At 66.4% G+C, this 53,820-nt stretch carries 50 protein-coding genes; 29 read left to right on the forward strand and 21 right to left on the reverse strand.

The genetic code is table 11. The annotated features are described in order from the left end of the window. From ACEQZD_RS07865 to ACEQZD_RS07890, 6 genes are all read right to left on the reverse strand, one after another. Positions 1 to 1,537, reverse strand: a 1,537-nt coding sequence (locus tag ACEQZD_RS07865) for a phosphoenolpyruvate carboxykinase (RefSeq protein ID WP_370184817.1), incomplete at its 3' end; no start/stop codon positions are given. A gap of 131 nt (positions 1,538 to 1,668) precedes the next feature. After that, the gene (gene hslO / locus ACEQZD_RS07870; RefSeq protein WP_142947475.1) at positions 1,669 to 2,523 is read right to left on the reverse strand and encodes an Hsp33 family molecular chaperone HslO; all 855 of its coding nucleotides are present in this window, start codon (positions 2,521 to 2,523) and stop codon (positions 1,669 to 1,671) included. Further along, on the reverse strand, positions 2,520 to 2,915 hold the full coding sequence (locus ACEQZD_RS07875) for an RNA-binding S4 domain-containing protein (RefSeq protein ID WP_142947474.1): 396 nt from the start codon (positions 2,913 to 2,915) through the stop codon (positions 2,520 to 2,522). Before ACEQZD_RS07875 ends, hslO begins: the two co-directional genes overlap by 4 nt. Next, positions 2,912 to 3,565, reverse strand: coding sequence for a GMP/IMP nucleotidase (yrfG, locus tag ACEQZD_RS07880; protein ID WP_370184819.1), 654 nt, complete (start codon positions 3,563 to 3,565; stop codon positions 2,912 to 2,914). Before yrfG ends, ACEQZD_RS07875 begins: the two co-directional genes overlap by 4 nt. 181 nt (positions 3,566 to 3,746) lie before the next feature. Further along, the gene (locus ACEQZD_RS07885) at positions 3,747 to 4,571 is read right to left on the reverse strand and encodes an aldo/keto reductase (protein WP_142947472.1); all 825 of its coding nucleotides are present in this window, start codon (positions 4,569 to 4,571) and stop codon (positions 3,747 to 3,749) included. Then, positions 4,571 to 5,785: an FAD-dependent oxidoreductase gene (locus ACEQZD_RS07890; RefSeq protein ID WP_335628092.1), complete on the reverse strand. Its 1,215-nt coding sequence runs from the start codon at positions 5,783 to 5,785 to the stop codon at positions 4,571 to 4,573. The genes ACEQZD_RS07885 and ACEQZD_RS07890 overlap by 1 nt, the downstream gene beginning before the upstream one ends. A 98-nt stretch (positions 5,786 to 5,883) precedes the next feature. Between ACEQZD_RS07890 and waaA the strand changes: the two genes are divergently transcribed. Next, entirely contained in the window at positions 5,884 to 7,161 is a 1,278-nt protein-coding gene (gene waaA, locus ACEQZD_RS07895) for a lipid IV(A) 3-deoxy-D-manno-octulosonic acid transferase (protein WP_370184821.1), read from the forward strand. Here waaA and ACEQZD_RS07900 read toward each other — a convergent pair. Further along, a complete protein-coding gene (locus ACEQZD_RS07900; RefSeq protein ID WP_194854741.1) occupies positions 7,107 to 8,534 on the reverse strand; it encodes a TolC family outer membrane protein in 1,428 nt (475 codons plus the stop codon). The two genes, waaA and ACEQZD_RS07900, sit on opposite strands and share 55 nt — an antisense overlap. 243 nt (positions 8,535 to 8,777) lie before the next feature. Here ACEQZD_RS07900 and thiC point away from each other — a divergent pair, with 243 nt between their 5' ends. From thiC to ACEQZD_RS07940, 8 genes are all read left to right on the forward strand, one after another. Next, positions 8,778 to 10,640, forward strand: coding sequence for a phosphomethylpyrimidine synthase ThiC (gene thiC / locus ACEQZD_RS07905; protein WP_370184823.1), 1,863 nt, complete (start codon positions 8,778 to 8,780; stop codon positions 10,638 to 10,640). Next, positions 10,633 to 11,265: an NUDIX domain-containing protein gene (locus ACEQZD_RS07910; protein WP_142947468.1), complete on the forward strand. Its 633-nt coding sequence runs from the start codon at positions 10,633 to 10,635 to the stop codon at positions 11,263 to 11,265. The genes thiC and ACEQZD_RS07910 overlap by 8 nt, the downstream gene beginning before the upstream one ends. Then, complete coding sequence (locus tag ACEQZD_RS07915) at positions 11,262 to 11,714, forward strand: DUF1249 domain-containing protein (protein ID WP_142947467.1); 453 nt, start codon at positions 11,262 to 11,264, stop codon at positions 11,712 to 11,714. The genes ACEQZD_RS07910 and ACEQZD_RS07915 overlap by 4 nt, the downstream gene beginning before the upstream one ends. Before the next feature lie 181 nt (positions 11,715 to 11,895). Then, positions 11,896 to 12,702 carry a 3',5'-cyclic-AMP phosphodiesterase gene (cpdA, locus tag ACEQZD_RS07920; protein ID WP_228547805.1) on the forward strand — a complete coding sequence of 269 codons (807 nt, stop codon included), beginning with the start codon at positions 11,896 to 11,898 and terminating at the stop codon, positions 12,700 to 12,702. A 70-nt stretch (positions 12,703 to 12,772) separates the two neighbouring features. Next, positions 12,773 to 13,363, forward strand: a complete 591-nt coding sequence (locus ACEQZD_RS07925) for a YqiA/YcfP family alpha/beta fold hydrolase (RefSeq protein ID WP_370184826.1) — start codon at positions 12,773 to 12,775, stop codon at positions 13,361 to 13,363. A gap of 21 nt (positions 13,364 to 13,384) precedes the next feature. Beyond that, the gene (gene parE, locus ACEQZD_RS07930; protein WP_194854737.1) at positions 13,385 to 15,271 is read left to right on the forward strand and encodes a DNA topoisomerase IV subunit B; all 1,887 of its coding nucleotides are present in this window, start codon (positions 13,385 to 13,387) and stop codon (positions 15,269 to 15,271) included. 3 nt (positions 15,272 to 15,274) lie between these two features. Beyond that, on the forward strand, positions 15,275 to 17,509 hold the full coding sequence (gene parC, locus ACEQZD_RS07935; protein WP_370184828.1) for a DNA topoisomerase IV subunit A: 2,235 nt from the start codon (positions 15,275 to 15,277) through the stop codon (positions 17,507 to 17,509). A 105-nt stretch (positions 17,510 to 17,614) separates the two neighbouring features. Continuing rightward, on the forward strand, positions 17,615 to 18,502 hold the full coding sequence (locus ACEQZD_RS07940; protein ID WP_370184830.1) for an acyltransferase: 888 nt from the start codon (positions 17,615 to 17,617) through the stop codon (positions 18,500 to 18,502). A 28-nt stretch (positions 18,503 to 18,530) separates the two neighbouring features. Here ACEQZD_RS07940 and ACEQZD_RS07945 read toward each other — a convergent pair whose 3' ends face one another. Beyond that, positions 18,531 to 19,271, reverse strand: coding sequence for a TIGR04219 family outer membrane beta-barrel protein (locus ACEQZD_RS07945; RefSeq protein WP_370184832.1), 741 nt, complete (start codon positions 19,269 to 19,271; stop codon positions 18,531 to 18,533). A 167-nt stretch (positions 19,272 to 19,438) separates the two neighbouring features. Between ACEQZD_RS07945 and ACEQZD_RS07950 the strand changes: the two genes are divergently transcribed. The 3 genes from ACEQZD_RS07950 (at position 19,439) to ACEQZD_RS07960 (ending at position 21,410) form a co-directional block, all read left to right on the forward strand. After that, complete coding sequence (locus ACEQZD_RS07950) at positions 19,439 to 19,960, forward strand: DUF4262 domain-containing protein (protein WP_142947460.1); 522 nt, start codon at positions 19,439 to 19,441, stop codon at positions 19,958 to 19,960. A gap of 72 nt (positions 19,961 to 20,032) precedes the next feature. Continuing rightward, a complete protein-coding gene (locus ACEQZD_RS07955; RefSeq protein ID WP_142947459.1) occupies positions 20,033 to 20,566 on the forward strand; it encodes a DUF2058 domain-containing protein in 534 nt (177 codons plus the stop codon). A 4-nt stretch (positions 20,567 to 20,570) separates the two neighbouring features. After that, the gene (locus tag ACEQZD_RS07960) at positions 20,571 to 21,410 is read left to right on the forward strand and encodes a S1 RNA-binding domain-containing protein (protein WP_370184834.1); all 840 of its coding nucleotides are present in this window, start codon (positions 20,571 to 20,573) and stop codon (positions 21,408 to 21,410) included. Between the two features lie 18 nt (positions 21,411 to 21,428). On the opposite strand, the gene ACEQZD_RS07965 is transcribed toward ACEQZD_RS07960, so the two are convergent. Genes ACEQZD_RS07965 through ACEQZD_RS07980 form a run of 4 tightly spaced genes read right to left on the reverse strand, consistent with a single transcriptional unit; the run spans position 21,429 to position 25,558 of the window. Next, entirely contained in the window at positions 21,429 to 22,556 is a 1,128-nt protein-coding gene (locus tag ACEQZD_RS07965; protein WP_370184836.1) for a HupE/UreJ family protein, read from the reverse strand. Continuing rightward, positions 22,553 to 23,782, reverse strand: coding sequence for a tetratricopeptide repeat protein (locus ACEQZD_RS07970; protein WP_370184838.1), 1,230 nt, complete (start codon positions 23,780 to 23,782; stop codon positions 22,553 to 22,555). Before ACEQZD_RS07970 ends, ACEQZD_RS07965 begins: the two co-directional genes overlap by 4 nt. Next, positions 23,754 to 23,993 (reverse strand): hypothetical protein, encoded by a 240-nt coding sequence (locus tag ACEQZD_RS07975; protein ID WP_370184840.1) that lies wholly within the window; start codon positions 23,991 to 23,993, stop codon positions 23,754 to 23,756. Before ACEQZD_RS07975 ends, ACEQZD_RS07970 begins: the two co-directional genes overlap by 29 nt. A gap of 14 nt (positions 23,994 to 24,007) precedes the next feature. After that, the gene (locus ACEQZD_RS07980; protein ID WP_370184842.1) at positions 24,008 to 25,558 is read right to left on the reverse strand and encodes a DUF4331 domain-containing protein; all 1,551 of its coding nucleotides are present in this window, start codon (positions 25,556 to 25,558) and stop codon (positions 24,008 to 24,010) included. A gap of 188 nt (positions 25,559 to 25,746) precedes the next feature. Here ACEQZD_RS07980 and ACEQZD_RS07985 point away from each other — a divergent pair, with 188 nt between their 5' ends. The 4 genes from ACEQZD_RS07985 (at position 25,747) to ACEQZD_RS08000 (ending at position 29,305) form a co-directional block, all read left to right on the forward strand. Further along, on the forward strand, positions 25,747 to 26,292 hold the full coding sequence (locus ACEQZD_RS07985; RefSeq protein WP_370184844.1) for a sigma-70 family RNA polymerase sigma factor: 546 nt from the start codon (positions 25,747 to 25,749) through the stop codon (positions 26,290 to 26,292). Beyond that, positions 26,289 to 26,966, forward strand: a complete 678-nt coding sequence (locus ACEQZD_RS07990) for an anti-sigma factor domain-containing protein (RefSeq protein WP_370184846.1) — start codon at positions 26,289 to 26,291, stop codon at positions 26,964 to 26,966. Before ACEQZD_RS07985 ends, ACEQZD_RS07990 begins: the two co-directional genes overlap by 4 nt. Before the next feature lie 132 nt (positions 26,967 to 27,098). After that, positions 27,099 to 28,265 (forward strand): acetyl-CoA C-acetyltransferase, encoded by a 1,167-nt coding sequence (locus tag ACEQZD_RS07995; RefSeq protein ID WP_142947452.1) that lies wholly within the window; start codon positions 27,099 to 27,101, stop codon positions 28,263 to 28,265. A 122-nt stretch (positions 28,266 to 28,387) separates the two neighbouring features. Further along, the gene (locus ACEQZD_RS08000; protein WP_370184847.1) at positions 28,388 to 29,305 is read left to right on the forward strand and encodes an alpha/beta fold hydrolase; all 918 of its coding nucleotides are present in this window, start codon (positions 28,388 to 28,390) and stop codon (positions 29,303 to 29,305) included. 4 nt (positions 29,306 to 29,309) lie between these two features. Here ACEQZD_RS08000 and ACEQZD_RS08005 read toward each other — a convergent pair whose 3' ends face one another. From ACEQZD_RS08005 to efp, 3 genes are read right to left on the reverse strand one after another with little or no spacing between them, the layout of a single operon-like run. Next, positions 29,310 to 30,248 carry a calcium/sodium antiporter gene (locus ACEQZD_RS08005; RefSeq protein ID WP_370184849.1) on the reverse strand — a complete coding sequence of 313 codons (939 nt, stop codon included), beginning with the start codon at positions 30,246 to 30,248 and terminating at the stop codon, positions 29,310 to 29,312. A 17-nt stretch (positions 30,249 to 30,265) separates the two neighbouring features. Then, positions 30,266 to 31,201, reverse strand: a complete 936-nt coding sequence (gene epmA, locus ACEQZD_RS08010) for an EF-P lysine aminoacylase EpmA (RefSeq protein ID WP_370184851.1) — start codon at positions 31,199 to 31,201, stop codon at positions 30,266 to 30,268. A 2-nt stretch (positions 31,202 to 31,203) separates the two neighbouring features. Beyond that, entirely contained in the window at positions 31,204 to 31,773 is a 570-nt protein-coding gene (gene efp / locus ACEQZD_RS08015; RefSeq protein ID WP_142947449.1) for an elongation factor P, read from the reverse strand. A gap of 33 nt (positions 31,774 to 31,806) precedes the next feature. On the opposite strand from efp, the gene epmB reads away from it, so the two are divergent. The 3 genes from epmB (at position 31,807) to ACEQZD_RS08030 (ending at position 36,608) form a co-directional block, all read left to right on the forward strand. Then, on the forward strand, positions 31,807 to 32,835 hold the full coding sequence (gene epmB / locus ACEQZD_RS08020) for an EF-P beta-lysylation protein EpmB (protein WP_228547802.1): 1,029 nt from the start codon (positions 31,807 to 31,809) through the stop codon (positions 32,833 to 32,835). Between the two features lie 106 nt (positions 32,836 to 32,941). Further along, positions 32,942 to 34,420, forward strand: coding sequence for a hypothetical protein (locus ACEQZD_RS08025; protein ID WP_335628076.1), 1,479 nt, complete (start codon positions 32,942 to 32,944; stop codon positions 34,418 to 34,420). Positions 34,421 to 34,529: 109 nt separating this feature from the next. After that, complete coding sequence (locus ACEQZD_RS08030; protein WP_194854727.1) at positions 34,530 to 36,608, forward strand: EAL domain-containing protein; 2,079 nt, start codon at positions 34,530 to 34,532, stop codon at positions 36,606 to 36,608. Positions 36,609 to 36,729: 121 nt separating this feature from the next. Here the strand turns inward: ACEQZD_RS08030 and serB are convergent, their stop codons facing one another. Continuing rightward, on the reverse strand, positions 36,730 to 37,959 hold the full coding sequence (gene serB / locus ACEQZD_RS08035; protein ID WP_142947446.1) for a phosphoserine phosphatase SerB: 1,230 nt from the start codon (positions 37,957 to 37,959) through the stop codon (positions 36,730 to 36,732). A gap of 159 nt (positions 37,960 to 38,118) precedes the next feature. Here serB and ACEQZD_RS08040 point away from each other — a divergent pair, with 159 nt between their 5' ends. Further along, on the forward strand, positions 38,119 to 39,309 hold the full coding sequence (locus ACEQZD_RS08040; protein WP_370184854.1) for a hypothetical protein: 1,191 nt from the start codon (positions 38,119 to 38,121) through the stop codon (positions 39,307 to 39,309). Here ACEQZD_RS08040 and ACEQZD_RS08045 read toward each other — a convergent pair. Further along, a complete protein-coding gene (locus tag ACEQZD_RS08045; RefSeq protein WP_370184855.1) occupies positions 39,249 to 40,049 on the reverse strand; it encodes a RimK family alpha-L-glutamate ligase in 801 nt (266 codons plus the stop codon). The genes ACEQZD_RS08040 and ACEQZD_RS08045 overlap by 61 nt on opposite strands. Before the next feature lie 156 nt (positions 40,050 to 40,205). Here ACEQZD_RS08045 and ACEQZD_RS08050 point away from each other — a divergent pair, with 156 nt between their 5' ends. After that, positions 40,206 to 40,967: an enoyl-CoA hydratase-related protein gene (locus ACEQZD_RS08050; RefSeq protein ID WP_194854724.1), complete on the forward strand. Its 762-nt coding sequence runs from the start codon at positions 40,206 to 40,208 to the stop codon at positions 40,965 to 40,967. Between the two features lie 263 nt (positions 40,968 to 41,230). Here ACEQZD_RS08050 and asd read toward each other — a convergent pair whose 3' ends face one another. From asd to rsgA, 3 genes are all read right to left on the reverse strand, one after another. Further along, the gene (gene asd / locus ACEQZD_RS08055) at positions 41,231 to 42,094 is read right to left on the reverse strand and encodes an archaetidylserine decarboxylase (RefSeq protein ID WP_335628074.1); all 864 of its coding nucleotides are present in this window, start codon (positions 42,092 to 42,094) and stop codon (positions 41,231 to 41,233) included. A 19-nt stretch (positions 42,095 to 42,113) separates the two neighbouring features. Continuing rightward, positions 42,114 to 42,938 carry a sulfurtransferase gene (locus tag ACEQZD_RS08060; protein ID WP_370184858.1) on the reverse strand — a complete coding sequence of 275 codons (825 nt, stop codon included), beginning with the start codon at positions 42,936 to 42,938 and terminating at the stop codon, positions 42,114 to 42,116. A gap of 93 nt (positions 42,939 to 43,031) precedes the next feature. Continuing rightward, positions 43,032 to 44,066 carry a small ribosomal subunit biogenesis GTPase RsgA gene (gene rsgA / locus ACEQZD_RS08065; RefSeq protein ID WP_335628072.1) on the reverse strand — a complete coding sequence of 345 codons (1,035 nt, stop codon included), beginning with the start codon at positions 44,064 to 44,066 and terminating at the stop codon, positions 43,032 to 43,034. A 113-nt stretch (positions 44,067 to 44,179) separates the two neighbouring features. On the opposite strand from rsgA, the gene orn reads away from it, so the two are divergent. Beyond that, positions 44,180 to 44,725: an oligoribonuclease gene (orn, locus tag ACEQZD_RS08070; RefSeq protein WP_142947439.1), complete on the forward strand. Its 546-nt coding sequence runs from the start codon at positions 44,180 to 44,182 to the stop codon at positions 44,723 to 44,725. A 195-nt stretch (positions 44,726 to 44,920) separates the two neighbouring features. On the opposite strand, the gene queG is transcribed toward orn, so the two are convergent. After that, positions 44,921 to 45,970, reverse strand: a complete 1,050-nt coding sequence (queG, locus tag ACEQZD_RS08075; protein WP_370184860.1) for a tRNA epoxyqueuosine(34) reductase QueG — start codon at positions 45,968 to 45,970, stop codon at positions 44,921 to 44,923. A 68-nt stretch (positions 45,971 to 46,038) separates the two neighbouring features. Between queG and ACEQZD_RS08080 the strand changes: the two genes are divergently transcribed. The 7 genes from ACEQZD_RS08080 to hflX all read left to right on the forward strand — a co-directional run. Beyond that, positions 46,039 to 47,538, forward strand: coding sequence for an NAD(P)H-hydrate dehydratase (locus tag ACEQZD_RS08080; RefSeq protein WP_370184862.1), 1,500 nt, complete (start codon positions 46,039 to 46,041; stop codon positions 47,536 to 47,538). After that, positions 47,539 to 47,964, forward strand: coding sequence for a tRNA (adenosine(37)-N6)-threonylcarbamoyltransferase complex ATPase subunit type 1 TsaE (tsaE, locus tag ACEQZD_RS08085; RefSeq protein ID WP_142947436.1), 426 nt, complete (start codon positions 47,539 to 47,541; stop codon positions 47,962 to 47,964). Between the two features lie 37 nt (positions 47,965 to 48,001). Continuing rightward, a complete protein-coding gene (locus ACEQZD_RS08090) occupies positions 48,002 to 49,306 on the forward strand; it encodes an N-acetylmuramoyl-L-alanine amidase (protein ID WP_286875195.1) in 1,305 nt (434 codons plus the stop codon). A 34-nt stretch (positions 49,307 to 49,340) separates the two neighbouring features. After that, positions 49,341 to 51,200: a DNA mismatch repair endonuclease MutL gene (gene mutL, locus ACEQZD_RS08095; RefSeq protein ID WP_370184864.1), complete on the forward strand. Its 1,860-nt coding sequence runs from the start codon at positions 49,341 to 49,343 to the stop codon at positions 51,198 to 51,200. 25 nt (positions 51,201 to 51,225) lie between these two features. Further along, positions 51,226 to 52,176, forward strand: coding sequence for a tRNA (adenosine(37)-N6)-dimethylallyltransferase MiaA (gene miaA, locus ACEQZD_RS08100; protein ID WP_194856418.1), 951 nt, complete (start codon positions 51,226 to 51,228; stop codon positions 52,174 to 52,176). Between the two features lie 242 nt (positions 52,177 to 52,418). After that, positions 52,419 to 52,712 carry an RNA chaperone Hfq gene (gene hfq / locus ACEQZD_RS08105; RefSeq protein WP_142947434.1) on the forward strand — a complete coding sequence of 98 codons (294 nt, stop codon included), beginning with the start codon at positions 52,419 to 52,421 and terminating at the stop codon, positions 52,710 to 52,712. 69 nt (positions 52,713 to 52,781) lie between these two features. Continuing rightward, a partial coding sequence (gene hflX / locus ACEQZD_RS08110) for a ribosome rescue GTPase HflX (protein ID WP_370184867.1) occupies positions 52,782 to 53,820 on the forward strand: 1,039 nt, incomplete at its 3' end.

The following is a 53,820-nucleotide window of genomic DNA, read 5'->3' on the forward strand; positions in this document are numbered from 1 at the left end:
TCGGGCCGGCGGCGCGGATCTCTTCCGCCACGTCGGCGTACTTGTCGGCGAAGTTGTTCTGGAACTGCTCGGCCAGGTCGCGGGCGCGGGCCTCGTAGTTCTCCGGCTCGGCCCAGGTGTTCTTGGGCTTGAGCAGCTTGTCGTCAACGCCGGGCACGGACTTGGGCACGTCCAGGTTGATGATGTCCAGGTGCTCGGTTTCGGCGTCGTCCAGCGCGCCACTGAGGATGGCGTTGACCACGCCCCGGGTGGTGGGAATGCTGAAACGCTCGCCTTCGCCGTAGGGGCCGCCGGTCCAGCCGGTGTTCACCAGGTAGACCTTGGAGCCGAACTCGTCCACGCGCTTCATCAGCAGCTCGGCGTATTCGCCGGCGCGGCGCGGGAAGAAGGGCGCGCCGAAGCAGGTGGAGAAGGTGCTCTTGATGCCGTCGCCGGAACCCATTTCGGTGGAGCCGACCAGCGCGGTGTAGCCGCTCAGGAAGTGGTAGGCGGCGGCTTCTCGGCTGAGCTTGGAGACCGGCGGCAGCACGCCGGTCAGGTCGCAGGTCAGGAAAATGATGTGCTTGGGCTCGCCGCTGCGGTTTTCCAGCACCCGCTTGTCGATGTTTTCCAGCGGGTAGGCGGCGCGGGTGTTCTGGGTCAGAGACACGTCGGTGTAATCCGGTTCGCGGGTCTCCTCGTTGAGGATCACGTTTTCCAGCACCGCGCCGAAGCGGATCGCGTCCCAGATCACCGGCTCGTTCTTCTGGCTCAGGTCGATGCACTTGGCGTAGCAACCGCCTTCGATATTGAACACCACATCCTTGCCCCAGCCGTGCTCGTCGTCACCGATCAGGTAACGGTCCGGGTCGGCGGACAGGGTGGTCTTGCCGGTGCCGGACAGGCCGAAGAACAGCGCCACGTCGCCGTTCTCGCCGACGTTGGCGGAGCAGTGCATGGGCAGCACGTCTTTCTCGGGCAGCAGGAAATTCTGAACCGAGAACATCGCCTTCTTCATTTCACCGGCGTAGCGCATGCCGGCGATCAGCACCTTGCGCTGGGCGAAGTTGAGGATCACGCAGCCGTCGGAGTTGGTGCCGTCGCGCTGCGGGTCGCACTGGAAGTTCACCGCGTGAAGGATCTGCCACTCCTGCTTGTCGCGCGGGTTGAAGCGCTCCGGGCGGATGAACAGGGTGTTGGCGAACAGATTGTGCCAGGCGGTCTGCGCGGTCACTTTCACCGGCAGGTAGTGGTCGGTGTCGGCGCCCACATGCAGGTGAGAGACGAAGGTGTCGTCCTCGGTCACGAACGCGGCCACGCGATCCCAGAGCGCATCGAACTTGTCCGACGGGAAGGGACGGTTAATGGCGCCCCAGTGAATGTGCTCGGTGGTGCTGGGCTCGTCCACCACATAGCGGTCCATCGGGGACCGGCCGGTACGGTGGCCGGTTTCCACCACCAGCGCGCCATTGGCGGCGAGGTGGCCTTCGTTACGCTGAACGGCCAGCTCCACAAGCTGGGCCGGGCTGAGGTCGTTGTAGGTCATGGGATTGCTCATCGGTTCTTCCTGGGCTTATGTGGCCGGGCTCCTGACAGGCGCGCGATTATGACAGAAAAGGCGCGCAGTGGCGATGCCAGGGCGACCCGCCGGTCATCTTCTGTTACCTGTTGGCGGGGCCGGGGCGGGTCTTAAAGGCGGCGGATCAGCTCGGCCAGGTCCACCGCGTCGAAGTGCTGCTGGGACAGGCAGAAGTCGCAGGTGAGGGTAGCCTCGCCGTCTTCGTCCAGCAGGGTTTTCAGCTCGTCGGCGCCGAGCGACAGCAGGGCGTTCTCGGTGCGCTCCCGCGAGCAGGTGCAGCCGAAGCGCAACGGCTGCGCTTCCGGCAGGCGCGGCGGGGTTTCGTGGAACAGCCGGCGCAGCACGGTTTCCGCCGGCAGGTCGAGCAGCTCCTCCATTTTCAGGGTGCCGGCCAGGGCCTCCAGGTGCTCCCACTGGTTGCGGTTTTCGTCGCCGCTCGCCACCTGGTCGGGCAGGCGCTGCAGCATCAGGCCGGCGGCGCGGCCGTTGCCGGACGCCAGCCACAGGCGGGTGGGCAGCTGCTCGGACTGCTGGAAGTAGCCCTCCAGGCACTGTGCCAGGGTGTCGCCTTCCAGGGGCACGATGCCCTGGTACTGACGGCCCTGGTCCGGGGTGATGGTGATCACCATGGTGCCGTCGCCGATCAGGGCGCCGATATTGGCGGCGGTATCCAGCTCGCCGTCGTGGCGGGCCAGGGCGCGCAGCTGACCGTCGTGGGTGCACTCCGCCAGCAGCAGCGACACCGGGCCGCGGCCCTGCGCCTGCAGGCTCAGCCGGCCGCTGAACTTGAGCGTACCGGCGAGCAGCGCCACCGCGGCCACCGCTTCGCCGACGAGGCCCTGCACCGCCAGCGGGTAGTCGTGGGTGCCGAGAATCGCTTCCAGGCTCTCGTCCAGGCGTACCAGTTCGCCGCGAATATCGGTCTCGGGAAACAGGAAACGTTGTTTGAAATCAGCGTTGTTCAAAGCTCACCTTCGTGGTTGCGGCGGAAACGCTGCAGGTCGCGGCGTTCCTTTTTACTGGGTTTGTGGTCGGGCACCGGCGCCGCCATGCGGGCCAGGCGTTTCTGCTCGGCGGACTGCTGCCGGGCGGCCACGCTCTCTTCGGTTTCCCGGTACAGGCTTTCGGCCACCCGGGCCGGGCCCCGCTTGCTGGCCACCGCCTCCACCACCACGGTCCAGCGCTGGTCGCCCTTGCGGATGTCGAGCACGTCGCCGGGCTGCACCGCCTTGCTGGGCTTGGCCTTGGCGCCGTCGACCTGCACCTTGCCGCCCTCGATGGCCTGCTTGGCCAGGCTGCGGGTTTTAAAGAAGCGGGCCGCCCACAGCCAGGAGTCGATGCGCGCGCCCTCGCTCACGGCAGCACCCGCAGGAAGTCGTCGATGGCCGGGAACGGGTCGGTGTGCTCCCGGGCCGGCAGGCTGGAATCCGGCTGGCGGATGCTGGCCAGATGGCCGAGGCCGAACAGGCGGCCGGAATGCAGCACCGGCAGGGAGTCGTCCACCAACAGGGCCCGGGCCGGGTCGAACGGGTGGCTGTGGTTCAACTGCCGCCAGAATGCCTGGGCCTCCTTGGCGTGGCCGTAGTCGTGGCTGGACACCAGTACATCGAAATAGCGGTCTATGCCGGTGCGCTCCAGCTTCAGATCCAGGGCGTCGCGGTGCGCGTTGGTCACCATGATCACCCGCTTGGGGCCGCCGGCGAGGGCGGCCAGGAACGCCTCGGCGCCCGGCCGCACGGCGATGCGGTCCGCCGCCGCGCGCTTCAGCGCGCTGATGTTCATCCCCAGCTCCCGGGTCCAGAAATCCAGGCAGTACCAGTTCAGGGTGCCCAGATGGCTCTCGATCCAGTCATGCAGAATCCGCTCCGCCTCGGCGTAGTCCAGGCCGCGGTTGAGCGCGTACTGCTCGGGTACGTGGCGCTGCCAGAACCAGTTGTCGAAGGCCAGATCCAGCAGGGTGCCGTCCATGTCCAGCAGCACCGTGTCGATATTGTCCCAGTCGATCATTTACCCGCCTGTTTCAGCCCTGTTCAGCGATCGCACAGTATGCAATATCGGGGCGCGCGCCGAAATACAAAGCCTTGTGGGAGCGAGCCTGCTCGCGAAAGGCCGGCAAAGCCGGCCGGCGGGATTTCAGAAGAGTCTGAAAGCGGAGAACAAAGGAAGTCTCTGGAATCCTGCCGGGTGGCTATAAGCCACCCTTTCGCGGGCGGGGCCCGCTCCCACAAGCCGGGTCGCCGCAGGCGAGGCGGGCTTTGCGGACGTTCTCTTCCAGATGGTGAGGATTGACGGTGCCGGCGATCACGGCGCTGACGCCGGCGGTGCCGAGCACCTTGTTGAGGCTGGCCTGCACCGGGTCGGGCAGGTCGTCGGCCAGGTGGCCGCTGGCGAAGGCCTTCTTGATCAGGATGCCCTTGTGGTGGGCGGCGGCGTAGTCGATCACCGGCCGCTCGTCGTCCTGCTTCAGATTGTAGGTGACCATCGCCACGTCGCTGCGTTTCAGCGCTTCCAGGCCGCCGGCCACGGTTTTGGTGGACATGCCGATGGCGCGGATCAGGCCGGCCTGTTTCATCTCCTCCAGCGTTTCCAGGGCGCCGCTGCGCAGCACGTCCAGATCGTTGCCGTCGGAGTGAATCAGCACGCAGTCCAGGTAGTCGGTGTTCAGCCGCCGCAGGCTGCGCTCCACCGAGGCCCGGGTGTGCGCCGGGGAGAAGTCAAAGTGGCTGTCGCCGTCGCTGAATTCCTCGCCCACCTTGGAAACGATCACCCAGTCCTGGCGGTTCGGCAGCAAGTGGCCGAGGCGCTCTTCGCTGCGGCCGTAGGCGGGCGCGGTATCGATCAGATTGATGCCCAGCTCGCGGGCGCGGGCCAGCAGGTCGCGCACCGCGTCGTCGTCGGGAATCGAAAACGGGGTGGGGTACTTCACCCCCTGGTCGCGGCCGATTTTGACCGTGCCCAGGCCCAACGCGCTGACGGTCAGGCCGGTGTCGCCCAGTTCGCGGAGAAACGCCATCAGCCTTGCTCCCCGAACAGGCGATGCCACTGCGGCCGGCCGATGTCGGCCCGTCGCAGCTCCCCCGGGATGGGCGGCAGCGGAGCGCCGGTTTCCAGGCCCCGTTCCTGGATCAGGGCTTCCACCCGGTCGCCCAGGTCCGGGGCCAGCGTCAGTTTGGTGGGCCAGGTGATGATCAGGTCCCGGTCGCGCCGGGCGTAGGCGTTGTCCGGCTTGGCCAGACCCTGCTGGTGCGGTTCGGCGCGGGCCACGTCCATCAGCGCCAGCTCGGCGTCGGCGAAGTCCAGCCAGGGGAACAGTTCGTCCAGCTCCCGGCGCGCCGCGTCCAGCTGCTGGGCGTCGCTGCGCTCCACGCCTTTTTCCGCCAGGTCGCCGCCCAGGTACCACACCAGGCTGCCGTCCTTCATATCGTGGGTGGTGACGGTGAGCCGGGGCTTGTTGCTGGTGCCCACGCAGTGGGCGTAGAGGCGGTGGCCGAGGCGGTGTTTCAGCAGCACCATTTTCAGGGGCCGGCTCTGCGCCGCTTCACTGGGGAACAGCTCGGCTTTCTGTGCGTCCTGCAGCAGGCCGGCGTTGCCTTCGCCGGCGGCCAGCACGGTCAGCTTCGGTTCGATGCGCACGCCGTCCAGCGCCACCGCTTCCAGGCCGCGTTGGTTCCAGCTCAGCGGGTGGCGCGCCGGGTCGAAGTGCAGCAGACGGTCGCGCACCGGCGCGGTGAGCACCTCGAGCAGGCTCTCGGTGTCCACCACCAGATCGTCCAGGCGGTAGACCTGGCCCTTGAAACGGCGGTCCGCCAGGGCGGAGGGGAAGTCCGGGCGCTTCAGCTTTTCGATGCGCCCGCGCAGCATGCGGCTGGCGAAGAAGGTGGTCATGCGGCTGGCCACGGAACCGGCGGACCAGAGGTTCTGGGTCTCGCTGAGCACCCGCAGGCCGCTCAGATCCACCGGGCCCTGGCCGTCGATGGCCTGGCGCCAGCGGTCGGGCATGCCGGCGATGGCCTCCGATTCGCTGGAGAGGGTGCCGCCCAGGGCGTACTTCAGGCCGCCGTGGATAATGCCCTGGCTGGCCAGGGTCTGGGCGCCGCCCAGGGTGCCGGTCTCCAGCAGCAGGCACTGATAGCCGCGCTGCTGCAGGTGGTTGATCAGCCACAGGCCGGCGATGCCGCCGCCGAAGATCAGGATGTCCGGTTTCAACACCGGGGAAGTCACGCTCACGGTCATGGATCACCATCGATGGAATGCGCGGCTATGCTAGCATAGCCGGCCGGGTCGGACGTCAGGTGTCCGGCCTTCGAGGTCCGACGGAATCGCCCATGCGCTTGCTCTATTCGTTACTTTGGTACGCTTTGTTGCCGCTCCTGTTCGCGCGCCTTTGGTGGCGCGGCCGCCGCGCGCCGGCGTACCGGCGCCGCTGGCGGGAGCGTCTGGCCCTGGGGCTGGGGCGCGGCCGGCTGCGCGGCAGCGTCTGGATTCACGCCGTGTCCGTGGGCGAAACCCTGGCGGCGGCGCCGCTGATCGAGGCGTTGCTGGCGCGCCACCCGGACACGCCGCTGGTGGTGACCACCACCACGCCCACCGGTTCGGAACGGGTCCAGGCGCTGTTCGGGGACCGGGTCACCCACGTCTATTGCCCCTGGGAGCTGCCCGCCGCCTACCGGCGTTTCTGGCGCGCCTTTGATCCGCGCTTGGTGGTGATTCTGGAAACCGAGCTGTGGCCCAACCTGTGCGCCGCCGCCAAGGCCCACGGGGCGCGACTGTTGCTGATGAACGGGCGCCTGTCGGAGAACAGCTACCGCGGCTACCGGCGCCTGCCGAAGCTGGTGCGGCCGATGCTGGCGCGTTTCGATCTGCTGGCGGTGCAGACCCGGGCGGAAGCGGACCGCTTCCAGGCGCTGGGCGCCGACCCGGAGCGGATCCGCGTTAACGGCAGCGTTAAATTCGATCTCACCCTCGATGATTCGCTGCGCGACCAGGCGGCGGCGCTACGCCAGCGCTTCGCGGCGCGGCCGGTGTGGATCGCGGCCCGCACCCACCCCGGCGAGGACGAGCCGGTGCTGGCGGCCCACCGCCGGGTGCTTGAGCGGCACCCCGACGCGCTGCTGATGCTGGTGCCCCGCCACCCGGAGCGTTTCGACGAAGTGGCCGGGCTGGCCGCCCGGCACGGCATGACCGTGGCCCGGCGCAGCCGGGGCGACCAGGTGGACGCGGCGGTGAATCTCTATCTGGCGGACACCATGGGCGAGCTGCTGATGCTGTTCGGTGCCGCCGACGTGGCCTTCGTGGGCGGTTCGCTGGTGCCGGTGGGCGGGCATAATCTGCTCGAGCCGGCGGCCTGGGGTGTGCCGGTGCTGACCGGGCCACGGCTGCATAATTTCACCGCCATCGCGGATCTGCTGGACCGGGCCGGGGCCTTGTCACGGGTGACCGATGAGGATGCCCTGGCGTCGCGGGTCGGCGCCCTGCTGGACGACGCCGGCGAGCGCCGGCGTCTGGGTGAGGCGGCGGCGGCCGTGGTGGCCGCCAACCGGGGCGCGCTTCAGCGCGGCGTGACCATCTGCTCTTCGCTCTGGCCTTCCAGGTCCGGATTGTAGAGATCCAGGGTTTCCTGGTCGGACAGCCATTCGTTCACCGCCACCAGATCTTCCACGTCCAGCTCGCCGGCCGCTGATTTCAGGGTCAGCGTGTCGAGGATGTAGTCGTAACGGGCGTTGGCGTAGTCCCGCTGGGCGGCGTACAGCGCCTGCTGGGCGTTGAGCACGTCGACCACGTTGCGGGTGCCCACCTCGTAGCCGGACTGGGTCGCTTCCAGGGCGGAGCGGGTGGAGCGGATCGCCTGGCGGCGCGCTTCCACGCGCAGGGCGTCCGCTTCCACGGTGCGGTAGAAGGTGCGCGCCTGCTGGCTGATGTCGCGGATCGTCTGCTGGTACCGCTGGCCGGCGGCGTCGGCGAGCAGGGCCGCCTGCTTGCGCTGGCTGTTGAGGCCGCCACCGCGGAACAGCGGCACGGTTACTTCAATGCCGATAGTCTTTGAATTAGTGTCCGGTTGCGTCGAGTAGAATTGCGTGAGTTGATTGCCGGGGTCGCCCCCCGAGACGCTTGGATCGGTATTGTGGTTGTGTTGATACTCAGCGAACAACTGAACCTTTGGAAGCATGGCCCCCAGTTGTCGGTCGGCCGTAAAACCCGCTGCTTTGGCGCTGTAGCGGGCGGCGAGAATCTGCGGATTCTGGTACGCGGCCTTATCGATCCAGGCGTTCATTTTTGACGGTTGCGGCCCCTCCATCGGCAGATCGTCGCGCAACTCCGCCAGCGTCTCCCATTTACGACCAGTGAGTGTTTCTAACTGGTCGCGGGCGATATCGAATTCCTGCTCGGCGACGATCAGGTTCACCCGGGCCAGGTCGTAGGCGGCGCGCGCTTCTTCCACATCGGTGCTGGCCACCAGGCCCACATCGAAACGTTCCTGGGATTGTTCCAGCTGCCGGCTGATCGCCTTCTCCTCGGCCTGGGCGGACACCAGGGTGTCCCAGGCGCGCAGCACGCCGAAGTAGCCCTGCGCCACGCGCAGCACGAAATCCTGGCGGGACTGGTAGAACTCGGCCTGGGCTACGGAGGTCAGCGACTTGGCTTCCTTGTAGCCGTAGAAGGCATCCAGGCGGAACAGCGGTTGCGTTAGCGTCACCGAGGTGGAACGGGATCTACCGTCTATCTCCAGGTCACCCGTCGATTCGTAGGTTTGGTTGATTTCCGAATGGCGGTGGCTGGCATCGATGGTCGGCAGCAGCGCGGCCCGCCCCTGTACCAGCGTTTCCTGATCCGCTTCCCAGGTCTGGCGGTCGGCGCGCCAGGTACCGTCGTAATCCCAGGCGGCGTTGGCGACATTGGTGAGGTCCGCGGCCTGGGCGCCGCCCGCGGCCAGGGTGGCCAGCAGCAGACTCAGGGGCGTTATCGGGCTCCGCTTCATTGCATTGTCCATGGTTGGTAACGGTTTTTTTAAAGGTGAACTGGCCAGTATGGTAATGGCAAGTAAAAGGGATTGACACTCCTGTTGCCTACCGGTTCCGGTCACACGGGTGCGGTTGTTCGACTTTGAGGCGCTGGCGTATAGTGTTGGCGTTCGCCCAGCCCGTGTTGGGCCAGTGTCATGCTGGCCTTAACGACCGGCGGCGCCTTCCTCCCCACTTACACCACTGCCTGGAGGCCGACCGTGCCAGACGAGCAACGTCACGCCGTATCCAACGCCATTGATGAAGCCTGCCAACCCATCGCCGGTTCAAGAAAAATTTATGTGACCGGCAGCCGGCAGGACATCCGCGTCCCGATGCGTGAAATCCGTCAACATCCGACGCCCCTGGCCGGCGGCAAGTTCGAGGATAACCCGCCCCTGGCGGTTTACGATACCTCCGGTCCCTATACCGACCCGGATGCGAAGATTGATATCCGCAAGGGCCTGGAGCCGGTGCGCGCCGCCTGGATCGAGGAGCGCGACGACAGCGAGCAGCTGGACGGCCTGACCAGCGAATACGGCCGCCGGCGGGCCCGGGACCTGGCCACCGAGGGGCTGCGCTTCCCGCATATTCGCGCGCCGCGCCGCGCCAAGGCCGGCCGCAACCTGTCGCAGATGCACTATGCCCGCCAGGGCATCGTCACCCCGGAGATGGAATACATCGCCATCCGGGAAAATCAGAAGCTGCGTGAGCACCGCGACGCGGGCCTGCCCACCGATCAGCATCCCGGGCAGAGTTTCGGCGCCTCGATTCCCGCCGAGATCACCCCGGAATTCGTGCGTGACGAGGTGGCCCGTGGCCGCGCGGTGATTCCCGCCAACGTGAATCACCCGGAAATCGAGCCGATGATCATCGGCCGTAACTTCCTCACCAAGATCAACGCCAACATCGGCAACTCGGCGGTCACCTCCTCGATCGAGGAAGAAGTGTCCAAGATGACCTGGGCCACCCGCTGGGGCGGCGACACGGTGATGGACCTGTCCACCGGCCAGAACATCCACGAGACCCGCGAGTGGATTCTGCGCAACTCGCCGGTGCCGATCGGCACCGTGCCGATCTACCAGGCGCTGGAAAAGGTCAATGGCGTCGCCGAGGACCTGACCTGGGAGATCTACCGCGACACGCTTATCGAGCAGGCCGAGCAGGGCGTGGACTACTTCACCATCCACGCCGGCGTGCTGCTGCGCTATGTGCCGATGACCGCCAAGCGCGTCACCGGCATTGTCTCGCGCGGCGGTTCGATCATGGCCAAATGGTGCCTGGCGCACCACAAGGAGAGTTTCCTCTACACCCATTTCGAGGAAATCTGCGAGATCATGAAGGCGTACGACGTGACCTTCAGCCTCGGTGACGGCCTGCGCCCCGGCTCGGTGGCCGACGCCAACGACGAGGCCCAGTTCTCCGAGCTGCGCACCCTGGGCGAGCTCACCAAGATCGCCTGGAAGCACGATGTGCAGGTGATGATCGAAGGCCCCGGCCATGTGCCCATGCACATGATCAAGGAGAACATGGACGAGCAGATCAAGCATTGCGACGAGGCGCCGTTCTATACCCTGGGCCCGCTGACCCTGGATATCTCCCCGGGCTACGATCACATCAGCAGCGCCATCGGCGCCGCCATGATCGGTTGGTACGGCACCGCCATGCTCTGCTACGTGACGCCCAAGGAGCATCTGGGTCTGCCCAACCGGGATGACGTCAAGGAAGGCATCATCACCTACAAGATCGCCGCCCACGCCGCGGATCTGGGCAAGGGCGTGCCCGGCGCCCAGCTGCGCGACAACGCCATTTCCAAGGCGCGCTTCGAATTCCGCTGGGAGGACCAGTTCAACCTGGGGCTGGACCCGGACCGGGCGCGCGCCTTCCACGATGAAACGCTGCCCAAGGAAGCCCACAAGGTGGCGCACTTCTGTTCCATGTGCGGACCCAAGTTCTGCTCCATGAAGATCAGCCAGGAAGTGCGCGACTACGCCGCGGCCCAGGAGGCCGAGGAGGGCATGCAGGAAAAATCCCGGGAATTCATGGAAAAGGGGGCGGAGCTTTATCACAAAGCCGATGAATGACCCCACGCCGCAATTCACCGCCGGGGACGTGGAAGTCCTGAAACGGGAGACCCCGTTCCAGGGCTTCTTCCGCCTGGACCGGCTGCATCTGCGCCACCGCCTGTTCGAAGGCGGCTGGAGCGGCACCATGCAGCGCGAACTGTTCGTGCGCCCGCCGGCGGCGGCGGTGCTGCCCTACGACCCGCAACGGGGTGAGATTCTGATGGTCGAGCAGTTCCGGGTCGGCGCCCTGGACTGGCGCGACACGCCCTGGTGCCTGGAACTGATCGCCGGCCTGGCGGACAAGGAAGGCGAACCGGTGGCGGACCTGGTGCGCCGCGAGGCGCGCGAAGAGGCGGGTGTGGAAATCGGTGAGATGAAGCGCGTGGCCCACTACATGCCCAGCCCCGGCGGCTCCAACGAGCGCCTGCAGGTGTTCGTGGGGCGCGCCGACCTGAGCAACGCCGGCGGCGTGCACGGCGTGGTCGAGGAAAACGAGGACATTCGCGTGGTGGTGCGCCCGGTATCCGAGGTGGAGGCCCTGCTGCGCAGCGGCCGGGTGGACAACGCCGCCTCGCTGATCACCCTGCAGTGGCTGCTGCTGCACCGGGACACGCTGGACCGGGAATGGGGCGCCGCGTCATGAGCCGCCCGCGCCGCTACCGCCTCGACTTCCGCGACCTGATGGCCCAGTGCGAGTGGAACTACGCCCGCCTGCTGCCGCTGATGCGCGCGCTCGGCGACGACGACAGCCTGGACGTGTCGCTTGGCGAGGAGCGTCCGCGCACGGTCAGTATCCGGGTTCTGGAGCGGGCGCCGTACACCACCACCCTGCGTTTCGAGGATCAGGCCCTGCACGACGCCATGCCGGCGCCCCGGCTGACGGTACGTTTGTACCACGATGCCCGGGTGGCGGAAGTCACCGAGGCGACGCCGTTCCGGCGGGTGCAGGCGCGCTATCCGTACCCCAACAGCCACATGCACCAGCGCGACGAAAAAGCCCAATGGAACCGCTTTCTGGGCGAATGGCTGGCCCATGTGCATGATTTCGGCCGTGCCTCCGGCGAGCCCTGGCGGCGTTCCGGCACCGAATAAAACGAGCAATGGTTCCGAATTCGGAACCGCCTTCCTGGCCAACTGCCATCATCTTCGATATAACCGACTAACGTCTTATTTTCCTGGGGGAAAAAGGCGGGCCGAGAGTTTGGCCGAGGCGGGGCCGGCGTGCTTGGGACGCGCGGGTATCGGGATCATGATTACAACGGGAGCGGGGATTTTGACGCATCCGGTTCAGCCGCTGCGGGTAGTGCAGCTGTCCGATTTTCACCTTTTCGCGGATACCGACGGCAAGCTTTTGGGCCTGAACACGCAGTTCAGTCTCGAGGCGGTGCTGGACCGGGTACGCCGCGAACAGCCTGATATGGACCTGATACTCGCCACCGGCGATCTGTCACAGGACGGCTCCTACGAGTCCTACCAGCGGTTGGCGAAAACCCTGTCCGGGTTCCGCGCGCCGATCTACTGGCTGGAGGGCAACCACGACAAGCCGGCGCCCATGCTGCGCGCCCTGCGCGGCCAGGATAACCGGGTCAGCCCGTGCGTGGCGGACATCGGCAACTGGACCCTGGTGCTGCTGGATTCCACCATTCCCGGCGAGGTGCCCGGCGACCTGTTCGACGAGGACCTCAAGTTCCTGGACGACGCCCTGCGCGACGCCGCCGGCGAGCATCTGCTGGTGTGCCTGCACCACCACCCGGTGCCGATGGGCAGCGAATGGCTGGACACCCAGCTGGTGGGCAGCGCGGAACGCTTCTTCGAGGTGATCGACGCCCACCCCCGGGTGCGCGGCATCCTCTGGGGCCATGTGCACCAGGAATACGACGACACCCGCAACGGCGTGCGGCTGCTGGCGGTGCCCAGCACCTGCGTGCAGTTCAAACCCGGCAGCGCGGATTTCGCCGTGGACGACACCAGCCCCGGTTACCGCTGGCTGGATCTGCACGCCGACGGCGGCATCGATACCGCCGTCAGCCGGGTGGAAGGCATCCACTTCGAAGTGGATATGTCGGTGAAGGGCTACTGAATCAGTTAACAGTTGATAGTTGACAGTTGATAGTGAAGAGTGAGGCCGTTTACGCGACCGGGTGCGCCTCATGTCCGACATATCCCTGATTTATATCCACGGTTTCAACAGTTCGCCGCAATCCTGGAAGGCCGGGGTGCTGCGCGACTACTTCGAGCGCCACGGCGCCGGGCACCGGTTGCACGTGCCGGCGCTCGACCCGCAGCCCAGGAAAGCCATGGCGACCCTGGAAGCCACCATCGCCGGGGCCGGCCCGGTGGCGTTGCTGGGCTCGTCCCTGGGCGGTTTCTACGCCACCTGGCTGGCCGAGCACCACGATCTGGTCACCGCGGTGGTCAATCCGGCGGTCCGCCCCTGGCGACTACTGGACAAATACACAGGTATCAATCATAACTACCACAGCGGCGAGGCGTACCAGTTCGATCCCGCCTGGCTCGATGAGCTCCGCCACTACCAGGTCGAGGCGATCAGCAAGCCCGAGCAGATGCTGCTGCTGACCCAGACCGGCGACGAATCCCTGGACTGGCGCGAGGGCTGGGAATATTACGCCGACTGCCACCTGTTCCGGGGCCTGGGCGGCAGCCACGGTTTTGATGACTTCGACGCCTTTATTCCGCTAGTGTTGCGCTTTTGCGGCATTCGCCTGACGCCGGATACCTGAATTCATACCGATTAGAGATTTATGGCCAACACCTATACCTCCGAGAATATCGAGGTCCTTTCGGGCCTGGAGCCGGTGCGTAAACGCCCGGGTATGTACACCGACACCAGCCGTCCCAACCACCTGATCCAGGAAGTGGTGGACAACTCCGTGGACGAGGCCCTGGCCGGACACGCCAAAAGCATTCGCGTCACCCTGCTCAAGGACGGTGGCGTGGAAGTGGAAGACGACGGCCGGGGCATGCCCGTGGACCCGCACCCGGTGCAGAAGAAGCCGGGCGTGGAAGTGATCCTGGCGACGCTGCACGCCGGCGGCAAATTCTCCAACAAGAACTACCAGTTCTCCGGCGGTCTGCACGGCGTCGGCGTGTCGGTGGTCAACGCCCTGTCGAAAAAGCTGGAAGTGTTCGTCAAACGCGACGGCGAGGTGCACCGCATCGAATTCGCCGGCGGTGAGAAAACCGCCGACCTGGAAGTGGTCGACACGGTGGGCAAGCGCAACACCGGCACCATGATGCGCTTCTGGCCGGACGAAAAATATTTCGATTCGCCGAACATTTCGGTGCCGCGCCTGCGCCATCTGCTGCGCGCCAAGGCGGTGCTGTGTCCCGGGCTGCTGGTGACCCTGGAGAACAAGCAGACCGACGAGACCGAAACCTGGCAGTTCGCCGACGGTCTGGTGGAATACCTGGTCGACAGCACCCGGGGCTGGGAGCGCGTGCCCGCCGAGCCGTTCGAGGGCGCCATGAACGGCGACACCGAGGCGGTGGACTGGGCGGTGCTGTGGCTGCCCGAAGGCGGCGAACTGGTCACCGAGTCCTACGTGAACCTGATTCCCACCACCCAGGGTGGCACCCATGTGAACGGGCTGCGCTCCGGGCTGCTGGAAGCGATGCGCGAGTTCTGTGAATTCCGCAACCTGCTGCCGCGCGGCGTCAAACTGACCCCCGAAGACATCTGGGACCGGGCCTGCTACGTGCTCAGCGTCAAAATGCAGGACCCCATGTTCGCCGGCCAGACCAAGGAGCGGCTCAGCTCCCGGCAGACCGCGCCGTTCGTGTCCGGGGTGGTGAAGGACGCGTTCTCCCTGTGGCTCAACCAGCACACCGACGAAGCCGAACGGCTCGCCGACCTGTGCATCAACAACGCCCAGAAGCGGCTGCGCGCCGCCAAGAAAGTCACCCGCAAGAAAGTCACCAGCGGCCCGGCGCTGCCCGGCAAGCTGGCGGACTGCACCAGTGACGACCCGGCGCAAAGTGAAATCTTCCTGGTGGAAGGGGACTCCGCCGGCGGCTCCGCCAAGCAGGCCCGCGACCGGGTCTACCAGGCGATCATGCCGCTGCGCGGCAAGATCATGAACACCTGGGAAGTGGACCCGGCGGAAGTGCTGGGCAGCCAGGAGATCCACGACATCGCCGTGGCGCTGGGCATCGAGCCGGGCAGCGACGATCTGGGCGGGCTGCGCTACGGCAAGGTATGCATCCTCGCCGACGCGGACTCCGACGGCCTGCACATCGCCACCCTGTTGTGCGCGTTGTTCCTGCGTCACTTTCCGGCGCTGGTGCGCGGCGGCCATGTGTTCGTGGCGATGCCGCCGCTGTACCGCATCGACGTGGGCAAGGACGTCTATTACGCCCTGGATCAGGAGGAGCGCGCCGGCGTGCTGGACCGCATCAAGGCGGAAAAGAAACGCGGCAAGGTCAGCGTCACCCGCTTCAAGGGCCTGGGCGAGATGAGCCCCATGCAACTGCGCGAAACCACCATGGCCCGCGACACCCGCCGGCTGGTGCGCCTGAGCGTGGACGGCGCCGACGACACCCATCAGTTGATGGACATGCTGCTCAGCAAGAAGCGCGCCTCCGACCGCAAGAACTGGCTGGAAGAGAAAGGCAACCTGGCGGAAGTATAAAAGATGGCAGACGATTTCGAAGACCTGTCCCTCAGGGACTACACCGAAAAAGCGTACCTGGACTACTCCATGTACGTGATCATGGACCGGGCGTTGCCGAAGATCGGCGACGGCCTGAAGCCGGTCCAGCGGCGCATTGTCTACGCGATGAGCGAGCTGGGCCTGAAGAGCACCGCCAAGTATAAAAAGTCCGCCCGTACCGTGGGCGACGTGCTGGGTAAGTTCCACCCGCACGGCGACTCCGCCTGTTACGAGGCCATGGTGTTGATGGCGCAGCCGTTCAGCTACCGCTACCCGCTGGTGGACGGCCAGGGCAACTGGGGCAGCCCGGACGACCCGAAATCCTTCGCCGCCATGCGTTACACGGAATCCAAGCTGGCGCCGTACGCGGAAGTGCTGCTCGCCGAGCTGGGTCAGGGCACGGTGGAATGGGTGCCCAACTTCGACGGCACCATGGACGAGCCCAAGCTGCTGCCGGCGCGGCTGCCCAATGTGCTGCTTAACGGCACCACCGGCATCGCCGTGGGCATGAGCACCGACATCCCGCCGCACAATCTGCGCGAGGTGGCGCAGGCCTGTATCCACCTGCTCAAGGACCCGGGCGCGTCCCTGGACGACCTGCTCGAATACATCAAAGGCCCGGATTTCCCCACCGAGGCGGAAATCATCACACCGCGCAACGACATCATCCGCATGTACGCGGAAGGCAAGGGCAGCCTCAAGCAGCGCGCCGTCTACGAGCGCGAGGAAAACGACATCGTGATCACCGCGCTGCCCTATCAGGTGTCCGGCGCCAAGGTGCTGGAACAGATCGCCGACCAGATGCAGAAGAAAAAGCTGCCCATGGTCAGCGACCTGCGCGACGAATCCGACCACGAAAACCCCACCCGTCTGATCATCACGCCGCGCTCCAACCGGGTGGATATCGCGCAACTGATGGGCCACCTGTTCGCCACCACCGACCTGGAAAAGAATTACCGGGTCAACCTGAACATGATCGGCATCGATGAGCGTCCCCAGGTGAAAAGCCTGGACATGATTCTCAACGAGTGGCTGCAGTTCCGCATGGTCACCGTGCGCCGGCGTCTGCAGCACCGTCTGGACAAGGTGCTGGACCGCCTGCACCTGCTGGAAGGTTTGTTGATCGCCTATCTGAACATCGATGAGGTGATCGAGATTATCCGCCGCGAAGACGCGCCCAAGCCGGTGCTGATGGAGCGCTTCGGGCTCAGTGACCGTCAGGCGGAAGCGATCCTGGAGCTGAAGCTGCGCCATCTGGCCAAGCTCGAGGAAATGAAGATCAAGGGCGAGCAGGATGAGCTCGCCGAGGAACGGGACAAGCTGGAAGAGACCCTGGGTTCGGCGGCGAAAATGAAGAAACTGATCGCCAAGGAACTCAAGGAAGACGCCGAAAACTTCGGCGACGACCGCCGCTCACCGCTGGTGGAGCGCAACGACGCCAAGGCCCTGGACGAAGCGGACCTGGTGGGCGCCGACCCGGTCACCGTGGTGCTTTCGGAAAAAGGCTGGGTGCGTTCCGCCAAGGGCCACGACGTGGATGTGGTGGGCCTGAGCTATAAAGCCGGCGACAAATATCTGGCGTCCGCGCGCGGCAAATCCAACCAGCCGGTGTGCTTCCTGGACACCACCGGGCGCAGCTACTCGCTGCTGGCGCACACCCTGCCCAGCGCGCGCGGCCAGGGTGAGCCCCTGTCCGGCCGGGTCAGCCCGCCTTCCGGCGCCGGTTTCGTGGCCGCCATCATGGGTCAGGAAAAAGACGCCTACCTGATGAGCACGGACGCGGGTTACGGCTTCGTGGTGCGTTACGCGGACCTGCTGGCCAACAAGAAAGCCGGCAAGAGCGTGCTGAACGTGCCCAAGGGCGCCAAGGTGCAGCCGCCACGCCCGGTCAAGGACCCGCAGACCGACCTGATCGCGCTGGTCTCCAATGAGGGCCGCCTGCTGGTGTTCCCGGTGCGTGACCTGCCGGAAATGTCGCGCGGCAAGGGCAACAAGATGATGGCGATTCCCGGCGGCCGCGTCGCCGAACGCGTCGAGTTCGTGCAGGACGTGCAGGTGCTCGGCCCCGACGACACCCTGGTGATCTATGCCGGCAAACGACATCTCAATCTCAAGTCCACCGACCTGGAACACTACTTCGGCGAGCGCGGCCGGCGCGGTGCCAAACTGCCGCGCGGCTTCCAGAACGTGGACGTGATGACGGTGGAAGCCCGCTGACGGGCCCCTCGGGGCCTATAAACAATTCAATACAAGTACGGTCTTGGGCCTGTGGATCGGGTTGGCTATGATCCAGATTCATCTTGGGGAGAGGGAGTTCGCCTGATGCGGGCCTTGCTGACCGGTGCCACCACGTTCTTGCTGTTGTTGCTGAACACACTGACGTTGATCGGCCCGATGATGCTGATCGCCCTGTTTAAAGTGGTGCTGCCCGGCAAGCAGGCCAAGGCCGCCTGCTCCCGGGGCGTGATGTGGATCGCCGAGACCTGGGCGGAAATCTGCAAGGCGATCTTCGCGCTGATGACGCCCACCCGTTGGGATATCCGCGGCGACCAGAACCTGCGCAGCGATACCTCCTACCTGGTGGTCTGCAACCATCAGTCCTGGGTGGACATCGCCGCCCTGGTGCAGACCTTCAATCGTAAAACCCCGTACTTCAAATTTTTCCTCAAGAAAGAGCTGATCTGGGTACCGTTTCTGGGGCTGGCGTTCTGGGCCCTGGACTACCCGTTCATGAAGCGCTACTCCAAAGAGCTGCTGGAAAAGCGCCCGGAGCTCAAAGGCAAGGATCTGGAGATCACCAAGGCGGCGTGCGAGAAGTTCGCGGATATGCCGGTCACCGTGGTTAATTTTCTCGAAGGCACCCGCTGCACCCCGGAAAAACAGGCCCGGCAGCAATCCCCCTACAAGCATCTGCTGCGGCCCAAGGCCGGCGGCGTGGCGTTCGTGATGGCGGCGTTGGGCGATGATCTGGATGCGCTGCTGGACGTGACCATTGCCTATCCGGAGGGCAAGCCGCCCGGTTTCTGGGCGCTGCTCAGCGGTCAGTTGGAGCGGGTGATCATCGACGTGCGCACCCACAACCTGGACCCGGCCCTGTGGGCCGGCGATTACCAGGAGGACGCGGCGTTTCGCGCCAGCGTGCAGCGCTGGGTGAGCGATCTCTGGGAACAAAAAGACGCCCGTATCGAGCGTCTTCAGAAGGAGTGGTGACCGCCGGGCGCCCGCCCGGCGATGCGGCTCAGAAGCGGAAGGTGGCCGCCAGGTAGGGGCCGCCGATTTCCAGGTCGGAGTCCAGGCCGCTGACGTCGTCCAGTTCCACTTCCAGGCGGGAATAGCCCGCTTTCACGCCCAGCAGGAAGTCCGACTGCCAGCCGATGTGCGCGTCGAAATCACGCATGCCGCTGCCGTCGTACTCAATCGCATTGATTTCCCCGCCCACGTACACGCCGGTCAACGGCAGGTTGGCGCGTACCGCGCCGTGGGCCAGCGGGAAGGTTTCACTGGCGCTTTCAGTGGCCTGTTGGCCGGCACCGGTGATAGTGAAATCCGCGTCCATCTGCCGCACGGTCAGGCCCAGGTCCAGCTTCACCACATTGTCCAGCGGGCTCCAGTAGAAGGTGCCGTCGAGCATCTCCATGTCGTAATCGGAATTCACGTTACCGGCGAAGGTCTGCCCGTTGAACGTGATCGGATCGACCAGAGTGTTGCTGGCGTCGTCGGAGAGGTCCATGTAGCGCAGGCGCACATTGGGCAGTACCGGAACGGCGTGTTCCAGACCCACGTAAATCACGGTCTGGTCGGAGTCGTCAAAGCCCAGATCGTCCTCCATGTCGATGTCGTTGCTGCCGGAGGCGATGTTGCCGGAGGTCTCCGGGCTCCAGGCGTAGCCGCCGGCGTACACGTCAACAAGCGGCGCCGCCTGGGCGAACGGGGCGGCGGAGAGCGCGGCCAGGCCGGCCATAAGGGTGATTTTTTTCATAATGCGGGGTCCTCTGTCTCTAATAAGAAAGCATCAAAGCGCACCGGCTCAGTATTGCATTCACCCCGCCGCATACCAAGTAGGACGATTCTGGTAAGCTGCGCCGCTGCCAACGTCGAGCGCCGCGCATTCCGTACCGCGCGGCGGCCCCAAGAAAGAGTGAAGCCATGTTTCTCGATGAAATGCCCGAGGGCTTCCGCTATCCGCAGCCGGAAGACGAACAGGACAAACAACTGCTGGCCCGCATCGAACGCAAGGGCTGGCATCACCTCAGCGTGGACGGCGCCGCCGGCGAGCCGGGCTATGCCTTCACGCTGGGGCACTTCCTCAAGCGGGACCACCCGGAACTGATCGTGGTGGGCCTCAAGGACACCCTGGCCAGCCGCCTGCTGGACAGCGCCGCCGTGGGCATCACCGGCCTGGGGCGCCGTCTGCGGCCGTTCCAGGTCTATGGCGACATCGCCGACGGCCTGGAGGTGGTGTTCCTGCCGGTGGCGCTGCCCGCCTACAACGAGTATCTGGGCTACGCCAACTGGTTCTACGCCGACCTGCCGGCGCCGTACCCGGCGCTGCAAATGGTGTGGCCGGACCCGAACGGGGTGTTTCCCTGGCAACCCGGTTATGATGCCCGCTTCCGCCGCGCGCAGCCGCTGCTCGGCGAGGCGCCCGAGGCGCCGTCGCTGCAGTAGCGCGCCGTGGAATAGGCAGGCGGGCCCCGGCTCCGTTATCCTCGTACCTGAATTTTCGTTATTGGAACCCCCATGGCTAATTCGTTGCAGGATCAGCTCCTTAAATCGGGGCTGGCGGACAAAAAGAAGGCGCGCCGCGCCAAGCAGCAGAAGAAGGAAGACGCCAACCGCGCCAAGCGTGGCGAGATCGAGCTGGAGGACCCGGCCGAGCGAGCCCGCCGCCAGCGCGCCGAGCAGGCTGAAAAAGACCGCCAGCTGGAAGCGGAGCGTCACCGGCAGCAGCGTGAGCGGGAGATCGTCGCGCAGATTCGTCAGCTGATCGAGACTCACCGTCTGGATCGCGCCCGGGGCGAGGTGGCCTACCAGTTCGTGCAGGACAAGAAGATCAAGAAGCTGCACGTCACCGAGCCGCAGCGCGACCAGCTGGCGCGCGGCCAGATCGCCATCGTCGCCCTGGGCGAGGGCCACGAGCTGGTGCCCACCACAGTGGCGGAGAAAATCCGCCAGCGCGACGAGGCCGCCGTGGTCCTGCTCAACGACCGCAACGTCCAGGACGAAGACGACCCCTACGCGGATTACCCGATCCCCGACGACCTGATGTGGTAACGCGATGACCGCCCCCAGCATGCTCCTTGGTACCCTGCGCACCCTGACGGTGCTTAAACGCATACCCGCGGGTCTGTTGCTGGACGGCGAAGACCTCGGCGACGTGCTGCTGCCCGCCCGCGAGCTGGCCGACGACGCCGCCGACGTCGAAGCACTGGAAGTGTTTCTCTACGAGGACGGCGACGGCCGCCCCCGCGCCACCCTGGGCCGCCCCAAGGCGATGCCCGGGGAAGTGGCGCGCCTGCGCGTGGTGGACACCAGCCGGGTGGGCGCATTCCTGGACTGGGGCCTGCCCAAGGATCTGCTGCTGCCGTTCGCCGAGCAGGGCAACCGCCCGGAGGTGGGCCGCTGGCAACTGGTCAAGGTGGTGCGCGACCGGGACGGCCGGCCGTTCGCCAGCGCCCTGCTGGACCGCCATCTGGAAGACACCTGCGACGCCTACCGCCAGGGCGACGCGGTGCCGCTGATGGTGGTGCAAAGCACCGACCTGGGCTACAAGGTGGCGGTGGACAACCGCTACTGGGGCCTGCTGCAGGCACCGCCCGGCGTGGCGCCCCCGCGCCCCGGCCAGCGCTTCACCGGCTATGTGCAGCGTCTGCGCGCCGACGGCCGTCTCAGCCTGACGCTGGACCCGCCCGGCGCCGCCAAGAGCGATCAGCTCGGCGAGCGCATCCTGGCGCGGCTGGAGGCGTCCGACGGTTTCCTGGCCCTGGGCGACAAAAGCAGCCCGGAGGCGATCCGCGCCGCCTTCGGGTGCAGCAAGAACGCCTTCAAACAGGCCATCGGTAAGCTCTACAAAGCGGGGCGTATCGCCATCGAGCGCGACGGCATTCGCCGCCTTTGAGCCGCCCGGGCCGGACGCTTACAGCGCGCCGGCCAGACGCTCCACCGCCCAGACGGTGGCGATGGCGATAATCGCCACCGAGCCGATCGGCACGAACCAGCGCCGGTAGGCGGCGGTGCGCCGTACCAGGAACGCCGCCGGCACGAAGATCAACACGATCAGCGCCTGGCCGGCTTCCACCCCCAGATTGAAGCCCAGCAGGGTCAGCACCAGGCTGCCGCCGTCCAGGCCCAGATCGGCGAGCACGGCGGCGAAGCCGAGCCCGTGGATCAGACCGAACACCAGAGCCATGACCCAGCGGCGCGGGAAGTACTGCGGCGCCAGATTGCTGGCCGCGCCCAGGCCCACGGTGATGGCGATCGCCGACTCCACCAGCCAGGACGGCAGATTCACCAGCCCCAGGGAGGCCAGCGCCAGCGTCAGCGAATGGGTCACGGTGAAGGCGGTGACGATGCCCAGGGTGGTGAGCAGGGCCTCGCGCATGGACTCCTTGGGCCGCCAGGCGCCCTGGCGCCACACCAGCACCGCCGGGAACAGCAGCGTTAGCAGAAACAGAATGTGGTCGTAGCCGATCAGAATATGATGCACGCCCTGCCGGAAGAAGGTGGCCAGCGCGGCCAGGCCACCGTCGCCGTCGCGGCTCAGGGTTTGCTCGCGGTGCTGGTTGCTGAGCGCCACCGGCTGACCGGGCTGATCCCCGTAGCGTACTTCCACCAGGCCCTGGTGGCTGGCGTCGCGGTCGAACAGCAGCCGGTAGTTCAGTGTCAGCGACAGTGGCGACAGGCCGCAGTCGCCCGTCAGCAGGAAGACCGCGTAGGTGCCGTCCACATGGTCGTCCACTTTGAGGCCGTCACTGTCGAGTGTGCAGACCTGCTCGCGGTCGCCATCCCGGGCGGTTACCGTCAGCCGGCTGAGAATATGGTCTTCCAGTTCCGCGCGCCGCGCTTTCAGTTCGCCCCAGGTGACCCGGGCATCGCGGTTCTGATCCACGCCCACGGCCCGCTCCAGGTCGCGCAGCGCGATATCCCACTGTCCGGACAGGGCGCCGCCGTCTTCCACGTTGATGGTCAGATAACTGTCACTGGGTTTGTGCCCCAGCGCCAGGGGGGGAAGGATCAGTAGCAGTACGGTAATAAGCTTGATCATGACCCGGCCTCCGTACCGTTATCCAGGAACGGCGCCAGACGACTGTCCTGCACGCCGTGCTCGGCGATAAAGGTGCGCACCTCATCCGCCGCGCCGGGCTCGCCGGCGGCCCGCGCCGCCGCCAGGTAGATGTGCATGTCGGCGGGTTCTTTCTGGGTGCGCCAGTTCGCCCGCGCCAATGCCAGGGCTTCTGCCGGGTCGTCTTCCACCACCAGGGTGAAGCGCGCCAGTTCGCGCAGATGCGCGTACTCCGCGCTGCGTTGCGCCGCCGCCATCCGATCGCGGAACTGTTGCGCCCAACGGTCGGCGCGGCGGTCCCCGGCGTCGATGCCGGCGATCGCCAGGCGCAGCAAGGCGCCGTCCTGGTCGACATAGTCTTCCAGCACATCGATGGCCGCGTCGGGGCGCGACTCGGCGAGCAGGAAATCCGCGTAAAGGTGCCGCAGGTAGCGGTCCTCGGGGTCCAGCGCTCGTCCCCGCTGGATGTGCGCGCGGGCGGCGTCCAGGTCGCCCTTCTGCCAGGCCATTTCAGCCAGGCGGGTCTGCATCCACACCGCCACATTGTCGGCCACGTCGCCGGCACCGTCCGCGTACCGGCTCAACCGGGCGTAGGCGGGCTCGAGCCCGCCGTTGAGCGCCAGAACACTGGCCTGGCAGGTGAGGGCGGCCGCCGTGGGCACCAGCGTGGCGGCACGGCGGCAAGCCTGCAGGCTTTCTTCATATTGCCCCTGGACCTGGGTGATCACCGCCAGCGTCAGCCAGCCCTGGCCGAGCCGTGGGTTCTGCGCCAGGGCCTCCCGCAGCTGATGGCGGGCCTGGGTGAAGCGGTGTTCCCCCTGCGCGATGGTGGCGGCCAGCACCAGCACCGAAGGCGGCGCGTCGGACGCCTGCAGCCAGGGCGACAGGGTGGCGCTGGCGTAGCCCAGATAACGGGGGTCGCCCTCGCGCCGCGCCGCCTGGATATACAGGCGTGCCAGCTGTTCCGCGCTGTCGCGGTCCCGTGGATCGTCCGCCAGCTTTTCCTGGAGTGCGTCGGCCCCGTCGAGAACGCTGGGGGTCGGAAGACGCTGGAGGACTTGATCGTCGGACTCGGGGGTATAGGGCGCCGCCACGGCAGGGTTGCCGAAGGCGCCGCCCACAAAAAGGAACAGCCCCGGCAGCGCGAGCCGCCGGAGCTGTTGCAGGATACCCCGTCCCTTAGTTGTTGCTCGACAGGACGTCGTCATAGGCATCCGGGTCTTCCTGGTTGGTGAAACGGAAGTTTCGATTGTTGATGTTGGCCGGCTCTCCGTTGGGATCGTCGTCCAGCAGCCCCTTCACGAAGGCCGTGAAGTTGGTGTTGTTGTTGACCACCGGGTCGTTGTCGCTGTCGCCGCCGCCGGCGGCGAGACCGACAATCAGACCCGCCAGTAACGCACCGTGTTTAATCAATCTCATCGGATCGCTCCTGTTTATCGAGCTTCGTTCGGAGAGCCCGGGATCGGATTCGCCAGGTACGGGAACTCGGCCAGATAGGTGTCATCGTTGTCGATTTCACCGCTGATCACCGAGGTGGCGGCGGTGGCGCCGGCGGCCCGTGTGCCGTCGGTGTAGAAGTTGTCACCGTTCTGAGGCGTGGACTGGGTGCCGCAGTTGCCGGCGTCTAACTGGCCACAGAGCTTGCCCATCGCCGCGTTCAACGCGATATCCACCACGTCGTCATAGGGACGGCGACCGTTCGGGAATCCGGCGAGGTCGCCACCGACTACGCCGAGATCGTTCTGATCGGCGGGAACCGTCGGCTCGATGTCAGTATTAAGCCGCAGCATTTCGCTGGGGGTCACGGTGGGCAGTTGGTTCACACCCGGGAAGCCGGTCAGGAAGGCGGTGACCAGATCGTTACGCGGCGTTTCCGGTGGCAGCGCAGCGTCGCCGAACAGAGCATTCAGCAGCACAGGCAGGCTCGGATTCGTAACGTATTGCGCGAATTGGCCATCGTCCTTGGGTTCACTGGCGTTGAAGCGGTCCTTGTCCGGCAGGCCGATCACCACTTCGTTGACCAGCGGTGAGCCGAGACGGGAGACCTGGGTGAAGGCGCCGCCTTCCACGCTGGCCGGTTTGGCGCCGGCGGAACCGGTCACCGCGGAACCCTGCGGGGCCGGGTTGATGACCCGCGCCTGCGGCACGCTGGCGGTGGTCCAGCCACCGATCACGGCGCTATCACCGGCGGTCAGGCAGCTTTTAGGTACTTCCAGCGCGAGACTGGTGATGTTCTTGTCGCCGATGATGTTGCGTTCGCCGTCACGGGGGCCGACCGGATTGGTGTTAACCAGGTCGAAGACTTCGCCCAGATTGACCACGAAGCCTTCCTTGCGCTGACCGACGAACACTCTGCCGTCGTTATCGCAACCGGGAATGGCGATCGGGTAAATCGCGTCGCTGGCGTAGGCGGGGTAATCGGGAATCGACTTGTTGCCGATGTTGTCCATCGGCTTGATGAAGGTTTCAGAGCTGCTGCTCGCATTGGTGATGGCTTGCGACTGGCCGCTGCGGCGGTCGCCGGTAATCAGCTTCACCGTATAGGTTTGCGTGACGTTGAGCGCATTGGTGTCGCCCGCGGAGATCGGGCCGATATTGCTCAGCGGCACCGGGGTGTCGCCATCCGCGCCGGCGGGCACGGCAAGGTTCTTGTATTCGTTGTTAAACTGGAACTGGAATGTCAGATCCTCGATAGCGTCGCCGTCGTTGTCGATATGAATTTCATAAACGGCGTTTTCGTCGAGAAGAAAATAGTTCGGGCCGCCGTAGGCATCTTGCAGCGGCTGGTAGTTGGCGATAAGGGTTACGAAATCCGAGCGGGTGGGTTCATAGCTGCGGAACATATAGAAGTCCGTGCCGTCGACCTTCGGACTGCCGGTGATGAACGGGGCTTCACGGTGGCTTGACGCGAGCGCCGAGGGCGCGGCCAGAACCAGTGAGGCCACCGCGATGGCGAGCGGTGATTTGGCAAGCAGATGTTGCATTTTTTTCTCCAGTTTTCGGTAGCGATCAAGTTGTAATACGAGTTGGGTGATCGTTTGGATGCAGTAAAAAATTAACTTTTTATTGCATCCATTCAGCGGCGGAGCGCGTATCAGAGGGGAGCGGGTAACACTGCAAATTCCACCCTTCCCCGTGAGCGCGGCGTGTAGACAAAGGAGCGGGACGCGCCATGAGTGAAAAGTTTTCGGATATGGTGCAACTAATGGCGCAAACTTCCAGAGGAGACCTGGCTTCGTTCGAAAGGTTGTATAACGCGACTTCCCCGCGTTTATACGGCCTTTGTCTGCGAATGCTGGGGAATCGGCACGAGGCCGAGGACGTGTTACAGGAAATCTACATAAAAGTCTGGCACCACGCCGGTGAGTACCATCCTGAACGCGGTTCACCGCTCACCTGGATAATTTCCATCGGCCGTTACGCCTGCATGGATGTGCTGCGCCAGCGGCGCGGTCATCAGGATGTGGACGACCTGAAAAATCAGTTACGCAGCGGAGCCATGGAGCCCCAGCAGGCGGCGCTGGCAAGCGCGGACGAAAAAATTCTCGACCGTTGTCTCCGTGAGCTCAGTGATGAGCATCGCGCCAGCATTCAGCTGGCTTACTTTCACGGTCTTACCCATGGGCAGATGGCGCGCACCCTGGGGCGGCCGCTGGGCACGGTGAAAAGCTGGGTCCGTCGCGGTCTGGATTTCATGCGCCGGTGTCTGGAACGATGAAAGCGGATCGGCACGAACGTAATCACGCCCTTGCCGCGGAGTATGTGCTGGGCACCCTGACCGGCGCCGCCCGCCGCCGTTTCGAAACCTGGATGCTGGAGTCGCCACGGGTGCGGCGTCAGGTGTGGTATTGGGAGCGCCGCTTCCAGGCGCTCAACGGCGCCATTCCCGAGCGCCGCCCACCGGCGGTGGTATGGCGCAAAGTGCGTGGCCGCATTGATCGTCCGGGTAGCGGCGCCCGGAACCTGTGGTGGCCGGTGGGGGGCCTGTTGGCCGCCTCCCTGGTGATCACGGTGATGCTGTTCTGGCCGGCGGCGCCGGCACCGCAACGTTTCGTCGGGGTGATCCAGAACAGCCAGGCGGAACCCCTGTGGGTGCTGGAGGCCCGCAGCGAGGACGGCCGGCGTTACCTGTCCGCGCAGGGCGTGCAGGTGGACGCCCCCGCCGACGGCAAGGCGTTCGAGCTGTGGTTGTTGCCCCGTTCCGGGGCCGCCATCTCCATGGGGCTGTTACCGACCGCCGACGAGGAGCAGGCCGCGGCCTTGACCGAGGGACAACTCCAGGTGCTGCGCCGTTCGCGCACCCTGGCCGTGAGCCTGGAACCGGCGGGCGGCTCACCCACCGGTCAACCCACCGGCCCGGTGTTGTATCAGGTCAGGATGGTCACCCTGTAAGCGCCGCCGCCGGCCGTGGCGGCCGTTGCCGGGTTCGTTCGGGTCAGGACCGGGGTTCATTATGGTCATTGAGCGCGGCGGCGGGCCGGGCGTAGTCTTGGGGTTCTTTCGAATTCAGGCGAGGAACTCATCGTGACCACGGCATACATCGTAGAAGCGGTACGCACCGCCGGCGGCCGCCGCAACGGCCGGCTCAGCCGGGTTCACCCGGCGGATCTGGGCGGTAAAGTGATTGATGCGGTATTGGAGCGCACCGGCGTCGCCCCGGACCGGGTGGACGACGTGATCTACGGCTGCGTCAGCCAGATCGGGCCGCAGACCTTCAATATCGCGCGCACCTCCGTGCTCAGTTCACGGTTGCCGGAATCGGTGCCCGGCGTGTCCATCGATCGGCAGTGCGGTTCCTCCCAGCAGGCCATTCATTTCGCCGCCCAGGCGGTGATGAGCGGCACCCAGGACCTGGTGATCGCCGGTGGCGTGGAATCCATGAGCCAGGTGCCGATCGGCTCCCCGGTCACCGTGGCCAAGGAGCTGGGCAATCCGTTCACCGGCGAAATCAGCCGCCGCTACCCGGGCGAGAACTTCAGCCAGTTCGTGGGCGCCGAGCGCATGGCCAAGAAGTACGGCGTCAGCAAGGACGACCTGGACCGGTTCGCCTACGACTCCCACCGCCGCGCCGCCGCCGCCACCGAGGCCGGCCGCTTCAAGCAGGAAATCCTGCCGGTGAACGTGAACCTGGATGACGGCGGAGAGACCCTGCACGATGTGGACGAAGGCATCCGCTGGGACGCCGACCTGGATTCCATCCGCGGCCTGCAGCCGCTGGCGGAGAACGGCATCATCAGCGCCGCCAACGCCAGCCAGATCACCGACGGCGCCTCGGCGGTGCTGGTGGCCAGCGAGCAGGCGGTGAAGGAATTCGGTCTCAAGCCGCTGGCGCGCATCCACGCCATGGCGGTGGTCGGCTCCGACCCCACCATGGTGCTGGAAGGCCCGATCCCGGCCACCGAAAAGGTGCTCAAGCGGGCCGGCATGACCCTGGCGGACATTGATCTGTATGAGGTCAACGAAGCGTTCGGCTCCGTGCCGCTGGCGTGGATGAACGCCCTCGGCGCCGACTACGACAAGCTGAACGTCAACGGCGGCGCCCAGGCGCTGGGCCACCCGCTGGGCGCCACCGGCGCCAAGCTGATGGGCACGCTGGTGTACGAACTGAAACGGCGCGGTGGCCGCTACGGTCTGCTGGCGATCTGCGAAGGTCTCGGCACCGCCAACGCCACCATCATCGAAGTGCTCTAACGCCGTTCCAACGGCCCTTCGCCGGGCCGTGCGGGCCAAAAGAAGCCCGGCGCTTGTGGTTGGCGCCGGGCTTTTCTATGTTGAGCGGATAACCCGAAAATCCCCCAACACAGGTGACAGGCATGGCCACAGGCACGGTGCGCAGCAACGGCGTCGATCTCTTCTACGAAACCCGTGGGCCCGAGGACGGCGAACCGCTGGTCTTTATCATGGGTCTCTCCGCGCAGCTGGTGTTCTGGCCGGAAGGTCTGCTCGACGCCATGGCCAACCGGGGTTACCGGGTGATCGCCTTTGACAACCGTGACGCCGGTAAATCCACCGCCATCCGCGAGCCGTTCAAGTACGGCCCGATGGCGGCGATGCTGCGCTACATGGTCGGCCTCAAGGTCCACGCCCCCTACACCCTGGACGATCTGGTCGCCGACACCATGGGGCTGCTGGACGCCCTGGGTATCGAGCGCGCCCATCTGGTGGGCGCCTCCATGGGCGGCATGGTCGCGCAACTGGCCGCCGCCACCCATCCGGAGCGGGTGCTCAGCGTCACCTCGATCATGTCCAGCACCAACAGCCCCTTCCTGCCGCCGCCGAAACCGGCGGCGCTGAAAACCCTGGTGGCGCCGCGGGTGAAGATTGAAACCGTGGAAGACTATGTGGCGTTCGGCCTGGGGATGATGGCCAAGCTGGGCGGTACCCTGGACCAGGGCCGCGAGGAACTCACCGAGATGTTCCAGCGCAGCTGGGAGCGGGGCCTGAACCCGCGCGGTATCCGCAACCAGTTCATGGCGATCATGGCCACCGGCAACCTCAGCAAGCGCCTGAAAAAAGTGCGCTGCCCCGCCCAGGTGATTCACGGCGGCAGCGATCCGCTGATCCGGCCCGCCGGCGGCCGCGCCTCGGCCCGCGCCATGCCCGGCGCCCGGCTCGCCATCATCGACGGCATGGGCCACGACTTCCCGCCGTCGGTGCAACCGCGCCTGATCGAGCTGGTCGCCGAGAACTGCGCCCGGGCGCGCGCCGGCGTCGAACCGGCGGCGGTCTGACCGGCTACTCAGGCCAAAGCAGGAACAGGTACCCCGCGTACAGGGCGATCAGCGCCAGCCCCTCCAGCCGGTGCAAGATCCGTCCGGTGTAAAGCAAAGGGACCAACAGGACGGTGAACGCCAGCATCGCGGCATAATCCGTCCACGATATCCCGGGTGCATAAAGCGGTGACACAAGGGACGTGACGCCGAGAATGCCAAGGATGTTGAAAACGTTCGAGCCGACCACGTTCCCTATCGCGATGTCAGGCTGCTTTCGCAGGGCGGCGACCACTGAGGTCGCCAGCTCCGGCATGCTGGTTCCGGCGGCGACGATGGTCAGGCCGATCACTGCTTCGCTGACACCGAACCCTTTCGCCAGAATGATGGAATGGTCCACCAGCAGGCGTGACCCGAAGATAAGTATGCCCAGCCCCCCGAGCATAAAGGCGGTATCGAGAATCCAGTGGCGTGAAATGCCGGGCGCGGCGTCGTCGTTGCCGCCATTGACCGGCTCTTTGTTCGCGAACACCACGTTCATGACCGTGTAGGCGACGATGCCGGCGAACAGCAGCAGGCCCTCGAGGCGGCCCAGGGAGTCGTTCAGAAGAAGCACCAGCAGCAGGCATGTCAGGCCCAGTGCGATCGGCGCGTCGATCTTGATGATCTTCCGGTGAACCGGGATCGGGCACAGTATCGCCGTTATCCCGAGAATGATGGCAATATTGAAAATGTTGGAGCCAACGACGTTGCCCACCGAGATGTCGCCTTGCTGCGACAAGGTGGCTTTCAGGCTCACCACCAGCTCCGGCGAACTGGTCCCGAACGCCACGATGGTCAGCCCCACCGTGAGAGGGCTCAGCCCCGCACGCAGTGCCAATGACGAGCTGCCCCGGACCAGCCCTTCGGCCCCGATAAAGAGAAGGCCAAGCGCCAGCACGATGTAGGTGAAGTTAACGATCATGGTGTCGAACTCTCCGGCTAAGCCCGGTGTTGGGGAAAAGTCATCACGTCGGCGATTTGATCACTGTACCGTTGCGCCATGAGCAGGCGCTCAACGCCCATGGCGACACCACTGCAAGCGGGTAGACCGTGTTCCAGAGCGGCCAGTAGCAAAGCGTCGGCGGCCATGGGAGACAGACCCTGCGCCCCACGCAACTCGCTGTCCCGCTTGAAGCGGCGGGATTGCTCGGCGGCATCGGTGAGTTCCTGGTAGCCGTTGGCCAGCTCCATTCCCCGATAGTAAATCTCGAACCGGTGCGCCACTTCCAGGCCGTCTTCGTCAAATCGGGTTTCAGCCAGGGCGGCGGCCCAGCCCGGGAAATCGGTCACCACGGACAGTTGCCCGGCGGGCAGGGCGGGTTCCACCCGGGTGGCCATCAGATAGTCCACGGCGGCGCTTTTGTTCAAGCCGTCGGGGGCGCCGTGGGATTCGGCAAGGGTGACCAGTTCAGAATCACTGGCGGTGAGCGGGTCCAGGCCGGTAACGTCGCTGAACAGAGCCCGAAAGCGGTAGCTTCGCGACGGCGCGCCGGGGAACAGTTCGCCGAACAGGGTCAGGCACTCGTTGATCAGAGCGCTCAGATCAAAACCCGGCCGGTACCATTCCAGCATGGTGAACTCGGGGTTGTGCCGGGCGCCCGCCTCGCCGTCGCGGAACGCCTTGCAGATCTGATAGATCGGCCCGCTGCCGGCGGCCAGCAGCCGCTTCATATGATATTCCGGCGAGCTTTGCAGATAGCCGTGGCCGGGCACCGGAATGCACTGAATATGGGGGTCGCTGACCCCGTGGCGCGCCAGTTGCGGGGTGTCCACTTCCAGCACGCCCCGGGCGGCAAAAAAAGCGCGCACCGTGCTCAGCAGCCCGGCGCGCGCTTTGATGGCCTCCAGGGAGGCGGTGGGCCGCCAGTCGGTCACCACTAGTTTTTGATGCGGCCCGCGTACTCGCCAGTGCGGGTGTCCACCTTGGCGATTTCCCCTTCCTGCACGAACAGGGGCACGCGGATCACCGCGCCGGTGCTCAGGGTGGCCGGCTTGCCGCCGGTGCCGGCGGTGTCGCCCTTCAGGCCGGGATCGGTCTCGACGATCTCCAGCTCCACGAAGTTGGGCGGGTTCACGTTCAGCGGCTCGCCGTTGTAAAGGGTCACCTCGCACATGTCCTCTTCCTTGAGCCACTGCTTGGCGTCGCCCACCGCAGCTTCGTCCGCCTGCTTCTGCTCGAAGGTCTCGGTGTCCATGAAGTGCCAGAACTCGCCGTCGCTGAAGATGTACTGCATCTGCACATCCAGCACGTCGGCGCCTTCCAGGCTGTCGCCGGATTTAAAGGTGCGTTCCCACACCTTGCCGGTCTTCAGGTTGCGCAGCTTTACGCGGCTGAAGGCCTGGCCCTTGCCGGGCTTTACGAACTCGTTCTCGATGATGGCGCAGGGGTCGCCGTCGAGCATAACCTTCAAGCCGGACTTGAATTCACTGGTAGAATAGCTGGCCATAGATATCTATCCACTGTGTCGGGGAATTACCGGATGGCATTTAAGAAGCTGGCCATGATAACGCAGGAAGCGGACGGTTGGCAGGTACCCGACTGGCGCCGTCTGCAGGCCGACCTGGTCACCGGGGTGGGGGAGCTGTGCGAGCGGCTGTCGCTGCGCCCCGACCAGATCCCCGGCGGCGCCGACGACGACAGCGCCTTCCCGTTGCGGGTGCCGCGCCGTTACCTGGATCTGATCGAACCGGGCAACCCCGACGACCCGCTGCTGCTGCAGATCCTCGCCACCGGCCGCGAGCGCGAGGCGGTGCCCGGCTATAACGCCGACCCGCTGGATGAATCCCGCCACACCCCGGTGCCCGGCCTGCTGCACAAATACCATGGCCGCGCGCTGCTGGTGGTCACCGGCGCCTGCGCGGTGCATTGCCGCTACTGCTTTCGCCGCCACTTCCCGTACCAGGAGCATCTGTCCGGCGGCCGCTGGCAACAGGCACTGGACTGGCTGGCGCGGCGCACCGACATCAATGAGGTGATCCTCAGCGGCGGTGATCCGCTGACGCTGAGCAACCGGCGCCTGGGCGAGCTGCTGGAGGCCCTGGCGGCGCTGCCGCATCTGCGCCGCCTGCGGATCCACAGCCGCACCCCGGTGGTGATTCCCGAGCGCCTGGATGAGGGGTTGGCGGCGTTGCTGGCGTCGCCGCGCTGGCGCGCCACCCTGGTGCTGCACGCCAACCACCCCCGCGAGATCAGTCCGGCGCTGGCGGAGCGCTGCCGCGCCCTGGGCCGCGGTGGCGTCACCCTGCTCAATCAGTCGGTGCTGCTGGCCGGGGTCAACGACGACGCCGAGGCCCTGGCGTCCCTGTCCGACGCCCTGTTCGAGGCCGGCGTGCTGCCCTATTACCTGCACCAGTTGGACGCGGTGGCGGGCGCCGCCCATTTCGCGGTGCCGGACGCGCGCGCCCGCGACCTGCACGCCGCCCTGCGGGACCGGCTGCCGGGGTTCCTGGTGCCCAGGCTGGCGCGCGAAGAACCGGGAGCGGGTTCAAAAACGGTATTGGCTGGATAATGTACAATTACCGGGTGTTCAAGTTATATTTGTGATGATCATCACAACAATAATTTGAATATAGCCTTCGCCGGGCGGCGGAGGCCAAGCCTGTGAGGAACAAGCCATGGAAGAGGCCCGCCAAACGGAGTCGGCGTGGGAAGTGCGTCTGGGGGTTCCGGAACCGGAATTGGACAAACTGTCGCTGGCCAGTGCCCGGCCGCGCCGGCTGCGCGCCTGGCTGGATGCGCTGCCGATCGGCGACCCGCACCGCGGAGCGCCGCCGTTACTGACGTTGCTGGACGAACTGCCCCGTTTGCGCGTTGACGGCCGCCGCCGGCTGGCCCTGCTGGAGGAGATCCGGCCCCGCCTCCGGCAACTGGCCTACACCCTGGAAAGCCGCTACCTGAATCTGCCCTTGATGCCGCCGGAGCGTGCGCTGCAGGCCGCCGCGTTATCGCACCGCTTGTTCCAGGGGCTGGCCATCGGCTACCAGAGCGTGGCCGCGCCGCTGTTGCGCGGCAAGCTCAACCGGCCCGAACGTCAAGCCGCCGCCACCGCCCTGCAGCGCGCCATGGACGCCCGCGCCCAGGATCTGTTTCTGCACATGCTGCTCTACAAAGAGCCGCCGGCGGGCACCTGGCAGGTCCTGCACAACCTCTATGCCGAAGCCGAGCGCCACGCCCTGGAGGCGCTCACCGTATCGGACCCGGAGTTACCCGGCGAGGAAGGCGCGGTGTTGATCGCCTACGGCCGCCTGCTGCTCACCGCCAGCGCCCAGCCCAATCAGCTGCGCCAGCCGGCGTTGATGGCACTGTACCGGGCCGCCGCCCACTGGGCCCGCTGGATGCCGTTGCTGGCGGACGCCGCCGACGCCCCCTTCCATGTGGATCTGCAAAGCGACGCCGGCCCCCAGGCCCTGTCCGCCATGGCGGACAACGGCCAGGCGCTACGTTACTTCGACACCCGGCCGCTGGCCGCCGCGCTGGCCGAAGGCGGCCCCGGCCACCGCAGCCGGCCGTTGTCGGACATCCTCTCCCACCATTTGCGCTGGGCCTGGCTGGGCCCGCGCGAGCGGCGCGGGCCGCGCCGCCCGCTGGACGGTGAAATGCTGCTCTGCCTGGGGCTGGACGCGGTGCACCGGCGCCTGGACCAGGGCGAGGGCGATGAGCCCCTGCACCGGGTGCGGCGGGTGGATCACGGCGACGGCGGTTACTGTCTGGAGTGGCGTGGCGGCACCCCCAACACCCTGCGCGCCGGCGGCCTGCTGGCGCTGTCGCCGATGGAGCAGCCGCAATGGCGGGTCGGTGAAATACGCTGGGTGGCCTGGCTCGGCGACGCGGTACGCCTGGGCGTGGCGTTGTTGCCCGAGACCCTGCGGCCGGTGCGTGTCAGCGCCGGCGACCCCAATGCCTGGCCGGCGCCGGCGTTGCTGGTGCCGTCCCCGGAAGGTGACGATCCGGAGACCCTGGTGGTGCCCACCACCGGCTACCGCAGCGGTACCCGCCTGACCCTGTGGGACGGCCCGCCCCGGGACACCCGGCTCGGCGTGCGCCTGGCCGGCTCCCCGGATATCGCCCAGTACACCCTGCGTCCGGCGGTCTGAGCGCCGGCGCTCCGCAAGGACAATCCCGCGCGGCGGTAAGGTCTTTGGCGAACGCAGCCCCGTCAGGCACAATAGATGCTCTACGAATAACGGATGAGCACTGGCGCCGATGAATTACGCCCTCGATACCCTCCGCTTGCTGATCGCGCACGATTCCCAGGACGAAGCTGAACAGCTTATGAACACCCTCCGTAACGCCGGCCGCGCCACCCGCGCGCAGCTGGCCCTGGGCGAGGACGATCTGGTGAGGGCACTGAAGGGCGGCGCCTGGGAACTGATGCTGTGCCGGCCCACCTTCGGTGACGGCTCCTTCGAAAGCGCCATGGCGCACCTGAACCGGCTCGGCAAGGCACTGCCGGTGATTCTGCTCAGCGACGACTACAATGCCGAAATCGTGCGCAACGCCTACAAGGCCGGCGCCCGCGCGGTGGCGCCCAAGGACGACCGCGAAATGCTGATGCAATGCGTCGACCGGCTGATGGAATTCCTGCGCCTGCGCAAGGAGCTGCAACACTCCGAGATCACCCGCCACGAAGCGGAAAAGCGGCTCAGCCAGTTGATGGATCAGAGCCGTGACGCCATCGCCTATGTGCTCGACGGCATGCACATCCACGCCAATGACAACTACGCCCGCATGTTCGGTTACGACAGCGCCGAGGAACTGGCCGGCGTGCCGATCATGGACATGGTCTCCGCCAGCGACCACGACCGCCTCAAGAAGCTGCTGCGCAGCCGCGCCGAGAACGCCAGCCAGACCAACGAGCTGGAATGCCGTGGTGTGCATACCGACGACAGCGAATTCGACGCCACCTTCGTGTTCTCGCCCAGCACCTACGACGGCGAGGCCTGCACCCAGATCGTGATCCGCGCCGCCAGCCTGGACGAGAACGCCCTGCAGGAGCGCCTGCACGAGATCAGCCAGACCGATCAGGTCACCGGCCTCTACAGCCGCACCTGGTTTATGGAGCAGCTGGATCAGGCCGTGGCCGAAGCGGCCCGCCAGGGGCAGCTGGCGGCGGTGCTGTATCTGCGCCTGGACGGCTTTGAACAGCACCAGTCCAGCCTGGGCATGGAAGGCGCCGACGATGTGCTGCGGGCGGTGGCGGACTGGCTGCGCGAGCACAGCGCCGGCGGCAAGCTGGCGCGGGTGGACGGCGAGGATTTCGCCCTGCTCAAGCCGGTCAACGACCTGGACGAAGCCGGGCAGCTGGCGGAAGAGTTGCGCGCCGGCATCGAGACGCTGATGCCGGAAGTGGCCAGCCGCACCGCCCACGTTACCGCCAGCCTGGGGCTGGCGTTCGCCCGCGAGGACGCGCGCAGCAGCCAGGACATTCTCACCAAGGCGCTGAAATGCTGTAACCAGGCGCAGCGCGAAAACAACGAGCAGGGCAACGCCATCAAGATCCATGACCCCATGGACGATGTGGCCGCCGGCTCCTCCGAAGCGATCGCGCTGAGCATCCGCCAGGCGCTGGAGAAAGGCAGCTTCCGCCTCAAATACCAGCCGCTGATGAGCCTGGAAGACGAAAACGAGCATGTCTTCGAAGTGTTCGTGCACATGCCGCAGAAGCAGGGCGACGACCTGGCCGCCGCCGACTTCATGCCCACCGCCGCCGAGCAGGGCCTGGCCGGCAAGGTGGACCGCTGGGTGGTGCTCAACGCCATGCGCGCGGCGGCCGCCCACGAACAGAAAATCACCTTGTTGGTGAATCTCAGCGGTTACTCCCTGGGCGAGCCGGGCCTGGCGGAATGGCTCACCAAGGCGATGCGCGCCGCCAAGCTGTCCGGCGAGCAGGTGATCTTCCAGTTCAGCGAAGGCGACGCGGTCAATTACCTCAAGCAGGCGGCGGCGTTCGCCGACGCGGTGCGCAAACAGGGCTGCGGCCTGTCGATCAGCCGTTTCGGCGGCGGCCTGGACCCGTTCAAACTGTTCGAGCACATCCCCGCCACCATGGTGAAATTCGAAGGCTCCTTCACCCAGGAACTGAGCAAAGCGGAAAGCCGGGAACGGTTCGCGGAAATCATTCAGCAGGCCCGCGACAGCGGCCGCCGCACCCTGGTCGGCTTCGTCGAATCCGCCGCCCAGATGCAAACCCTGTGGAGCCTCGGCGGCGTCGACTACCTGCAGGGCTACTATCTGCAGGCGCCCATGGACCGCCTCGAAACGGCGGAAACCACGGAAGGATGATTAGAGCAGTTAAGAGTTAACAGATAATAGTTAATAGTTAATAGTTAATAGCGAAACAAAAAAAGCGCGGGCCAGTCGCCCGCGCTTTTTTAACTATTCACTGTTAACTGTTAATTATTAACTACTTCAGTAGTTCCTGTTGGTCTTTGTCGCGGACGCCGATCAGGTAAAGAATGCCGTCCAGGCCCAATGTCGAGATGGAGTGGGCGGCGTTTTCCTTCACCAGCGGCTTGGCGCGGAAGGCGATGCCCAGGCCGGCGGCGCCCAGCATCGGCAGGTCGTTGGCGCCGTCGCCCACGGCGATCACCTGCTCCAGGTTGATGCCTTCGCGGGCGGCGATCTCCCGCAACAGCTCCGCCTTGCGCTCGCCGTTGACGATCGGCTCCGCCACCTCGCCGGTGACTTTGCCGTCGACGATCTCCAGGGTGTTGGCGTAGACGTAGTCGATGCCCAGCAGTTTCTGCAGCCAGTCACCGAACCAGGTGAAGCCGCCGGACAGAATCGCGGTGCGGTAGCCCAGCGCTTTCAGGGTGGGGATCAGCCGGTCGGCGCCTTCGGTGAGCTGGATCCGCTCGCGCACCCGTTCCAGGGCGCTTTCGTCCAGCCCTTTAAGCAGCGCCACCCGGGCGCGGAAGCTTTCGTTGAAATCCAGCTCGCCGAGCATCGCCCGGTCGGTGATCGCCGCCACCTGCTCGCCGACGCCGGCTTCGGCGGCCAGCTCGTCGATCACCTCCGAGCGGATCAGCGTGGAATCCATATCGAACACCACCAGGCGGCGGTTGCGCCGGAAAGCGCTGTCGCGCTGGAAGGCGATGTCCAGGTTGCGTTCGTTGGCGATTGCCAGAAAGGCGGCGCGCATGGCGCCAGGATCACGGGGTTCGCCGCGTACCGAGATTTCCACGCAGGCGCGGCCGTCCGGGTCGCTGTCCTCGCCTTCCAGGTGCACCCGGCCGGAAAGCCGCGCGATGCTGTCGATGTTGAGGTCGTTATCCGCCACCACGGTGGTCACGTCGCCGAGCTGCTCGGCGGTGATCTTGCGCGCCAGCAGGGTAATGATGTGGCGGTCCTTGCCCTGACCGGACACCCACTGCTCGTAGCGGTCCTCGTCGATGGGCCGGAAGCGCACCGAGATATTGCGCTTGTGCGCCTCGAACAGCAGGTCCTTGAGCATCGAGGACGCCTCCGCCGCCGGCGGCACTTCCACCAGGATGCCCAGCGACAGGGTGTCGTGGATCACCGCCTGGCCGATATCCAGAATATTCAGGTGGTAGCGGGCCAGAATGCGGGTAAAGGCCGCGGTGAGGCCGGGCCGGTCGTTGCCGGACACCTGGATGAGAATAATCTCGCGCACGCTGGGGGATTCCTCGGGCTGGTCGGTACGTTGCGGAACAGCCGCTAAGATTACCAGAAAACCGTGCCGGGTTGGCGTGCGTGCGCCAGAGCCAAGCGTAGCGCCGCCACCACGGGTTATACTCCCGGCCGTCGCGTTCACAGGCAAGGAAGGCACTGCATGTCGGTGTGGGAAAAATGGCGGCCCTGGCTGCAACGGGAAAAACAACTACTGCTGGAACTGGCGCTGATGCTGCTGGTGGCGCTGGTGGTGGGGGTCTATTTTCTGGAGCACTTCTCCGCCCGCCTGCAGGCGGAGCAGCGGGTGCAATTGAAGGCCCTGGCGCAACAGACCGCGCTGCGCTCCGCCGAGTCGCTGGCCGGTGACGACCTGATCGGGCTGAACGTGATCGCCCGCGAAACCCGCGCCCTGGAGCCGGTCGGCGGCGTGCAGTTTCTGGACGTGGCCCGTGAGCCGGTCACCGGCAAGAGCGACGACAGCCTGCCGGTGAAAGTGGAGGTGCCGGTGGCCCTGCCGGACGGCGAGCTGGCCGGCTCGGTGGTGCTCGCCGCCGCCCACGACACCGCGCCGCGTCAGCGCCTGGAAACCGGCTATGTGCTGGTGGTGCTGGGCCTGATGGCCCTGCGCGCCGCGGCCGAGGTGATCCGCCGCCGGCTGTGGCGGCCCGCCGCGCCGCCGGCGACGGCCGCGCCCGCCACGGATCAGGACACGGCGTCCGAAACGCCGCCGGTCGCCCCGGTGGACGGCGATGCGCCGGCGCCGGATGGCGTGTCGGTGGAGCTGCGTTTGAGCGTGGTCAACTTCGATCATTTCCAGCAGCGCTACACCCGCTCGGCGCTGGAAGCGTTGCTGGCGGATTACCACCACCTGCTGCGCGAAGTGGCGGCGCTGTACGGCGGCGAAGTGATCACCGCCATCGGCGACCGGGCGCGCATCCGCTTCACCGGCGAGCCGCTGTCGCACACCGCCTTTTCGGCGCTATGCGCCGGCCTGCTGTTCCTGCGCGTGGCCCGCCTGCAGGCGCCGCGGCGCAAAGCCGGCCAGTCGCCGGCGCTGGAGTTCAAGGCCCTGGTCAGCAACCAGTTCAACGAGGCGGACAGCTGGGCCCTGTGCCTGGCCGGGGTGCCGGGCCGGCTGAACGTGCCCGAGGCGGAACTGACCCGCGCCGAACTGGACGTCAAAGCCCTCTACCAGACCGAGCGGGCACAGCTGGTTCAAGCCGGTGACCGGCAGATTCGCCTGCAGCCGGTGGAGCAGCTCGCGCACCGCTATCAGACCCTGCTGCGCACTCAGGCGGAAAAGGTCATGGGCGGTTCCGGGGTGTCCGGCGACGCCTCGCCGAGCAAGTAACCGCGCATCGCCGCGCCGATCAACTGGGGCAGCTCCGGCCTGCCCCGGTTGCCGAACAGGCGGTTGAATTCCAGCACGTAGGGGCGGCCCTCCACCCAGGCCACGTCGAACCCGGCGTGGTCGATGCCCAGCTCCCGGGCAAGCCGGGTGACCAGCGCCAGGGCCGGCTCCGGCACCGGCAGGTCGGTGCGCACCCGCGCCCCGCGCGCCAGATTGTTGTGGAAGCTGGTGCCCTCGCGCCAGTAGCTGGCGATCACGTCACGGCCCACCACCACCACGCGCAGATCGCGCACGATCGGCAGCAGCTTCTGGATATAAAGCACCTCGCTGTGAGCGGCGTAGTCCAGTAACTGCTGGCGGCTCTCGATCAGAAACACGCCGCTGCCCTGGCTGGAGCGGATCTGCTTGGCCACGAACGGAAAGCGCCAGGTATCCAGCACCTGGCTAATGCCGTGCGGCCCCGCCGGCAGGATATCGGTCTCGGGCAGATGTTCCGGGCACGCCAGCTTCAGCGCCCGGGTCATTTCCACCTTGTCGTGCCCCAGGTGGTAACTGGCCAGGCTGGGGAAAATCGGGCGGCCCAGCACATAGTGCAGGCTGTGCAACTGCCAGTAAGCCGGGAACAGCAGCCAGTCCGCGTCGGTCAACCGCGCGCGCTGGTCGTGCATCAGCTCCGGTTTGATGTAATGCACGCCCGGCAGGCCCAGGGTGCGGAAAGGGTCAAAGGTGATCAGTTTCAAAGGCCGACGGACCTCAGGCTAGAAGCCCGTGCACGGTCGCGCGGGCGAACCGCGAATTTATAGGGCTAAACGGGCCCCTCGGCAAGCGGATTTGTCATGGCCAGCGGGGTCCGCACCGGCTAGGCTTTGGCGCACAACGACACTCGGGAGAACGCTGTGAATTTACCCCCTTTGCAAAGCGGTGAGGTGCTGGCGGCCGAAGACGGCGCGGTGCTCACCCTGACCCTGAACCGCCCGGACAAACTCAACGCCCTGACCGGCGCCATGTACCGCGACCTGGTTGACCTGCTGGCGTTCGCCGGCGACAGCGATGACGTGCGCGCGGTGCTGATCCTGGGGGCCGGCAAATCCTTCAGCGCCGGCAACGACCTGGCCGACTTCCTGGCCGCCGGCGAAGGCACCGAAGGCGGCGCGGCGCCCTTTATCCGCGCCGTGAGCCGCTTCGAAAAGCCGCTGGTGATCGGCGTCCAGGGCCACGCCGTGGGCGTGGGCACCACCATGCTGCTGCACGCCGACCTGGTGGTGGCCGCCGACGACGCCAAGTTCCTGACCCCGTTCGTCGACCTGGGCGCGGTGCCGGAAGCGGGGTCCGCCAAGCTGCTGCCGGCCTGGCTGGGCTACCAGCGCGCCGCGCGCATGCTGCTCGCCGGCGAGCCGCTGCTGGCCCCGGAAGCGCTGCAGGCCGGCCTGGTCGCCAAAATGGTCAGCCCCGCCGAACTGGCGGACACCGCCGCGGCCTACGCCCGCACCCTGGCGGCCAAGCCGCCCCGCGCCATGCGCGAAAGCAAGCGCCTGATGCGCCAGGCCGCGCAGATGGACCTCCACGACCTGATCGACCACGACCTGGCGCTGTTCGCCGAGCTCCTGCAAGGCGACGAAGCCAAAGCGATCCTCGCCGCCAAGGTCGGCAAGAAATAAATCCGGATGGGTTTGTAGGAGCGGGCCCGCCCGCGAAAGGGTGGCTTTCAGCCACCCCGCAGGATTCCAGCGACTTTTCCCTCCAGAAAGCCCGCGCCGGGATCGGGTGGGCCCGTCCAGGACACGCCACCATTGCACCGCGTCTCCGATACGGAGCGCCGGACACCTGAAGAACCCAGGTCTCTGGCATCCCGCCGGCAGCTTCGCTCCCTTTCGCGGGCTGGGCCCGCTCCCACAAGCCAAGCCCCGGCGAACACGGGTCTCTACTGACGCACCGACCCGAAGGCTTCGCCCATCCGCACGGCGGCGCCGGCGGTCAGCTCCGAACCGAACTCGGCGGCGCCCTCCGGGAACAGCACGATCACCGTGGAGCCGAGCAGGAAGCGGCCCAGCTCGTCGCCCTTGCGCAGAGTCACCGGCGCCGGATTGCGGTAGTCGACCCGGGTCACGGTGGTGGACTGCGGCGTCACCTGACCGGCGAACACGGTCTCGATGCCGGCCACGATCATGGCCCCCACCAGCACCACCGCCATCGGCCCCACCTCGGTATCGAACACGCACACCAGCCGTTCATTGCGCGCGAACAGGCGCGGCACCCGCTCGGTGGTGGTCTGGTTCACCGAGAACAGGCGCCCGGGCACGTAGCAGGTTTCGCGCAGGGTGCCGGTGAACGGCATGTGCACGCGGTGATAATCCTTCGGCGACAAATAGACGGTGGCGAAGTGGCCGTTCTGGAACTCCGCCGCCAGCGCGCCGTCGCCGCCCAGTAGCTCGAAGGCGGAATAATGGTGGCCCTTGGCCTGGAACAGGTCGCCGCCGCGCAGCGGGCCCAGCTGGCTGACGGTGCCGTCCGCCGGGCAGGCCAGCACCCGCTCGCCGTCGGCGATGGGGCGCGCGCCGTCTTTCAACGCGCGGGTGAAGAAGGCGTTGAAATTTTCGAAGCGGTCCGGGTCTTCGATTTCCGCTTCGCTGAGGTCCACCCCGAAGTGCTGGATGAAGCGGTTGATGAAGGTGGTTTTGATCCAGGGAATCTCGCTGCGCGCCACCCAGCCCACCAGGCGGGACAGGAGGTGCTGGGGGACGACGTGCTGAAGCGCGATAAACAGCTTTTCTTTTAGAGCGTGCAAAGAGTGAGCCTCAAGGTGATTACTCGGACTTTTCCGTGGGGGTGTCGGGGTGGTTGCCCCATTCGGCCCAGGAGCCGGGGTAGCCGCGAATGCGCTCGAAACCGAGGATTTTGCCCACCAGCCAGGTGAAGCTGGAGCGGTGGTGGGTCTGGCAGTGCGTGATCACTTCCTTGTTGCTCTGGATGCCGCGCTCGGCCAGTTCCCGGCGTATTTCTTCCAGATCGCGCAGGCGCAGGTTGTTGTGCTTGTCCATGGCGTCGGTCCACTCGTAGTGGGTGGCGCCGGGGATGTGGCCGGCCTTCTGGGCGAAGGCGCGCACGCCGGCGAATTCCTCCTCCGAGCGGGCGTCCCAGATCACCACGTCCGGGTCGGTGTGGTGCTTGAGCACGTAGTCCAGATCGACGCTGGTGGCCGGGTCGTGCTCGCCAACCCGGTAGTCGCTGGGCTCCGGCCGGGTGCGGTCGCTGCTGGTGCTCAGTTCCGCCGCCAGCCAGCCGTGGATGCCGCCATTGAGGTAGGAATATTTCTTGTGGCCGATCACATCCAGGGTCCACAGCAGGCGCCCGGCCCAGCCGCCGCCTTCGTCGTCGTAGGCGACCACCTGGGTGTCCGGGGTCAGGCCCAGTTCGGAAAACAGCGCGGACAGGGCGTCGTCGCCGGGCAGCAGCCCGGGGGCCGGCTGGGTGCCGGCGAGCAGGCGCTTGAAGTCCAGGTGCACGGCACCGGGCACATGGGCCTGGTCGTAAACCTGATCCTTGCTCAGATCCACGATCAGCAGATTGTCATCGTCCAAATGGGCCGCCAGATCGGCGGGCTCCAGCAGTAGCGGCAGTTGAGCGGTCATGGCTAATCGTCTTCGCTGCGGAATGGGGTGCGTGAAAACAACCCTGATTGTAATGGAGGGACCCCATGGCTGTCAGATGTGTTCCCCGAAGGTCTACCGGTAGCGCTCGCGGCCTTCCTCATCCAGGGTGTCGGCGATCTGGAAGAAATTGTGCAGCCGCTCCTCGCTCACCTCGCCGTTTTCCGCCGCCTCACGCAGGGCGCAGCCCGGTTCGTGGCGGTGGGTGCAGTTGCGGAAGCGGCAGTGCCCGGCCCGCTCGGAGAGCTCCCGGTAGCCGTGCAGCAGCTCCTCTTCGCTGATGTGCCAGAGCCCGAATTCGCGGATCCCCGGTGAATCGATCAGCCGGCCGCCGTCCGGCAGGCGGAACAGGCGCGCGGTGGTGGTGGTGTGCTGGCCCAGGCCGGACACCCCGGACAGGTCGCCCACCGCCAGCTCGGCGCCGGGCAGCACCGCGTTCACCAGCGACGACTTGCCGACCCCGGACTGGCCCACGAACGCGCAGGTGTGCCCGGTCAGCGCGGTTTTAAGCGCGGCCAGGCCGGCGCCGTCCTCGGCGGACGCCTCGATCACCGGGTAGCCCAGATCGCGGTAAATATCGGTGATGTGGTCCAGGGCGTCGCGGCTCTCCGCATCGATCAGGTCCGCCTTGTTCAGCACCAGGGTGGCGGGGATCCCGGACAGCTCCGCCGCCACCAGGTAGCGGTCGAGCAGGGCGGTGGAGGGCACCGGCATGGGCGCGAACACCACCAGCAGCCGGTCCACGTTGGCGGCCACCGGCTTGAGGTTGCCGTAGTTATCCGGCCGCTTGAGCACGCTTTGGCGGGGCTCGATGGCGGTGACCACGCCGTCGCCGTCGCCTTCCACCCGCGGCGCCTGCCAGATCACCCGGTCGCCCACCACCAGCTGCTCCAGATTGGCGCGGAAGTGGCAGCGCGCCGGAACGCCGGCCTCGTCTTCCACCAGTACCTGGCCGCCGAAGTGGGCCACCACCGTGCCCAATTGCTCATCGCCCAGGGCGGTGGCCACCGGGTTTTCCTGGCCGGCCCGGCGTTGGGCCCGCTGGCGCCGTTCCGCCTGGATTTTCTCGATCCGCCACTTCTGGCGCCGGTTCAGTTTGCGTTTCGCCATAAATCACTGGGCGGCCGTACCGCCGTTAGCTGGGGATGCAGGCTGCAGGATACAGGAGCGCGCCCCGATCCGTTATCCTGCAACCTGCATCGCATTGATCATTCGGGAGCCCCATGACGCAATCACGAGACAACCTGATCTGGATCGACCTGGAAATGACCGGGCTGGACCCGGCCAATGACCGCATCATCGAGATCGCCACCATTGTCACCGACGCCCATTTGAACGTCCTCGCGGAGGGGCCCGTGATGGCGGTGCATCAGAGCGACGCGCTGCTCAACGGCATGGACGAGTGGAACACCGAGCACCACAACAATTCCGGCCTGGTGGAGCGGGTCCGCAAAAGCGACCTGGACGACGCCGAGGCGGAGCGCCGCACCCTGGTGTTTCTGGAGCAGTACGTGGAAGCGGGCATGTCGCCGATGTGCGGCAACAGCATCTGTCAGGACCGCCGTTTCCTGGCCAATTACATGCCGCGCCTGGAAGCGTTTTTCCACTACCGCAACCTGGATGTGTCCACCCTCAAGGAGCTGGCGCGGCGCTGGAAGCCGGACATTCTGCCCGGCTTCAAGAAGGAGAATAAGCACCTGGCGCTGGACGACATCCGCGAGTCCATCCAGGAACTGGCCTACTACCGCGAGCACCTGATCCGCCTGTAGCGCCCGACTTTCTTGCCTTTCTACGAAGCTCGAATTGTGGGAGCTTGCCTTGCAAGCGAAAGGGTGGCTTTAGCCACCCGGCAGGATACCAGAGAGGTTGTTTGTGCTGCCGTTAGATAGGTCTCTGGGATCCTGCCGGGAGCTTCGCTCCCTTTCGCGGGCGAGGCCCGCTCGCACAACCGCTCCCACAGGATCTTATTTTTCGCGAAGGCGCCGCAGCGCCCAAGAGGCGTGCTCCCGGACCAAATCGCTGGGATCATCGAGCGCGGCCTCCAGGGCCGCCAGAGCTTGGGGCGAGGCCGGGCCGTTGCCCAGCGCCACCGCCAGGTTGCGCCGCCAGCGTTCGAAGCCGGCACGGCGGATCGGTGAGCCCTCGGTGCGGCGCAAAAACGTCTCTTCGTCCCACTGGAACAGCGTCACCAGCTCGCTGTCCGCCAGGCCGTGGCGCGGCTGGAAATCGGTTTCCTTGCTGTGCGAGGCGAAGCGGTTCCAGGGGCACATCAACTGACAGTCGTCGCAGCCGAACACCCGGTTGCCGATGCCGCGGCGCAGGTCCTCCGGAATCGATCCGGGATGCTCGATGGTCAGGTAGGAGATGCAGCGCCGCGCGTCCAGCTGGTAGGGCGCGATAATGGCATCGGTGGGGCACACCGTCATGCAGGCGGAGCACTTGCCGCAGTGGTCCTCGGCGGGCTCGTCCACCGGCAACGGCAGGTCGGTGTAAATCTCGCCGAGGAAAAACCAGCTGCCCGCGTGGCGATTGAGAATCAGGGTGTGCTTGCCCTGCCAGCCGAGGCCGGCTTTCTCGGCGAGGGGTTTTTCCATCACCGGCGCGCTGTCCACGAAGGCGCGGGCCAGACGGGTGTCGGCCACTTCTTCGCGGATCAGCGCCGCCAGCCGCGCCAGCCGTTTGCGCACCAGCTTGTGGTAGTCGCGGCCCAGGGCGTAGCGGGACACATAGGCTTTCTCTTTTTGCTGCAGCACCTTCACCGGCTGGGTGTCCGGCGGCAGGTAGTCCATGCGCAGCGACAGCACACGCACGGTGTCCGGCTCCAGCTCCGCCGGCCGCGAGCGCTTGTTGCCGTGGGCGGTCATCCAGCCCATCTCGCCGTGGCGGCCGGCGGCCAGCCAGTCGTGCAGGCGCTGTTCCGCCTGGCTCAGGTCCAGGTCGGCGACGCCCATCTGCTGGAAGCCCAGCGCCCGGGCGTGCTCGGCGATGCGTGTTTTCAGGTCGCTGAAATCCATGGAAGCCAGGTGGGTGATATAGTGTCGGTCAACCTGTTTGGTGACCCGAGACGCAAGGATAACAGTGAATGCCGGTTAGATCGTTGCCCGAGGCGCTGTACAGCGCCGATCAGACCCGCGAACTGGACCGTCTGGCCGGTGAGGCCGGCCTTAGCGGTGAGGAATTGATGGAGCGCGCCGGCCGCGCGGCGTTCGATGTGCTGCTGTCGCGCTGGCCGGACGTGTCGCGTCCGGCGGTGCTGTGCGGCGGCGGCAACAACGGCGGCGACGGCTATGTGGTGGCGCGGCTGGCCCGCGAAGCCGGCCTGGAGCCGGTGATCCACCATCTGCGCGACCCGGAGCGAATGAAGGGCGACGCCCTGACCATGGCGCGGCGCGCCCGCGATGCCGGCGTGCCGATGCGGGCGCTGTCCGTGGACGATCTTCCGGTGGACGTCCCGCTGCTGGTGGACGGCCTGCTCGGCACCGGCATCAGTGGTGCCTTGCGTGAGGACATCCGCGCGGTGATCGAAGCGCTGGACCGCCTCGGTAAGCCGGTGCTGGCCCTGGATGTACCCTCCGGCCTCAACGCGGATACCGGCGCCCCGGCCGGCGCGGTGCTGAGCGCCGACTGCACCATTACCTTCATCGGCGTGAACCGGGGCCTGCTCACCGGCGCCGGCCCGGTGCACAGCGGCGAGCTGCTGTTCGACGACCTGGGCGTGGACCGGCCGGTCTACCAGCACATCGGCCGCCCCGTTTGGCGGCCCACGCCGGCCCGCCTGCGGCACTGGCTGCCGCCCCGGCGCCGCGACGCGCACAAGGGCCACTTCGGCCATGTGCTGGTGGTGGGCGGCGATCATGGCTTCGCCGGGGCGCCGTTGATGACGGCCCAGGCGGCGGCCCGTTGCGGCGCCGGCCTGGTGAGCCTGGCCACGCGGCCGGAGCACGCGCCGGCGGTGCTCGCCCGCCAGCCGGAGATCATGGTGCGCGGCGTGGACGGCGCCGAATCGCTGCGGCCGCTGCTGGAAAAAGCGTCGGTGGTGGCGGTGGGTCCGGGCTTGGGCACCGGTCCCTGGGGCCGGGTGTTGCTGGAGGAAGTGCTGGAAAGCGGTCTGCCGCTGGTGATCGACGCGGACGGCCTCAACCTGCTGGTGGAGATGGACGCCGACGCCCGCGACAACTGGATCCTCACGCCGCACCCCGGCGAGGCGGGCCGGCTCCTGGGCAGCGATGGCGCCAGCGTCCAGGCGGACCGGTTCGCGGCGCTGGAAAGCCTGGCCGCCCGTTACGGCGGCACCGTGCTGCTCAAGGGGCTGGGCACCCTGGTGCGCGGTGACGGCGGCACCGCGCTGATCAGCGACGGTAACCCCGGTATGGCCACCGGCGGCATGGGCGACGTGCTCACCGGGGTGATCGCCGCTCTGCACGCCCAGGGCCTGCCCGGCTATCAAGCGGCGGCGCTGGGCGCCATGGCCCACGCCCGCGCCGCCGACCGGGCCGCCGCCGCGGACGGCGAGCGGGGTTTGCTGGCCACCGACCTGCTGGCCGCGCTGCGGCCGGTGCTGAACGGAGACGACGAGCGTTAGATGAACGAACAGCATTTTCTCGCCGACGAGCAGGCCACGCTGGATCTGGGCGCGGCGCTGGCGTCGCGCCTGGGCGCCGGCCAGTGCGTGTATCTGCGCGGTGACCTGGGCGCCGGTAAAACCACGCTGGTGCGCGGCCTGCTGCGCGCGCTCGGCCACGCCGGTTCGGTGAAGAGCCCGACGTACACCCTGGTGGAACCCTATGACGTGGCCGGCGTCCATATCTATCATTTTGATTTATATCGGCTCGGGGACCCCGAGGAACTGGAGATGATCGGCATTCGCGACTACTTTGACGGTCATGCACTGTGCGTGCTGGAGTGGCCTGAACGTGGAAGCGGGGTTATTCCGCCGCCGGACCTCACCGTTACCCTGGCCGTGGAGAAACAGGGACGATATGCGAAGCTGGAATGGGCCGATGGCTGATAACTGTGTCCGAAGGATGCGCCGCAACGGACTGAGGATGGCCGTGTTGATCGCCGGCCTGCTGGCGATGGTCGGCGCCCGCGCGGCGATTACCGTGGATTCCGTGCGCCTGCACCGGGCCCCGGACCACACCCGTATCGTCTTCGATCTGCCCGAGCCGGTGGAGCATACCCTGGACAAACTGGCCGATCCGGACCGGGTGGTGGTGGATCTGATGGACGCGGATCTGGCCTTCGACGTGAGCGCCCTGGATTACAAGGACAGCCCGATCGAGAACATCCGCGTCGGCAAGCACGAGGACAAGACGCGGGTGGTGTTCGACCTCAGCGCCGCGGTGCGCCCGCGCACCAACCTGCTGAAACCGGTGGACCCGCACAGCTGGCGGCTGGTGGTGGATCTGTTCGACAGCGACCCGAAGCCGGTGAAAACCATCGAGGAACCCGAGGCCGACAGCGGCGAACCGCGCCAGATGATCGTCGCCATCGACCCGGGCCACGGCGGCGAGGACCCGGGCGCCCTGGGCCCCGGCAATTTGCTGGAAAAAGAGGTGGTGCTGCAGATCGCCCGCAAGGTGAAGGCGCGCATCGACCGCGAGCCGGGCATGAAGGCGGTGATGGTCCGCGACGGCGACTACTACGTGCCGCTGGCCGAACGCCGCCGGGTGGCGCGCCAGGACAACCACGCGGATGTGTTTATTTCCATCCACGCGGACGCCTTCACCGACCCCCGCGCCCACGGCGCCAGCGTGTTCGCCCTCTCCAATCGCGGCGCCACTAGCGCCCGCGCCGCCTATGTGGCGAAAATGGCCAACGAGTCGGACAAAGTGGCCGGGGTCTACGAGGAAGAGAAGGACGATTCCAACCTGCTCAATGTGCTGGCGGACATGCGCATGAGCGGCTCCATGGCCCACAGCCTGTACCTGGGCCGCCAGATTCTCGAAGAAATGGGACAGATCACCAAGCTGCACGGCGGCCGCAAGACCGTGGAGCAGGCCGCCTTCGTGGTGCTCAAGGAGCCGGAGATGGTCTCCGTGCTGGTGGAAACCGGCTTTATTTCCAACCGGGAAGAGGCGCGCAATCTCAGTTCCAGCGCCCACCAGGAAAAGCTGGCGCGCTCCATCGTCAACGGCGTGAAGCACTATTTCCGCACCCATCCGGCGCCGGGCAGCTGGTTCGCCGCCCAGCGCCGTGAGAACGGCGAGCAGCATCGCATCCAGCCCGGTGATACCCTGTCCGGCATCGCCCGCCAGTACCAGGTCTCCGAGCAGGCCCTGCGCGCCGCCAATGATATTCGCGATGACCGCATCATGGTGGGCCAGACCCTGACCATTCCCCGGTCCTGACGGCACAACCCGGTTTTAGTAAAGAGAGTTCCCTGTGGCAAAGATTCATCGGCTGGATTCCCGGCTCGCCAACCAGATCGCCGCCGGCGAGGTGGTGGAGCGCCCCGCCTCGGTGCTTAAGGAGTTGCTGGAAAACGCGCTCGACGCCGGCGCCCGCCAGATCAGCGTGGACGTGGAGCAGGGCGGCACCAAGCTGATCCGGGTGCGCGACGACGGCAGCGGCATCGACCAGGATGACCTGCCGCTGGCCCTGTCCCGCCACGCCACCAGCAAGATCCGCGGCCTCGAAGACCTGGAGGCGATCGGCACCCTCGGTTTCCGGGGCGAGGCGCTGGCGGCGATCAGTTCGGTGTCGCGGCTGAGCCTGGCCAGCAACAGCGGCGACCAGGCCGAGGGCTGGCAGGTTACCGTGGAAGGGCGCGACATGGCGCCGTCCGTGGCGCCCACCGCGCACCCGCGCGGCAGCACCGTGACGATGCGCGACCTGTTCTTCAATACGCCGGCCCGGCGCCGTTTCCTGCGCACCGAGAAAACCGAATTCAACCACCTGGAAGAGGTGTTCCGGCGGGTCGCCCTGAGCGAATTCCAGACCGGCTTCCGCCTCAGCCACAACCAGAAAGTGATCCACCAGTTGCCGCCCGGGGACGACGAGACCCTGCGCGCCGCCCGGGTGGCGCGGCTATGCGGCCGTGCCTTCATGGATCAGGCGCTGACCGTGGACATCGAGCACGCCGGCCTGCGGCTGCACGGCTGGATGGGCCTGCCCACCTTCTCCCGGTCCCAGGCGGATTTGCAGTATTTCTACGTCAACGGCCGGGTGATCCGCGACAAGGTGGTCAGCCACGCGGTGCGCCAGGCCTACGCGGACGTGCTCTACCACGGCCGCCACCCGGCCTATGTGCTGTTCTTCGAAGTGGACCCGGCGCTGGTGGATGTGAACGTGCACCCCACCAAGCACGAGGTGCGGTTCCGCGAACAGCGCATGGTCCACGACTTCCTGTTCCGCAGCCTGCACCGGGCCATCGCCGAGGTGCGTCCCGGCGAGGGTCAGTACAGCGGCGAGGGCCGCCCCGGCGACACCGCGCCGGCCATGGAAGAGGGCCCGGCGCCCAGCCAGGGCCATATGGCCCTGGGCACCCCGGCCAGTGGCGCGCCGGGCGTCTCGGAGGGGCCGCGCCGGTCTTTTGGCGGCGGCTACGGTAGTGCGTTCAGCGGTGGCACGATCGCCGACGGCGCCCGCCAGGCCGGCGCCTACGGGCAGATGGTGTCGGCCACGCCCGCGCCCGGCGGTGACCCGGAGGCGTCGCACACGCCGCCGCTGGGTTACGCGGTGGCGCAGCTGCACGGCATTTTCATCGTCGCCGAGAACGAACACGGCATGGTGCTGGTGGACATGCACGCCGCCCACGAACGGATCACCTACGAGCGTCTGAAACGGGACTGGGCCGAGGAGAAAGTGCGCAGCCAGCCGCTGCTGGTGCCGGTGTCCATGGCGGTGTCGTCCCGCGAGGCGGATTTCGCCGAGCAGCAGCCCCAGGTGTTCCAGCGTCTGGGTTTTATGGTCGAACGGGCCGGCCCGGAAACCCTGGTGGTGCGCGAGGTGCCGGCGCTGCTGCGCAACGCGGACAGCGAGACGCTGGTCCGGGACGTGCTCAGCGATCTGCTCGCCCACGGCAGCAGCGAGCGCATCGAGCAGCAGCTGGACGCGCTGCTCTCGTCCATGGCCTGCCACGGCAGCGTGCGCGCCAACCGGCGCCTGACCGTGCCGGAGATGAACGCCCTGTTGCGCGACATGGAGGCCACCGAGCGCTCCGGGCAGTGCAACCACGGGCGCCCCACCTGGACCCAGATGAGCGTCAAGGAGCTGGACCGGCTCTTCATGCGGGGGCAGTAGCGTGCCCGACCCGATTATCCTCCTGATGGGCCCCACCGGGGCCGGCAAGACCGAGCTGGCGATCCAGGCCGCCGAAACCCTGCCCGTGGAACTGATCAACGTGGATTCGGCGCTGGTCTACCAGGGGCTGGACATCGGCGCGGCGCGGCCCTCGGCGGCGGAGCTGGCGCGGGCGCCGCACCGGCTGATGGGGTTCCGCGACCCGGCCCGGCCCTATTCGGCGGCGGATTTCCGCGCCGACGCCCTGGCGGAAATCGAGGCGATCAGCGCCGCCGGCCGCATTCCGCTGCTGGTGGGCGGCACCATGCTCTACTTCAAGGCGCTGGTGGAAGGCCTGGCGCCGTTGCCCGAGGCCGACCCGGCGGTGCGCGCGGAAATCGCCGCCCTGGCGGAGCGGGAAGGCTGGCCGGCGGTGCACCGCGAGCTGGCCCGGGTGGACCCGCCCAGTGCCGACCGTCTCAAGCCCACGGACGGCCAGCGGCTGCAGCGCGCCCTGGAGGTGTTTCGCCTTACCGGCCGGCCGTTGAGCGCCTTTCACGGCGAGCACGACACCGCCGCCACGCCCCTGGGGGACGGCTTTTTCCGCTTCCCGGGCCTGGACCGGCCGGTGCTGAGCCTGGCGGTGGTGCCGCCGCGCCCGGAGCTGCACCGGCGCATCGAACACCGCTTCATGGCCATGCTGGAAGCCGGGCTGGTGGAGGAGGTGGCGGCCTTGCGCCGGCGCGGCGACCTGCACGCGGAGCTGCCGGCGCTCAAGGCGGTGGGATATCGCCAGGTGTGGCGCTATCTGGAGGGCGATTGGGATTACCCTACCATGGTGGAAAAGGGTATTATTGCCACACGGCAGTTGGCCAAACGGCAGCTCACCTGGCTGCGTAAATGGCCTGGAGTGGAAACCTACGACAACACCCGTGACGAGGGTCGCATCGCCTGTAAAGAGCGGCTTGCAGGGGTTTGTAAAACCGTGTTTAGTTGACTCGCGGACTGTTTTTTTAAGGCTTGTTTTATTGGGACCAAGCCCCATAAAAGAACAACGAGTTAACAGGGCTTTCGGATGGTGGGGTCGGAAACTTTTCCTCGGGAAGGCTGCCATAGAAGTCCCATGGCCCCAGGACCGACCGGCATGGATGGCCGGCGGCACGTGGCCCGGACGTTAGCGCTGATAATTGCCCGCACTGTTTGGGCACCCACTTTTTATGACTCTTAAGGAGATTTGCCATGTCAAAAGGGCACTCGCTACAAGACCCTTTTCTCAATGCCCTGAGAAAGGAGCGCATCCCGGTTTCGATCTTTCTGGTGAACGGCATAAAGTTGCAGGGACAGATTGAGTCCTTCGACCAGTACGTGGTGCTGTTGAAGAACGCCGTCAGCCAGATGGTCTACAAGCACGCTATTTCCACCGTGGTTCCGGCCCGTAATCCGCGTGCCGCGGGCACCGGCGGCAACCCGGCCATGGCCGGCACGGCGGCACCGCAGAACGACGGCCCCGGCGAGGACTTCGGCAATCAGTAAGCCGATTCCCGGATTTCGCCCCCGTCAAAGCCACGCCGTCCGGCGTGGCTTTGTTTTATATTGAGGTCTATGGATCTATTCGATCGTACAGAACAGGTTCGTACCGGCGCCGGTGAGAAAGCGGTGCTGGTGCATATCGACCTGCCCGACGCCCTGGGCCGCGAGGACCTGGACGAATTTCATCATCTGGTGACCTCCTCCGGGGTGGAGCCGGTGGTGGAGTTGCTGGGCAAGCGCGACCGCCCCGACCCGGCGTTGTTCATCGGTTCCGGCAAGGCCGAGGAGCTGGCGGACCTGGTGCGTGAGCACCAGGCCGACGTGGTGCTGTTCAACCACGGCCTGAGCGCCGGCCAGGAACGCAACCTGGAGCGCGCGGTGAAATGCCGCGTGCTCGACCGCACCGGTCTGATTCTGGATATTTTCGCCCAACGGGCGCGTACCCACGAAGGCCGTCTGCAGGTGGAGCTGGCGCAATTGCAGCATCTCTCCACCCGGCTGGTGCGGGGCTGGACCCACCTGGAGCGCCAGAAGGGCGGCATCGGCCTGCGCGGCCCGGGTGAGACCCAGCTGGAAACCGACCGCCGCCTGCTGCGCGAGCGTATCCGCTCGATCCAGGCGCGGCTGGACAAGGTGCGCAAGCAGCGCGCCCAGGGCCGGCGCGCCCGGGACCGTTCGGAAACCCCGCTGATCTCGCTGGTGGGGTACACCAACGCCGGCAAGTCGACGCTGTTCAACGCGCTCACCACCGGCGATGTCTACGTGGCCGACAAGCTGTTCGCCACCCTGGACCCGACCCTGCGCAAGGTGCGGGTGCCCGGGGTGGGGCCGGCGATTCTGGCCGACACGGTGGGCTTTATCCGCCACCTGCCACACCGGCTGGTGCAGGCGTTCCGCGCCACCCTAGAGGAGACCGTTAACGAGTCCTTGCTGCTGCATGATGCTGCATCTGGCGGGGTCTATATTTCTACTCCAGCTGATTACATATTTGCTGAACCAACAACGATTACAGGCTCAATAGGTGTGGCAATTGCCTTGCCAACATTGGAAAATGCCATGGATTATATAGGAGTTAATTTTGATGGTGTGGTCACCTCTAAGCATGGTGGTT

Source organism: Alloalcanivorax sp., from assembly GCF_964221125.1.
Taxonomy (GTDB): Bacteria; Pseudomonadota; Gammaproteobacteria; order Pseudomonadales; family Alcanivoracaceae; genus Alloalcanivorax; species Alloalcanivorax venustensis.

Bases quoted from the DNA above. Each gene is read 5' to 3' on its own strand.
- parE (WP_194854737.1), top strand. From the start codon at position 13,385: ATGGCCAACACCTATACCTCCGAGAATATCGAGGTCCTTTCGGGCCTG.
- parC (WP_370184828.1), top strand. From the start codon at position 15,275: ATGGCAGACGATTTCGAAGACCTGTCCCTCAGGGACTACACCGAAAAA.
- rsgA (WP_335628072.1), bottom strand. From the start codon at position 44,066: ATGGCGAAACGCAAACTGAACCGGCGCCAGAAGTGGCGGATCGAGAAA.
- epmB (WP_228547802.1), top strand. From the start codon at position 31,807: ATGGCATTTAAGAAGCTGGCCATGATAACGCAGGAAGCGGACGGTTGG.
- ACEQZD_RS07985 (WP_370184844.1), top strand. From the start codon at position 25,747: ATGAGTGAAAAGTTTTCGGATATGGTGCAACTAATGGCGCAAACTTCC.
- ACEQZD_RS07940 (WP_370184830.1), top strand. From the start codon at position 17,615: ATGCGGGCCTTGCTGACCGGTGCCACCACGTTCTTGCTGTTGTTGCTG.
- ACEQZD_RS07885 (WP_142947472.1), bottom strand. From the start codon at position 4,571: ATGGCGTTTCTCCGCGAACTGGGCGACACCGGCCTGACCGTCAGCGCG.
- ACEQZD_RS08040 (WP_370184854.1), top strand. From the start codon at position 38,119: ATGTCGGTGTGGGAAAAATGGCGGCCCTGGCTGCAACGGGAAAAACAA.
- hfq (WP_142947434.1), top strand. From the start codon at position 52,419: ATGTCAAAAGGGCACTCGCTACAAGACCCTTTTCTCAATGCCCTGAGA.
- ACEQZD_RS07965 (WP_370184836.1), bottom strand. From the start codon at position 22,556: ATGATCAAGCTTATTACCGTACTGCTACTGATCCTTCCCCCCCTGGCG.
- ACEQZD_RS07980 (WP_370184842.1), bottom strand. From the start codon at position 25,558: ATGCAACATCTGCTTGCCAAATCACCGCTCGCCATCGCGGTGGCCTCA.
- ACEQZD_RS08080 (WP_370184862.1), top strand. From the start codon at position 46,039: ATGCCGGTTAGATCGTTGCCCGAGGCGCTGTACAGCGCCGATCAGACC.
- ACEQZD_RS08005 (WP_370184849.1), bottom strand. From the start codon at position 30,248: ATGATCGTTAACTTCACCTACATCGTGCTGGCGCTTGGCCTTCTCTTT.
- ACEQZD_RS07955 (WP_142947459.1), top strand. From the start codon at position 20,033: ATGGCTAATTCGTTGCAGGATCAGCTCCTTAAATCGGGGCTGGCGGAC.
- ACEQZD_RS07925 (WP_370184826.1), top strand. From the start codon at position 12,773: ATGTCCGACATATCCCTGATTTATATCCACGGTTTCAACAGTTCGCCG.
- ACEQZD_RS07915 (WP_142947467.1), top strand. From the start codon at position 11,262: ATGAGCCGCCCGCGCCGCTACCGCCTCGACTTCCGCGACCTGATGGCC.
- yrfG (WP_370184819.1), bottom strand. From the start codon at position 3,565: ATGATCGACTGGGACAATATCGACACGGTGCTGCTGGACATGGACGGC.
- ACEQZD_RS07945 (WP_370184832.1), bottom strand. From the start codon at position 19,271: ATGAAAAAAATCACCCTTATGGCCGGCCTGGCCGCGCTCTCCGCCGCC.
- ACEQZD_RS08060 (WP_370184858.1), bottom strand. From the start codon at position 42,938: ATGACCGCTCAACTGCCGCTACTGCTGGAGCCCGCCGATCTGGCGGCC.
- ACEQZD_RS08090 (WP_286875195.1), top strand. From the start codon at position 48,002: ATGGCCGTGTTGATCGCCGGCCTGCTGGCGATGGTCGGCGCCCGCGCG.
- ACEQZD_RS07950 (WP_142947460.1), top strand. From the start codon at position 19,439: ATGTTTCTCGATGAAATGCCCGAGGGCTTCCGCTATCCGCAGCCGGAA.
- ACEQZD_RS07960 (WP_370184834.1), top strand. From the start codon at position 20,571: ATGACCGCCCCCAGCATGCTCCTTGGTACCCTGCGCACCCTGACGGTG.
- ACEQZD_RS08030 (WP_194854727.1), top strand. From the start codon at position 34,530: ATGAATTACGCCCTCGATACCCTCCGCTTGCTGATCGCGCACGATTCC.
- ACEQZD_RS07910 (WP_142947468.1), top strand. From the start codon at position 10,633: ATGAATGACCCCACGCCGCAATTCACCGCCGGGGACGTGGAAGTCCTG.
- ACEQZD_RS08000 (WP_370184847.1), top strand. From the start codon at position 28,388: ATGGCCACAGGCACGGTGCGCAGCAACGGCGTCGATCTCTTCTACGAA.
- queG (WP_370184860.1), bottom strand. From the start codon at position 45,970: ATGGATTTCAGCGACCTGAAAACACGCATCGCCGAGCACGCCCGGGCG.
- tsaE (WP_142947436.1), top strand. From the start codon at position 47,539: ATGAACGAACAGCATTTTCTCGCCGACGAGCAGGCCACGCTGGATCTG.
- orn (WP_142947439.1), top strand. From the start codon at position 44,180: ATGACGCAATCACGAGACAACCTGATCTGGATCGACCTGGAAATGACC.
- ACEQZD_RS07900 (WP_194854741.1), bottom strand. From the start codon at position 8,534: ATGAAGCGGAGCCCGATAACGCCCCTGAGTCTGCTGCTGGCCACCCTG.
- waaA (WP_370184821.1), top strand. From the start codon at position 5,884: ATGCGCTTGCTCTATTCGTTACTTTGGTACGCTTTGTTGCCGCTCCTG.
- ACEQZD_RS07975 (WP_370184840.1), bottom strand. From the start codon at position 23,993: ATGAGATTGATTAAACACGGTGCGTTACTGGCGGGTCTGATTGTCGGT.
- miaA (WP_194856418.1), top strand. From the start codon at position 51,226: ATGGGCCCCACCGGGGCCGGCAAGACCGAGCTGGCGATCCAGGCCGCC.
- ACEQZD_RS08025 (WP_335628076.1), top strand. From the start codon at position 32,942: ATGGAAGAGGCCCGCCAAACGGAGTCGGCGTGGGAAGTGCGTCTGGGG.
- ACEQZD_RS07970 (WP_370184838.1), bottom strand. From the start codon at position 23,782: ATGACGACGTCCTGTCGAGCAACAACTAAGGGACGGGGTATCCTGCAA.
- ACEQZD_RS07990 (WP_370184846.1), top strand. From the start codon at position 26,289: ATGAAAGCGGATCGGCACGAACGTAATCACGCCCTTGCCGCGGAGTAT.
- efp (WP_142947449.1), bottom strand. From the start codon at position 31,773: ATGGCCAGCTATTCTACCAGTGAATTCAAGTCCGGCTTGAAGGTTATG.